The organism is Marinobacter sp. LA51, from assembly GCF_030297175.1.
GTDB lineage: Bacteria > Pseudomonadota > Gammaproteobacteria > Pseudomonadales > Oleiphilaceae > Marinobacter > Marinobacter apostichopi.
This window is the reverse complement of sequence record NZ_AP028070.1, coordinates 1,553,482-1,611,152: the sequence shown is the minus strand read 5'-3', so window position 1 is coordinate 1,611,152 and position 57,671 is coordinate 1,553,482. Positions and strand designations below refer to the sequence as shown.

The 57,671-nt window shown below is 57.3% G+C and carries 51 protein-coding genes and 2 tRNA genes (2 of these 53 only partly in view); 24 read left to right on the top strand and 29 right to left on the bottom strand.

What is annotated here, in order from left to right:
• The 5 genes from QUE89_RS07460 to QUE89_RS07440 all read left to right on the top strand — a co-directional run.
• Window positions 1–1,316, top strand: the 3' portion of a protein-coding gene (locus QUE89_RS07460) for an adenosylcobalamin-dependent ribonucleoside-diphosphate reductase (protein WP_286222569.1). 823 nt of this gene lie to the left of the window's left edge; the window shows 1,316 of its 2,139 coding nt (coding positions 824–2,139); its start codon lies off the left edge, out of view; its stop codon occupies window positions 1,314–1,316.
• Window positions 1,317–1,344: 28 nt separating this feature from the next.
• Entirely contained in the window at window positions 1,345–2,043 is a 699-nt protein-coding gene (locus QUE89_RS07455) for a TSCPD domain-containing protein (protein WP_286222567.1), read from the top strand.
• Window positions 2,044–2,144: 101 nt separating this feature from the next.
• Window positions 2,145–2,780, top strand: coding sequence for a glycine-rich domain-containing protein (locus QUE89_RS07450; protein ID WP_286222566.1), 636 nt, complete (start codon window positions 2,145–2,147; stop codon window positions 2,778–2,780).
• Window positions 2,781–2,807: 27 nt separating this feature from the next.
• Window positions 2,808–3,503, top strand: a complete 696-nt coding sequence (locus QUE89_RS07445; protein ID WP_286222565.1) for an aspartate/glutamate racemase family protein — start codon at window positions 2,808–2,810, stop codon at window positions 3,501–3,503.
• Window positions 3,504–3,653: 150 nt separating this feature from the next.
• Window positions 3,654–4,667 carry a class I fructose-bisphosphate aldolase gene (locus QUE89_RS07440; RefSeq protein ID WP_286222564.1) on the top strand — a complete coding sequence of 338 codons (1,014 nt, stop codon included), beginning with the start codon at window positions 3,654–3,656 and terminating at the stop codon, window positions 4,665–4,667.
• 2 nt (window positions 4,668–4,669) lie between these two features.
• Here QUE89_RS07440 and QUE89_RS07435 read toward each other — a convergent pair whose 3' ends face one another.
• The 7 genes from QUE89_RS07435 to QUE89_RS07405 all read right to left on the bottom strand — a co-directional run bounded on the left by QUE89_RS07435 (window position 4,670) and on the right by QUE89_RS07405 (window position 11,079).
• Window positions 4,670–5,584 carry an MBL fold metallo-hydrolase gene (locus QUE89_RS07435; protein ID WP_434784094.1) on the bottom strand — a complete coding sequence of 305 codons (915 nt, stop codon included), beginning with the start codon at window positions 5,582–5,584 and terminating at the stop codon, window positions 4,670–4,672.
• A 201-nt stretch (window positions 5,585–5,785) separates the two neighbouring features.
• Complete coding sequence (locus tag QUE89_RS07430) at window positions 5,786–6,772, bottom strand: tRNA dihydrouridine synthase (RefSeq protein ID WP_286222563.1); 987 nt, start codon at window positions 6,770–6,772, stop codon at window positions 5,786–5,788.
• A gap of 282 nt (window positions 6,773–7,054) precedes the next feature.
• Entirely contained in the window at window positions 7,055–7,273 is a 219-nt protein-coding gene (locus tag QUE89_RS07425; protein ID WP_203300983.1) for a DUF2835 domain-containing protein, read from the bottom strand.
• 5 nt (window positions 7,274–7,278) lie between these two features.
• On the bottom strand, window positions 7,279–9,171 hold the full coding sequence (htpG, locus tag QUE89_RS07420; RefSeq protein WP_286222562.1) for a molecular chaperone HtpG: 1,893 nt from the start codon (window positions 9,169–9,171) through the stop codon (window positions 7,279–7,281).
• Window positions 9,172–9,389: 218 nt separating this feature from the next.
• Window positions 9,390–9,824, bottom strand: coding sequence for a PaaI family thioesterase (locus QUE89_RS07415; protein WP_286222561.1), 435 nt, complete (start codon window positions 9,822–9,824; stop codon window positions 9,390–9,392).
• Entirely contained in the window at window positions 9,821–10,321 is a 501-nt protein-coding gene (locus QUE89_RS07410; RefSeq protein WP_286222560.1) for a PaaI family thioesterase, read from the bottom strand. The genes QUE89_RS07415 and QUE89_RS07410 overlap by 4 nt, the downstream gene beginning before the upstream one ends.
• A 26-nt stretch (window positions 10,322–10,347) precedes the next feature.
• On the bottom strand, window positions 10,348–11,079 hold the full coding sequence (locus QUE89_RS07405; RefSeq protein WP_286222559.1) for a DUF599 domain-containing protein: 732 nt from the start codon (window positions 11,077–11,079) through the stop codon (window positions 10,348–10,350).
• 203 nt (window positions 11,080–11,282) lie between these two features.
• Between QUE89_RS07405 and QUE89_RS07400 the strand changes: the two genes are divergently transcribed.
• From QUE89_RS07400 to QUE89_RS07385, 4 genes are all read left to right on the top strand, one after another.
• Window positions 11,283–12,560, top strand: a complete 1,278-nt coding sequence (locus QUE89_RS07400; protein ID WP_286222557.1) for a M48 family metalloprotease — start codon at window positions 11,283–11,285, stop codon at window positions 12,558–12,560.
• A gap of 169 nt (window positions 12,561–12,729) precedes the next feature.
• Entirely contained in the window at window positions 12,730–13,275 is a 546-nt protein-coding gene (locus QUE89_RS07395; protein ID WP_286222556.1) for a hypothetical protein, read from the top strand.
• A complete protein-coding gene (locus QUE89_RS07390) occupies window positions 13,275–14,462 on the top strand; it encodes an iron-containing alcohol dehydrogenase (RefSeq protein ID WP_286222555.1) in 1,188 nt (395 codons plus the stop codon). The genes QUE89_RS07395 and QUE89_RS07390 overlap by 1 nt, the downstream gene beginning before the upstream one ends.
• Window positions 14,463–14,591: 129 nt before the next feature.
• Window positions 14,592–15,368 (top strand): substrate-binding periplasmic protein, encoded by a 777-nt coding sequence (locus tag QUE89_RS07385; protein WP_286222554.1) that lies wholly within the window; start codon window positions 14,592–14,594, stop codon window positions 15,366–15,368.
• Between the two features lie 8 nt (window positions 15,369–15,376).
• Here the strand turns inward: QUE89_RS07385 and QUE89_RS07380 are convergent, their stop codons facing one another.
• On the bottom strand, window positions 15,377–17,863 hold the full coding sequence (locus tag QUE89_RS07380) for an ABC transporter permease (RefSeq protein WP_286222553.1): 2,487 nt from the start codon (window positions 17,861–17,863) through the stop codon (window positions 15,377–15,379).
• Window positions 17,863–18,582 carry an ABC transporter ATP-binding protein gene (locus tag QUE89_RS07375; protein ID WP_286222840.1) on the bottom strand — a complete coding sequence of 240 codons (720 nt, stop codon included), beginning with the start codon at window positions 18,580–18,582 and terminating at the stop codon, window positions 17,863–17,865. The genes QUE89_RS07380 and QUE89_RS07375 overlap by 1 nt, the downstream gene beginning before the upstream one ends.
• A gap of 63 nt (window positions 18,583–18,645) precedes the next feature.
• On the opposite strand from QUE89_RS07375, the gene QUE89_RS07370 reads away from it, so the two are divergent.
• Entirely contained in the window at window positions 18,646–19,278 is a 633-nt protein-coding gene (locus tag QUE89_RS07370; protein ID WP_286222552.1) for an arylesterase, read from the top strand.
• 15 nt (window positions 19,279–19,293) lie between these two features.
• Here QUE89_RS07370 and QUE89_RS07365 read toward each other — a convergent pair whose 3' ends face one another.
• Window positions 19,294–20,301: a YheT family hydrolase gene (locus tag QUE89_RS07365; RefSeq protein ID WP_286222551.1), complete on the bottom strand. Its 1,008-nt coding sequence runs from the start codon at window positions 20,299–20,301 to the stop codon at window positions 19,294–19,296.
• Window positions 20,302–20,424: 123 nt separating this feature from the next.
• Between QUE89_RS07365 and QUE89_RS07360 the strand changes: the two genes are divergently transcribed.
• Window positions 20,425–20,500, top strand: a tRNA-Asn gene (locus QUE89_RS07360).
• 55 nt (window positions 20,501–20,555) lie between these two features.
• Here QUE89_RS07360 and QUE89_RS07355 read toward each other — a convergent pair.
• The gene (locus QUE89_RS07355; RefSeq protein ID WP_286222550.1) at window positions 20,556–21,845 is read right to left on the bottom strand and encodes a M18 family aminopeptidase; all 1,290 of its coding nucleotides are present in this window, start codon (window positions 21,843–21,845) and stop codon (window positions 20,556–20,558) included.
• Between the two features lie 122 nt (window positions 21,846–21,967).
• Between QUE89_RS07355 and QUE89_RS07350 the strand changes: the two genes are divergently transcribed.
• On the top strand, window positions 21,968–22,453 hold the full coding sequence (locus tag QUE89_RS07350; protein WP_286222549.1) for a hypothetical protein: 486 nt from the start codon (window positions 21,968–21,970) through the stop codon (window positions 22,451–22,453).
• Window positions 22,454–22,560: 107 nt separating this feature from the next.
• Window positions 22,561–23,181, top strand: coding sequence for an outer membrane beta-barrel protein (locus QUE89_RS07345; RefSeq protein WP_286222548.1), 621 nt, complete (start codon window positions 22,561–22,563; stop codon window positions 23,179–23,181).
• Between the two features lie 3 nt (window positions 23,182–23,184).
• Here QUE89_RS07345 and rlmKL read toward each other — a convergent pair whose 3' ends face one another.
• On the bottom strand, window positions 23,185–25,359 hold the full coding sequence (gene rlmKL / locus QUE89_RS07340; protein ID WP_286222546.1) for a bifunctional 23S rRNA (guanine(2069)-N(7))-methyltransferase RlmK/23S rRNA (guanine(2445)-N(2))-methyltransferase RlmL: 2,175 nt from the start codon (window positions 25,357–25,359) through the stop codon (window positions 23,185–23,187).
• A 315-nt stretch (window positions 25,360–25,674) separates the two neighbouring features.
• Here rlmKL and rmf point away from each other — a divergent pair, with 315 nt between their 5' ends.
• Window positions 25,675–25,887, top strand: a complete 213-nt coding sequence (rmf, locus tag QUE89_RS07335) for a ribosome modulation factor (protein WP_094191138.1) — start codon at window positions 25,675–25,677, stop codon at window positions 25,885–25,887.
• Between the two features lie 180 nt (window positions 25,888–26,067).
• Here rmf and QUE89_RS07330 read toward each other — a convergent pair whose 3' ends face one another.
• The gene (locus tag QUE89_RS07330) at window positions 26,068–27,114 is read right to left on the bottom strand and encodes a quinone-dependent dihydroorotate dehydrogenase (RefSeq protein ID WP_286222545.1); all 1,047 of its coding nucleotides are present in this window, start codon (window positions 27,112–27,114) and stop codon (window positions 26,068–26,070) included.
• A 403-nt stretch (window positions 27,115–27,517) separates the two neighbouring features.
• On the opposite strand from QUE89_RS07330, the gene QUE89_RS07325 reads away from it, so the two are divergent.
• Window positions 27,518–28,678, top strand: a complete 1,161-nt coding sequence (locus QUE89_RS07325) for a cation diffusion facilitator family transporter (RefSeq protein ID WP_286222544.1) — start codon at window positions 27,518–27,520, stop codon at window positions 28,676–28,678.
• Window positions 28,679–28,687: 9 nt separating this feature from the next.
• On the opposite strand, the gene QUE89_RS07320 is transcribed toward QUE89_RS07325, so the two are convergent.
• A complete protein-coding gene (locus QUE89_RS07320; RefSeq protein ID WP_286222543.1) occupies window positions 28,688–30,187 on the bottom strand; it encodes a RimK family ATP-grasp domain-containing protein in 1,500 nt (499 codons plus the stop codon).
• A gap of 201 nt (window positions 30,188–30,388) precedes the next feature.
• On the opposite strand from QUE89_RS07320, the gene QUE89_RS07315 reads away from it, so the two are divergent.
• Window positions 30,389–31,507 (top strand): GNAT family N-acetyltransferase/peptidase C39 family protein, encoded by a 1,119-nt coding sequence (locus QUE89_RS07315; protein WP_286222839.1) that lies wholly within the window; start codon window positions 30,389–30,391, stop codon window positions 31,505–31,507.
• Here QUE89_RS07315 and uvrB read toward each other — a convergent pair whose 3' ends face one another.
• Window positions 31,508–33,565 (bottom strand): excinuclease ABC subunit UvrB, encoded by a 2,058-nt coding sequence (uvrB, locus tag QUE89_RS07310; protein WP_286222542.1) that lies wholly within the window; start codon window positions 33,563–33,565, stop codon window positions 31,508–31,510.
• Window positions 33,566–33,747: 182 nt separating this feature from the next.
• Here uvrB and QUE89_RS07305 point away from each other — a divergent pair, with 182 nt between their 5' ends.
• Entirely contained in the window at window positions 33,748–34,932 is a 1,185-nt protein-coding gene (locus QUE89_RS07305) for a pyridoxal phosphate-dependent aminotransferase (protein WP_286222541.1), read from the top strand.
• A gap of 94 nt (window positions 34,933–35,026) precedes the next feature.
• Window positions 35,027–35,102: transfer RNA gene (locus QUE89_RS07300), tRNA-Asn, on the top strand.
• A 504-nt stretch (window positions 35,103–35,606) separates the two neighbouring features.
• Here the strand turns inward: QUE89_RS07300 and pyrF are convergent.
• The 12 genes from pyrF to purU form a co-directional block, all read right to left on the bottom strand.
• Window positions 35,607–36,317: an orotidine-5'-phosphate decarboxylase gene (pyrF, locus tag QUE89_RS07295; protein WP_286222540.1), complete on the bottom strand. Its 711-nt coding sequence runs from the start codon at window positions 36,315–36,317 to the stop codon at window positions 35,607–35,609.
• 30 nt (window positions 36,318–36,347) lie between these two features.
• Window positions 36,348–37,517 (bottom strand): lipopolysaccharide assembly protein LapB, encoded by a 1,170-nt coding sequence (gene lapB / locus QUE89_RS07290; RefSeq protein WP_286222539.1) that lies wholly within the window; start codon window positions 37,515–37,517, stop codon window positions 36,348–36,350.
• Window positions 37,517–37,819, bottom strand: a complete 303-nt coding sequence (locus tag QUE89_RS07285; protein WP_286222538.1) for a LapA family protein — start codon at window positions 37,817–37,819, stop codon at window positions 37,517–37,519. Before QUE89_RS07285 ends, lapB begins: the two co-directional genes overlap by 1 nt.
• A 64-nt stretch (window positions 37,820–37,883) precedes the next feature.
• Entirely contained in the window at window positions 37,884–38,180 is a 297-nt protein-coding gene (locus QUE89_RS07280) for an integration host factor subunit beta (protein WP_041338916.1), read from the bottom strand.
• A gap of 134 nt (window positions 38,181–38,314) precedes the next feature.
• Window positions 38,315–40,006, bottom strand: a complete 1,692-nt coding sequence (gene rpsA / locus QUE89_RS07275) for a 30S ribosomal protein S1 (protein ID WP_041338919.1) — start codon at window positions 40,004–40,006, stop codon at window positions 38,315–38,317.
• A 130-nt stretch (window positions 40,007–40,136) separates the two neighbouring features.
• Window positions 40,137–40,817, bottom strand: a complete 681-nt coding sequence (gene cmk, locus QUE89_RS07270) for a (d)CMP kinase (protein WP_286222536.1) — start codon at window positions 40,815–40,817, stop codon at window positions 40,137–40,139.
• Window positions 40,817–43,045 (bottom strand): bifunctional prephenate dehydrogenase/3-phosphoshikimate 1-carboxyvinyltransferase, encoded by a 2,229-nt coding sequence (locus QUE89_RS07265; protein WP_286222535.1) that lies wholly within the window; start codon window positions 43,043–43,045, stop codon window positions 40,817–40,819. The genes cmk and QUE89_RS07265 overlap by 1 nt, the downstream gene beginning before the upstream one ends.
• 1 nt (window position 43,046) lies before the next feature.
• Entirely contained in the window at window positions 43,047–44,216 is a 1,170-nt protein-coding gene (gene hisC, locus QUE89_RS07260; protein ID WP_286222534.1) for a histidinol-phosphate transaminase, read from the bottom strand.
• 47 nt (window positions 44,217–44,263) lie between these two features.
• Window positions 44,264–45,361 (bottom strand): prephenate dehydratase, encoded by a 1,098-nt coding sequence (gene pheA, locus QUE89_RS07255; RefSeq protein ID WP_286222533.1) that lies wholly within the window; start codon window positions 45,359–45,361, stop codon window positions 44,264–44,266.
• A 2-nt stretch (window positions 45,362–45,363) separates the two neighbouring features.
• Window positions 45,364–46,446 (bottom strand): 3-phosphoserine/phosphohydroxythreonine transaminase, encoded by a 1,083-nt coding sequence (gene serC, locus QUE89_RS07250; protein ID WP_286222532.1) that lies wholly within the window; start codon window positions 46,444–46,446, stop codon window positions 45,364–45,366.
• Between the two features lie 50 nt (window positions 46,447–46,496).
• Window positions 46,497–49,163, bottom strand: a complete 2,667-nt coding sequence (gyrA, locus tag QUE89_RS07245) for a DNA gyrase subunit A (protein WP_286222531.1) — start codon at window positions 49,161–49,163, stop codon at window positions 46,497–46,499.
• A gap of 126 nt (window positions 49,164–49,289) precedes the next feature.
• Complete coding sequence (gene purU / locus QUE89_RS07240) at window positions 49,290–50,144, bottom strand: formyltetrahydrofolate deformylase (RefSeq protein ID WP_286222530.1); 855 nt, start codon at window positions 50,142–50,144, stop codon at window positions 49,290–49,292.
• A 144-nt stretch (window positions 50,145–50,288) separates the two neighbouring features.
• Between purU and ggt the strand changes: the two genes are divergently transcribed.
• From ggt to ftsH, 3 genes are read left to right on the top strand one after another with little or no spacing between them, the layout of a single operon-like run.
• Window positions 50,289–52,058, top strand: a complete 1,770-nt coding sequence (ggt, locus tag QUE89_RS07235) for a gamma-glutamyltransferase (protein WP_286222529.1) — start codon at window positions 50,289–50,291, stop codon at window positions 52,056–52,058.
• 41 nt (window positions 52,059–52,099) lie between these two features.
• Window positions 52,100–52,348, top strand: coding sequence for a YkoF family thiamine/hydroxymethylpyrimidine-binding protein (locus QUE89_RS07230; RefSeq protein ID WP_286222528.1), 249 nt, complete (start codon window positions 52,100–52,102; stop codon window positions 52,346–52,348).
• Entirely contained in the window at window positions 52,345–54,210 is a 1,866-nt protein-coding gene (ftsH, locus tag QUE89_RS07225; protein ID WP_286222527.1) for an ATP-dependent zinc metalloprotease FtsH, read from the top strand. The genes QUE89_RS07230 and ftsH overlap by 4 nt, the downstream gene beginning before the upstream one ends.
• A gap of 37 nt (window positions 54,211–54,247) precedes the next feature.
• Here the strand turns inward: ftsH and yghU are convergent, their stop codons facing one another.
• Window positions 54,248–55,129 carry a glutathione-dependent disulfide-bond oxidoreductase gene (gene yghU / locus QUE89_RS07220; RefSeq protein ID WP_286222526.1) on the bottom strand — a complete coding sequence of 294 codons (882 nt, stop codon included), beginning with the start codon at window positions 55,127–55,129 and terminating at the stop codon, window positions 54,248–54,250.
• A 346-nt stretch (window positions 55,130–55,475) separates the two neighbouring features.
• On the opposite strand from yghU, the gene QUE89_RS07215 reads away from it, so the two are divergent.
• Complete coding sequence (locus QUE89_RS07215) at window positions 55,476–55,808, top strand: DUF4398 domain-containing protein (RefSeq protein ID WP_286222525.1); 333 nt, start codon at window positions 55,476–55,478, stop codon at window positions 55,806–55,808.
• 20 nt (window positions 55,809–55,828) lie between these two features.
• Entirely contained in the window at window positions 55,829–56,617 is a 789-nt protein-coding gene (locus QUE89_RS07210) for an OmpA family protein (RefSeq protein ID WP_286222524.1), read from the top strand.
• A gap of 63 nt (window positions 56,618–56,680) precedes the next feature.
• On the opposite strand, the gene QUE89_RS07205 is transcribed toward QUE89_RS07210, so the two are convergent.
• Window positions 56,681–57,424 (bottom strand): hypothetical protein, encoded by a 744-nt coding sequence (locus tag QUE89_RS07205; RefSeq protein ID WP_286222522.1) that lies wholly within the window; start codon window positions 57,422–57,424, stop codon window positions 56,681–56,683.
• A gap of 157 nt (window positions 57,425–57,581) precedes the next feature.
• On the opposite strand from QUE89_RS07205, the gene QUE89_RS07200 reads away from it, so the two are divergent.
• Window positions 57,582–57,671, top strand: partial view of a GlxA family transcriptional regulator gene (locus QUE89_RS07200; RefSeq protein WP_286222521.1) — the 5' portion only. It continues 924 nt past the right edge of the window; only the first 90 of its 1,014 coding nucleotides appear in the window; it begins with the start codon at window positions 57,582–57,584; its stop codon lies beyond the right edge, outside the window.

Genomic DNA, 57,671 nt, shown 5'->3' with positions numbered 1-57,671 from the left:
TGAAAGCCCAGTTCATCTGGGACACCATCATGACCTCCACCTACGATTACGCTGAGCCTGGCTTCATCCTGATCGACAAGGTCAACCAGATGAACAACAACTGGTTCTGCGAGGACATTCGCGCTACCAACCCCTGTGGCGAGCAACCACTGCCTCCTTATGGCAGCTGCCTGCTGGGCTCGGTGAACCTGACGATGTTCGTGGACTACCCGTTCACTGACAAAGCCAGCTTCAACTACGAGAAGTACCGCAAGGTTGTCGGCATCTTCACCCGTATGCTGGATAACGTGGTTGAGATCAACGGCCTGCCGCTGGAAGAGCAGCGCCACGAAATCACCTACAAGCGCCGTCACGGCATGGGCATCCTGGGCCTGGGCTCCACACTGGCGATGCTGCGTATGCCTTACGGTTCTGAAGAATCCGTCCAGTTCACCGAGGAAGTGGTGCGCGAGATGGCCGTAGAGGGCTGGCGCCAGTCGCTGACCCTGGCCGAAGAAAAGGGTGTCGCTCCGATTATGAACGACGAATTCGAAATCACACCCAAGATGCTGAGCAAGTGCCCCCAGCTGTCTGAGGACGGCTACAAGCTGGGCGACAAACTCAAGGGCCGCGTCCTGCACGCCAAGTACAGCAAGTACATGCAGCAGATCGCCAGCGTTGAGCCGAAGCTGGTGGAAGAACTGGCCGAGAAAGGCGGTCGCTTCACCCACCACACCTCGATCGCGCCGACTGGCACCATCAGCCTGTCACTGGCCAACAACGCCAGTAACGGTATTGAGCCGAGCTTCTCGCACCATTATGCCCGGAACATCATCCGTGAAGGCCGAAAGACTAAAGAGAAAGTTGACGTATTCTCTTTCGAGCTGCTGGCGTACCGCCACATGGTCAATTCGGGGGCAATGCCGTTCTCTGACGACGAAGACAAGAAGCTGCCGAGCTACTTCACCACGTCTGACGATGTGACGCCGTCTCAACACGTAGATATCCAGTCTGCGGCCCAGAGATGGGTAGATTCCTCGATTTCCAAGACGGCCAATGTTCCGACAGACTTCGCCTATCAGGATTTCAAGGATATTTACCTGTACGCCTACGACATGGGCCTGAAAGGTTGCACCACTTTCCGATTCAATCCGGAAGCATTCCAGGGCGTATTGGTGAAAGAGAAAGATCTCGAAAACACCGAATACGAGTTCACTCTGGATGACGGCAGCAAGGTGACTCTGAAAGGCAACGAGCAGGTCGAGTACGACGGCGAGATCCACAATGCTGCCAACCTGTTTGACGCATTGAAAGAAGGCACTTACGGCAAGTACTGATCCGGGAACCCGACACAGGACAACGAACATGACAGTTAAAATCAGCAACAAAATCGTCGGCTACCGCGTTAAGAAAGCCGACACAGACAGCAACGCTGAAGCCAAGGCAGCAGCGAGCCAGGAAGCCAAGCCCGTTCAGATGAACGAACACATCGAACGGCCGGATTTCCTGCTGGGCACCACCTACAAGATCAAGCCGCCGATTGGCGAGCATGCGATGTACATCACCATCAATGACATCCTGCTCAACGAGGACACGGACCACGAAAGCCGTCAGCCCTACGAAGTGTTCATCAACTCCAAGTCGATGGAGCACTTCCAGTGGGTTATCGCCCTCACCCGCGTGATCTCCGCAGTATTCCGTAAAGGCGGCGACGTGACCTTCCTGGTGGAAGAGCTGCGCTCGGTGTATGACCCCAACGGTGGTTACTTCAAGAAAGGCGGTGTCTTCATGCCGTCGCTGGTTGCTGAAATCGGCGCCGTAATCGAGAAGCACCTGAAGGCCATCGGCCTGCTCGAAAGCGAAGAGATGAGCGAGACCACCAAGCGCATCCTCGCTGAAAAGCGTGCCGAGTTCGAAGCCAGCCACACCACGGCAACGAACGATGAGAAGGCCAGCGACTACCCGGCCAACGCCACCATGTGCGGCAAGTGCAGCACCAAGGCGGTGATCGTCATGGACGGTTGTGCTACCTGCCTGTCCTGCGGCGACAGCAAGTGCGGCTGAGGTCGGAACCGTAGTGACGAAGACGAAAGGCCCGGAAGCAAACGCTTTCGGGCCTTTTTTTTCATGTGCCGATTCGTGTGGTTCGTTGTAGTGTTGCCTCTATGGAAAACATTGTCCCCACCCTCGTATTGATTATCGTCCTGTTCGTGGCGCTCCACCTCTACAAGAAGTCGGTAGTCACCAAGCGGGCCAAACTTATTGACCGCTACCCGTTACCACCGTCGCTTCCGGCCAAGATCAGGGAGAAGTATCCCCATCTGAGTGACCAGGAGCTGGAACAGGTGATGACCGGGCTGCGGGAGTATTTCCATCTGTGCAACATCGCCGGCAAGCGGATGGTGTCCATGCCCTCCCAGTCCGTGGATGTCGCGTGGCACGAATTCATTCTTTTTACCCGAAAATACGAGCAATTCTGTATGCGGGCGCTGGGCCGCTTTCTGCATCACACACCGGCAGAAGCCATGGAGTCGCCCACTGCAGCCCAGGCAGGCATCAAGACGGCGTGGAAGATTTCCTGCTTTCGCGAGAAAATCCAACCGAAATCCGCCAGCAAGCTTCCGCTACTCTTCGCCATGGATGCCGCATTGAAGATACCTGACGGCTTCAAGTATTCACTGGACTGTTCGAAACCCGGCAGCCACGGTTACTGCGCCGGCCACATTGGTTGCGGCTCAGGCTGCGGCGGATGCTCGGGCGATTCCTCCGGCTGCAGTGGCGGTGGCTGCGGAGGTGACTGACACCGGTTCAACCAGGGAGACTCACAGATGAAAACCATTGGCCTGCTTGGCGGCATGAGCTGGGAGTCCACCCAGAGCTACTACCGCCTGATCAATGAAGGGGTAAAATCACAACTCGGCGGGCTTCATTCCGCCCGCCTGATTCTCTACAGCGTGGATTTCGCTGAAATCGAAGCCATGCAGCATCGCGGCGACTGGCAGGGAACGGCAAGGCTGCTGGTAGCGGCTGCCGCCTCGCTGCAAGCGGCCGGCGCGGACTTTCTGGTGATCGGCACCAACACCATGCATAAGGTTGCGCCTCAAATTGCGGAAGCCGTCGAGCTTCCGTTGTTGCACATCGCCGACGCAACCGCTGAGTCATTAAAGAAACATGGCATCGACAGCGTTGGCTTGCTTGGTACCCGCTTTACCATGGAGCAAACGTTTTATCGTGAACGCCTTGAAAAAGCCTGTATCCGTGTGTTGATCCCCGAGCCCGACGAACGCGACGAGATTCACCGGGTGATATACCAGGAACTGTGCCAGGGTGAAATTCGAGCAGACTCCCGCGCTGGCTATCTGGAGGTCGTCGACCGACTCGCTGATCGCGGTGCCCAGGCCGTGATTCTGGGCTGCACGGAAATCGGTCTTTTGCTGCAACAGACCGACACCAACGTGCCCCTGTTCGACACCACTGAAATACACGCTCATGCCGCCGTAACCCGGGCTCTAGCAGAGATTTAGCGTATTAGTCACTAGTTAAGACCCGTTCAGGTCGGGCTAGCGCTTTGTGCTTTAGCACAGATCAAATTTCAGTCATCCGCTAACCGTCTACACTAGTCAGGAGCACACGCGGAATCCTTCAGCCCTGAACCCGCTACGGAGGCATTACCCATGAGTATTCAGGATGAACTCTCAGCCACAACCCAAAAGCTTATTCAGCCCGGACAAGGAATTTTGGCCGCCGATGAAAGCCACCCAACCATTGCCAAACGGTTTGCATCAGTCGGCGTCGATTCCAACGAAGAAAAGCGCCGGGAATACCGCAGCCTGATCCTGTCTGCACCGGGCCTGGGTGAATTCATCAGTGGCGTAATCCTGTTCGAAGAGACGCTCAACCAGCAAAACCTGGACAACGTGCCAATCCCGAAAATGCTGGAAGCTCAGGGTATTGTCCCGGGGATCAAGGTCGACAAGGGCAAACAGCCGTTGATCAATGCGCCGGGTGATGAAATCACTGTGGGCCTGGATGGTCTGGAAGACCGGCTGGAGATCTATAAGAACGCCGGTGCCAGGTTTGCGAAATGGCGCAACGTGTTCCACATATCGGATACCCTGCCCTCCCGTCAGGCTGTAGAAGCCAACGCCGAGGTCCTGGCGCGCTACGCCGCGATCTGTCAGTCCATTGGCATCGTGCCGATTGTTGAGCCCGAAGTGCTGATCGATGGCGACCATAGTCTGGCGCGGTGCGCTGAGGTCAGTGAAATGGTTCTGCGGGAAGTGTTTAATGCGCTGGCCCGGCATCGGGTGCAGCTTGAACACATGATCCTGAAGCCAAGCATGGTCACACCCGGCAAAGACAGCCCAAAGGCCAGCCCGGAAGAAGTGGCGGAAGCATCGGTCTCAGTATTCCGACGGGTCGTACCCGCAGCGGTCCCCGGCATCAATTTTCTATCTGGCGGCCAAACACCCGAGGAAGCGACCCTGAACCTGAATGCCATCAACAGCCTGGGCACCCAGCCCTGGGCACTGAGCTTCTCTTACGGTCGAGCCCTGCAGGAACCGGCCCAGAAGGCCTGGGCTGGTGAGCTGGACAACGGCCCTGTAGCTCAGGAAGCTATCCTGAAGCGGGCACGGCTCAATGGAGCCGCGCGCTCAGGCACCTACAGCCCCGACATGGAACACTAAATTCAGTCGCAGCCCTGAGTGCAGCCTGCGTTCCCATTGAAAGCCATGGTGCGTCCACTCAGGGGGACATGCACCGGCACCTTCACCAGATCCCGGAACTGGGCGGTACGGGTGCCCTGTCTGAGCTTGCCACCGTCAGTGGCCGGTTCGTTGGCATGGGAGGCAATGACGGCCTTGGGCTCAATCAGCTCGTTGATGACATAGGCCGCTTCTTTCGGACCGGTGGTGTAGGTGTCGCCAATATTCATAACCACCAGTTCCGCACCGTAGTGACCTTTAACCACCAGCTCCTGCTCGGCAGTAATGCCAGTATCGCCGGAGAGATACACCACCAGCCCGTTGGAAAAGGTCAGGACATAGCCGGTGGGCGGCCCAACGCTCGCGCCAATACCCGCTGCCTTGAGGTATTCCGCCAGCGGTCCGGTCAGGAAACTCGGCGAGACCCCATTGCTGTGCACGGCCGGCACGGTGGTCATGGCCACACCACCCAACGTCTGCTCGGCGCCGAAGCGTACCAGCATGGAATTGCTGGCATCACCTCCCTCTGCGCTGAGTTTGGCTGCAAAAAATGCCGGCATTTCACTACCCGTTAAAATCTTGGCCTGCTTCTTTACCGCGATGTCTACGGTATTGGATTGTGGCAGGGTGGACACGGAAGTATCCGGAGCGGCACAGGTGCCTAAATTGGTCTTTGCGATACGGGCATCGCCAACGTGATCGCCATGCATGTGCGACACCAGAATCACATCAATATCCCCAAGCCGGGGATCATCTGGTCCGGCCACAGTGCGCCCGGCATCGTAAAGAATCCGGGTGCCGTTGGGATCCTCGAACACCAGGGCCCGGTCGCGACTGCAGAACTCGCCGTCGTGGCTGCCCAGCGGCGTAACCTTTACATCGCCCTCAGCCGCACTCACTCCGGCGACCAGCCCAATTGTAAGACACACGCAACCAGCCATTGTGGCGAGCGCACGCCGAGATAATCGATCAAACATGGTTCATTCCTCCCTGGTGGATTGTTCTTTTACAACCACAACAGTTACGAGCATCAGCCCGCTTCGTACCAGTGTAGTTGGCAACCAGGGAGGAAAAACGATTTGAGGAAGATTAAGCGGGAATCAGGCCGCCCGGATATCTGAGCTAATGGAGTTCCCTGAAACAGCGCCCTGCTCCAGGCACGCCATCATTGGAGCAACTTCCCGAATCTTTCTGGCCTGGGGCCAGATTGCCTCAGCTTCGGCGAAGCCCTGCCGGAGGAAGTTCATCCATTGTTTGATGCGCCCAGTCACGTAGCGGTCTTCCAGCCAACCTTGCAGCACTTCGGCGTATTCCCGAACCAGATCGACGGCTTCCGGCCAGGTCATGTCAGGAATCTGCTCACCAAGTTGGCTGGCTTTGATTTTACGGGCCAGATCAGGCCGGGCAATCAGTCCTCGGCCGATCATGACATCATCACAGCCAGATACCTCGCGGCAACGCCAGTAATCCTCGACAGTCCAGATTTCGCCGTTGGCAATCACCGGGGTTGCCACTGCATTACGCACTTTCGCAATCTCTTCCCAGTAAGCCGGCGGCTTGTAGCCATCAACCTTGCTCCGGGCGTGAATTACGATTTCGGCCGCCCCGGCTGCCTCCAAGGCCTGGCCACAGGCGACGCCCATGGAGCGGTCGTCGTAGCCGAGCCGCATCTTGGCAGTCACCGGAATAGCGTCTGGCACAGCGCGGCGCACGGCCGCGGCAATTTCGTGCATTAGCTCCGGTTCCCGCATCAGTACGCAGCCGCCCTTATGCTTGTTGACGGTTTTGGCGGGACAACCGAAGTTGATGTCGACTTGGGTTGCGCCCAATTCCACAGCCCGGGCGCCGTGCAATCCCATCTGCTCGGGGTCAGAACCCAGCAACTGCAACGCCACCGGTGTACCGACCCGGGTCAGTGACTGGTTGTACAGTTCGGGTGCGTACTTGTAGAAAACACGGGGGGGCAGCATGCCGTGGGTTACGCGAACAAATTCAGTAACGCACCGGTCTATGCCGCCAACTTTGGTCAGCGTTTCACGGATTGGTGCATCTACCAGCCCCTCCATAGGGGCGAGGATTACTCGCATGTCGGCTCCGGACGTGGTTAAAGATTGAGCGGGCCGGCATTGTAGTCAGTTTTGGGGGCAGAATGAAGCGTGGCAAACGAAGCTATAGGCCTTACTGGGACATCGCGTAATTGACGCAGTAATCCGCCAGCACCTTACTTTGTTGTTGCCATTGCTTGGACCAGGACGCCATCCAACGAACCATCACACAACTCCCTTTCCGGTGTGGATACCCGAAGAATAGTCAATGCTCAGCGACTGTGGGAAATAAAGGAAAGAAAAACTGACGGTAGGTATTAGCTATCAGAGCCGCTCGATGCCAGCAAACTTGCCCTGACCATCGAACAGGATACGGAAGGATCCACGCACACCATCGCGCAGATAAAAACGGGAGAGAATACGGGCCGGGAAACGGACAGAACGTCCGTCCCGGGCCGTGGTGTGAACGTCGGTGGCAACGCCCTGATAGAGCTTGATCCACTCGTCAGGGCTGATGCTGATGTCCACAATAATCTGCTGCATACGGCTTAGTTAGCCAGTTCCAGCAACAGACGGTTCAGGCGGGTGACATAAGCGCCCGGATCTTCCAGCTGCTCACCACTTGCCAGTGTCGCCTGGTCCAGCAGTACCGCAGACAGTTCGCCAAAGCGCTCCTCGCCCTTTTCATTTTCCAGGCGCTGAACCAGCGGGTGATCCACATTGATCTCGAAGATCGGCTTGCTGTCCGGCACTTTCTGGCCAGCCGCTTCCATGATCTTCTTCATCTGGGCACCCATGTCGAAGTCGCCCACGACCAGGCACGCCGGGGAGTCGGTCAGGCGGTTGGTCACGCGAACTTCCTGCACCCGGTCGCTCAGCGCGGTCTTGATGCGCTCAAGCAGATCCTTGTGCTCCTCGGCAGCCTCTTCCTTGTGCTTCTTGTCCTCTTCAGTCTCTACCTCGCCGAGGTCCAGATCGCCACGAGCGACGTCCTGGAACTGCTTACCGTCGTATTCGTTCAGGTAGCCCATCATCCACTCATCGATGCGGTCCGACAGAATCAGCACCTCGATGCCCTTCTTGCGGAAGACTTCCAGATGCGGGCTGCTCTTGGCGGCCATGAAGTTGTCGGCGGTGATGTAGTAGATCTTCTTCTGACCATCTTTCATCCGGCCGATGTAATCGTCCAGAGACACTGACTGGGCGCTTTCACCGGTATGGGTGGTGGCAAAGCGCAGCAGGCCGGCAATCTTTTCACGGTTGCTGAAGTCTTCAGCCGGGCCTTCTTTCAGCACGGTACCGAACTCACCCCAGAACTTCTGGTACTGCTCTGGGTCTTTCTTTGCCAACTTGGACAGCATGTCCAATACCCGCTTGGTGAGCGCGGTGCGGATGCTTTCCACGGTGCTGTCGTTCTGAAGAATCTCACGAGATACGTTCAACGACAGATCGTTGGAATCAACCACACCCTTGGCAAAGCGCAGGTACAGCGGCAGGAACTGCTCGGCGTCGTCCATGATGAACACGCGCTGAACGTAAAGTTTCAGGCCACGCGGCGCTTCGCGGTTGTACAGGTCAAACGGGGCACGAGCCGGGATGTACAGCAGGCTGGTGTAGTCCAACTTGCCTTCCACCTTGTTATGGGACCAGGTCAGCGGGTCCTCGAAATCGTGCGCGATGTGCTTGTAGAACTCTTTGTACTCTTCGTCTTTGATCTCAGTACGCGGCAGTGTCCACAGCGCAGTGGCATCGTTGACGGTTTCGTCCTTGCCCTTCTCTTCTTCGTCTTCCGACTCGGACTTCATGACGACCGGGAACGAGATGTGGTCAGAGTACTTCTTGACCAGGTTGCGCAGACGGAAGCCATCGGCAAATTCGCTGGCATCTTTCTTCAGGTGGATAACGATCTCGGTACCACGGTTCTCGCGGTTCACCTGCTCAATGGAGAACTCACCATCGCCCTGGGATTCCCAATGCACGCCCTCTTCGGCTGGCGCACCGGCACGGCGGGTAAAGACGTCTACCTTGTCGGCGACGATAAAGGCCGAGTAGAAACCAACACCAAACTGACCGATCAGCTTGCTGTCCTTTTTCTCATCACCGGACAACTGCTTCAGGAACTCTGCGGTGCCGGAACGGGCAATGGTACCCAGGTTCTCGATCACGTCGTCACGGCTCATGCCGATACCGTTATCGGCCAGCGTGATGGTGTTCGCCTCTTTGTCGTAGTCGAGACGGATCTTCAGTTCCGGATCGTTTTCGTACAGACCATCGTCTTTCAGTGCCGCGAAACGCAGTTTGTCTTCGGCGTCTGAAGCGTTTGAAATCAGCTCACGAAGGAAGATTTCCTTGTTGGAATAGAGGGAGTGGATCATCAGGTGAAGCAGCTGTTTCACTTCGGTCTGAAAACCCAGGGTCTCTTTTTGCGACTCAACCGTCATGGCGTCTATATCTCCTGAATTAACTCACAGTTCAAAGAAGCGGGTGCGGAGGTTTTGCCGAAACCGTGCGGAGCCATGGATGGCGGAGCCGAGCGTACATGGATGTATTCACAGCGTGTTTCGGCAAAGCCTCCGCGCCTGCGTCAGCTCGGATTCTTTGTCTTGCAGCAGAAATGGGGGCATGCCGGGGCATTTCAAGCCCCGGTTTTGGAGGGAAATCAGTCTTCGAGGAGAAAGTGCGCCCGTGCCGTGGCGATGGGCTGGGCCCTGGATTTCTGCCAGGCCGTGACCATCACATTGGCAACCCGGTTACCCTGCCGGGTGAGCCGGCATTCGGCGTAAGTTTCGCGGTCAAGGCCTGCCCGCAGGTAATCCAAAGAGAAGTCGACGATGCGCGGCATCCGCATGCTGTCCTGGGACATCATCAGGTAGATCGCAGCGGAGAGCTCCATGAAGCCACCAATGACACCGCCGTGAATGGCGGGCAGGATGGGGTTGCCCAAATTTTCCTCTTTCTTGGGCAGGCGGAAAATCAGGTCGTCACCAAACTGATCGCACTCCAGGCCGATAAAAGTGGCGTAAGGAATACTCTCCAATAAACGGGTGAAGTCCCCGGTTTCCCGGGTGTGGCGATAGATCTCCGGATCCGTCATTGGACACCTCCGGTAATCAGGTCACGGTAATGCTTCGGCGTCGCTTCCTGGCCAATACGCATGAAGGTGCCCACGCAGTTGGCGATGGTTTCAATACCGTCCAGCTCAACACCTTCCTGCTCGTCACACTTCTGGTAGGCCTCACACCGGGTAAAGATGATGTTGCGGGTAACCTTGTAGGTTTCGGCACGGGCGTAGACTGGCTTGTGGGGTGCCGCCGGACGCATGTAATCGACCCGCAAATCCAGTGTTGGGCACAGTTCAAACTCGTCCAGTGCACACAGAATCACCGAGCCGGAAGTTGTGTCCATCAGGGTAGTAATGGCACCGCCGTGGATAACGCCGGTATCCGGGTTACCGATAATACGATCGCTGTACGGCAGGCACAGCGTCAGGCTGCCTTCCTTGGCCTCAATCACCGACAGGCCAAGTTCCTTGGCCTGTTTGAGGGTGTCGATAAACCGGGTGACCCGGTCTAGTCGGATGTTGTCATTCATTCAAAGAAAACCTGTGGATCGAGAATTTAATTGGGTGTTTTCTCGGCTTTGGCTGGCACTTCCTCTTCAAACACCTTCCCCGAGCGCAAGGCGCCCAAAGCGTTCGAGCAGAACTCCCGACGATATAGAACCACCACCACGAGTGTGGACCCGGCAATAAAAACCAACGGGTGAATAAACCATCCGACCACCGCCATAGCGTAATAGTACGACCTCAAGCCCAGGTTAAAGGCGTCACCCGCCAGGTTGCAGACTTTGCCTGCACTGCGGGCGAAGGCCTCGCGCGCGGCGGGGCTGGTCTTGGTATCGTCCGGTGGCGGCGCACTGCCCACCATGACCGACACGAAGTTATACATCCGCATGGACCAGGTGAACTTGAAGAATGCGTAGATAAACACCACCAGCAACAGCACCATCCGCAGCTCCCAGATTTCACGGCTGGGCAAGGTGCCAAACGGCAGGGTGCTGAATACCTCCATCACTTCCTGGGTGTAACCGAGCGCGGTAATGATACCGGCCAGGATCAGGAGGCAACTGGATGCAAAAAAAGCCCCATTGCGTTCCAGGTTGCCAACCACCGAGGCGTCGGCAATGCGGTTTTCGCGCCTGAGCATGACTCGCATCCAGTCTTCCCGGTACATGTCCAGCGTATTGGACAAACAAGGTCTGTCCCCTGCCCGTCGACGCGAGTACACGGTATAGCCGAGCCAACAGGTCAGAAACCAGAGCAAAGCTATTACTTCCAGAATATTACTCATCGGCGGCCTTTGGTGATGAATACGGAATCAAATGTCGCTGGAACAGGCACTTATAATACGCTAAGGCCATCTGGGTCACCACAACGATGGGGGATTTTCAGGCGGCCGAAGCCGTGTAATCATGTAAGCAGAAGTGTAGGACAGAATGGCCGCCAAATACCGCGGTCTGTTCGCCTGAGAGCCATTTAAAAAGGGAGTTTCGTGTGAATCAGTACCTCTTGCAACGCTGCATCGCCCCGGTGGTCGTGGCTCTAACGCTGGCCGGCTGCTCGGTCAATCCAGTTACTGGTGAAAGTCAGTTGTCGCTGATTCCGGAAAACCAGGAACTGTCTATGGGCGCGGAGCAGTATACCCCCACGCAGCAGACCCAGGGTGGCCAGTTCTACATGGATCCGGAGCTCACGCTTTATGTTCGCGAGGTTGGCCAGAAGCTGGCCGAGGTCAGCGACCGCCCGGATTTGCCTTACGAGTTCGTGGTGCTTAACAGCAGCACACCCAATGCCTGGGCGCTGCCCGGTGGCAAGATCGCCATCAACCGTGGCCTACTCACCAAGTTTGACGACGAAGCACAGCTGGCCTCTGTGCTCGGTCATGAAATTGTCCATGCAGCCGCCCGCCACAGCGTTCAGCGCATGCAGCAAGGCATGTTGATCAGCGCCGGTGTTGCCGGCTTGGGCTTTGCCCTGTCGGACAATGAGTGGGCGGGTGTGCTCATGGGCGGTGCTGCAATAGGCGCCCAACTTGCACTGGCGCAGTACAGCCAGTCGGATGAGCTTGAGTCCGACTACTACGGCATCCTGTACATGAAAAAAGCGGGCTACGACCCGACCGCAGCGGTTGAACTTCAGCAGCTGTTCCTGGAGCTGTCAGAAGGCCGTGACAGCGGCTTTATTCAGGGAATGTTTGCCACTCACCCACCGTCAGCTAAGCGGGTGCAGCGAAATCGAGAGCTGGTCGACGAGATTGGAGCTGGCGGCTATCGGGGCGAGGATGTCTACGAGCGCAAGCTGGCAACCCTCCGCAAGCTCCAGCCTGCCTATGACGCCCACGACGAGGCCCGAAAGTTGGCCTCAGAAGACAACTTGGACGCCGCCCTGAAGAAGATTAACGAGGCCATTCGCCTGGCCCCGGACGAGGCCATGTTCTATACCCTGCGTGGCCGCATATACAAGGAGCAGGAGAAGCTGCAACAAGCCTCAGACGATTTTGACAAGGCTGTGTCGCTGTACCCGGAAATGTTCGTGTACAGGATTTATAACGGTCTGAATGCGTTGGAACTGAACAACCTTGATAAGGCCCGCACTAACCTTGAGCGCGCCAACCAGGTGGTGCCCACCTCCATTGCCTACTTGCGTCTGGGTGATATCGCCGCACAGCAGAACCGGCGGGACGACGCCATTGCCTACTACACCAAGGCAGCCGAGGCAGGCGGTAACGTCGCCAAGGAAGCCCAGCAAAAACTGGAGGCACTCAGAAACTGAGTGCCTCAGTGGATCGAAAAAGAGCCGACGGAGCGCCCTCCGTCGGCTCTTTTTTATGGCTTCGACGCGCGTTGGCCGCGCTGACGAGTAATACCCGTCATCCTTACATTGACTTTTAGAGCAATAACTCTAAAAATCAGATATCACAAACAACAAGTGGATGGCAGCAATGCTGGCGAAACGTATCCAACCCATGGTATCCCAGGCTCGGCGCCTGTATGTGGATTTGATGTTCCAGGTGATGGGACGGGCCCTACAGGCCGTTAGTGAAGTTGATGACGCGGTCAAAAAAGAGACCCAGGCCCTGCCGGCCGGTTTTCTTTTCGAAATGATGGTAATGCCGGACGGACCACGTCTGATCGTTGAGCATACCGGTCTTGGGCGCTTGCATTACCACGGCGACTCCGCGCCCCGCCCGGTCGATCTGTCGATCCGATTCAAGCACGTCGCGCACGCCTTCCTGGTTCTGTCGTTTCAGGAAAAAACCGCGGTGGCCTTTGCCAATGATCGCATGCTGGTAGATGGCGACATCAGTTACGCCGTGCGCATGACCCGGGTCCTGAACCGGCTGGAATCATTCATTCTGCCCAAGCTGATTGCCGAGCGCGCGGTCAAGGAATACCCCAGTAATCTGCACCTGCCGCAAAAGCTCATCAGTGCAGTGCGGATCTACCTGAAAGTTGCCACTAATTTTGTTCAGACGGTGAGAGCGTAATGACCCAAAAATATTATGAGTTCTTTTGCCCGGTCAAAGTCATTGCCGGCAAATCGGCCCTTGAGCACATCCCCTACGAGCTCACGGGTCTGGCCGCAAAGCGACCAATGATCGTGACCGACAAGGGCGTTCGGGCAGCGGGCCTGCTGGATCCGGTCATCGCAGCTTGCGAAGAGAGCGGTCTGGAAATCGTTACCATTTACGACGACGTTCCGCCGGATTCCTCTACAACCGTCGTTCGGGACATCGCGGGTATCTATCGTCGGGAAAAATGCGACTCCATCATTGCCGTTGGCGGTGGCTCCGCCATCGATACCGGCAAGGCCGTAAACATCCTGGTATCTGAGGGTGGCGATGACATCGCCAAGTACAGCGGTGCCGGTGTTATCAAACACCCGCTGAAGCCTTTCTTTGTGGTGCCGACCACTGCGGGCACGGGGTCTGAGGTGACTTCCGTTGCCGTTATCACCGACGAAGCCAAGGGCGTGAAACTGCCGTTTACTTCGTCGTTCCTGCTGCCCAATGCGGCGATCATTGATCCGCGCATGACGCTGACGTTGCCACCGCACATCACCGCCGCAACCGCCATGGACGCCATGACCCACTCGGTTGAGGCGTTTACCTGCATGGCCAAGAACCCGCTCAGCGATGCCTATGCCACCGCAGCGGTGAAGAAAGTCAGTCAGTCGTTGCTGACCGTTATGGACAACCCGAAAGACGTGGATGGCCGACTCGAACTGGCCCAGGCGTCCACCATGGCAGGTATTGCCTTCTCTAACTCCATGGTTGGTCTGGTGCACGCCTTGGGCCACGCGACCGGCGCTATCTGCCACCTGCCCCACGGCCTGTGCATGAGTCTTTACCTGCCGTACGTGCTTGAGTACAACCTCGAGACCATCCGGGCACCGCTGGGCGAGCTACTGTTGCCGCTTGAAGGCCCAGAAGTGTTCTCGGCAACGCCAGCAGCCCGCCGGGCCGAGGCGAGCATCTCGGCATTGCGCAAGCTGCGCGACCAACTGCACAAACGCTGCCAGTTGCCCCGCACCCTTAAGGAAACCGGCAAGGTGACCGAAGACCAGCTTGACCAGATTGCCGAGATGGCCCTGGACGACGGTGCCATCATGTTCAATCCAAAAGAAGTTTCCCTTGAGGACGCCCGAGCGGTATTGCAACGGGCCTGGGCCTAATCACCTTCCACCGGGGGTCATTTGTGGCCCCCTGATTCCCTATCATTGAAGTTTCCAAGCAAAAACGTGACACTGATTCCTACACTGGCAGGACGGCCGGACACTTTTCACCAACAAGGGTCCAGCATCATGATGAGAAATCGGTCTAACCGACTGACCCATTTCCCACAACTGATTATTACCTTTGTGTGGACCTTGGCCCTCAGCTTTAACACCGGCGCGGCCTCACACCAGAAAACCTTCCGCTTCAACGTTTCTCCTAACGGCTATCCACCCTACCTGATTGTTGAGCAAGAACAGCCTTCCGGAATTATTTGGGATGTCGTCTCACTGATTGGTCAGCGACTGGACTATAACGTCGTGCCCAAAAAAGTTCCCAGAAAGCGCGTCGACGAGATGTTGCTGGACGGGGTGATAGACGGAACTTCAAGAGCCCGTGAGTGGACCGAAAACCCCAACCTTTTCCTGTTCACCGATTCGGTGGTGCCCATTGAAGAGGTATTCTTCGTGCCCAAGGCATCGAAGCTGGAATACCGATCCCCGCAAGATCTTTACTCGAAAACCGTGGTGACCCACCTGGGCTATCACTACCCGGAGCTTCAGGTTCATTTTGATACCGGAAAGATCCAGCGTTTCGATGTTTCCAGGGATCAAGACATGTTTACTTTTGTCCTCCATGGAGACCGGTTTGACGCGGCTGTTGCCGACCGGCTAGTCGGCCAGTGGATACTTAAAAAACAAGGTCTTCAAGACCATTTCCGGAGCACTGGCCTGGGTATCAACCAGGTCGATTTCCGGATCATGCTGCGGAAAGACTCGAAAGAGTTTGTTGATGCCTTCAATGCAGAGTTAAAGACCATTCGCGAGAATGGCGAACTGGAAGCCATTCTCGCGAAATATCGCTAGCCTGCCCATTACTCCAGCCGTCGGAGCAACAACATTGGCGACACATTCAGCACCGGACGCAATTGCCAACGGCCAAAGAACGCCAGCACCAGGGCACTGATCAGCGGCACCGGCAAGACCACCTGCCAGTGCCAGCTGAATGAGCCCTCAAACATCCGGAACTGCAATGCCCAGACCGCAACTTCCGCTGCAGCGACACCCAACACCCCGGCGAAGCCACCCAGCAGGGCAAATTCCAGCATAGTGCTGCGCACCAGCAACGATTGCCGACCACCCAGGGTCCGGAGCAAGGCCCCCTCTCTCTGGCGATCATGCAGGGTGGCACTCACCACTGCCGCCATCACCACCAGTGCCGCAGCCAGAATCAGGGCCAGTATGGCTTCAATGGCCTGGGTGACCTGGCGGACGATCTGCTGAATGCGATCAATGATGTGATCAATTTCCAACACCGAGATGGTCGGGAAGTTTCGAGAAAACGCGTTCAACGCCGTTTTCTCATCCGACGGCAGATAAAAGCTGGTGATCCAGGTGGCCGGCATATCGGTCAGGCCACCATCGGGAGGAAACGCCATGTAGAAATTGGGTTTCATGCTGTCCCACTGCACCGTGCGGATGCTGGTAACCGCTTCCGTCACCTTTTCAGAGCCGATGGTGAAGGTTAGCCGATCGCCCAACGCCAGACCCAAACGCTCCGCCAACTCAGCTTCAACGGATACGCCCTCGACGGCATCCTGGCCGAACCACTGGCCCTGCACGATCTCATTATCCTCGGGCAACTGTGCCATCCAGGTCAGATTCAGTTCTCGGTTCAGGGCACCAACACGCTCATCCTTACTGACCGCCTCCTTAACCGGCTCGCCATTCAGCTCGGTCAATCGCCCCCTAACCATGGGGTATAACTGATTCAGCGGTTGTCCACGCTCCTGCCAGAATTCACCAACCTCTTCAACGGCATCCGGAGCGATATTGATCAGGAAATGGTTGGGGGCGTTTTCCGGCAGTTGCGCCTGCCAGTCATTCAGTAAGGATGTGCGCACCAACACCAGGGTTGCCGCTAACATCAGCGTCATGGCAAAAACGGCCATCTGCGACAGGCTGGCTCGTCGGTGACGGTACAAACCGACAAGGGCGAGGCGCCAGGCGTTGCCGCCGCCACGCACTTTGCGCAACAGGGCGACCAACAACCAACCCAGCAGTCCGAGCGCGCCCAGCAGCAATGCGAGCCCGGCCAACAGCGACACCACCAGACTGATCTCGCCCGCATAGACCCAAACCAGCCCAAAGACCGCAAGAATTGCAATGGCCGCATCTGCCAAGGCACCCCGCCCCGCTTCGCCGGGCTGGCTTCGAAGCACCCGCATGGCCGGCACATCCCGCAGCCTGCGAATGGGCGGATAGGCAAATGCAAACAGGGACACCAGTGCAGTCAACAACGCCGGGATCAGAGCCTGCGGTGCCAGGTGAAATTCAACCGGTCGCTCCAACACTTCACTCAGCAAGCGGGTGAGTAGCCAGAACAATGGCAGGGCCACCAGCAAGCCCCCCACCACGCCGGTTGCCCCCCACAGCACCAACCGGCGCAGGTAGAGTCGGCCAATGCCGCGGCTGCGCACACCCAGGGTTTTCAATAGCGCCACAGTGTCCCGCTGCGCCAGCGCGTATTGTCGGCTCGCCACGGCCACAGCCACGGCAGCCAGCAACACCGCCAGACTGCCGCCCAGTAACAGGAAGCGCTCAGCGCGCTCCAAGGAACGTGAGAAGGTCTCGCCATCGCGTACACCTTCCCACTCGTGGCTTGGCTCCAGACGCGGCTCCAGCCATTGGTAATAGTCCTCAATGACCGTGTCTTCACCGGCAAACAGATACACATACTCAACCCGGCTGCCTTCCTGAATCACACCGGTTGAAGTCACGTCGTCGACGTGCATCATTACCCTTGGAGCCAACGCCGACAGCCGAAACCCGCCATCAGGCTCCCGCACCAGCAATGACGATACCTTGAGATTCCGGTTGCCCACTTCCAGCGAATCGCCGATTTCCAGCTCCAGCAGGCGCAGCAGTCTGGGATTGATCCACACCTCGCCCGGTGGGGGGCCCGAACGCACCAGATCTCTTGGCTGGTCCGGCGCACCCTGTGTCTCGATCTGGCCTCGCAGGGGGTATTCATCGCTGACGGCTTTTACCGAAACCAGCTGGAATCCCCCGGTGCCAAAGACCATGGTGGAGAACTCCACCATGCGACCGGTCTCAAGCCCGCGAGACTGCGCCTCGGTGAGCCAGTCAGGCGGTATTTCCCGGCCGTTTTCCGCCTCCAGCTGACGGTCTGCCGCCAGAAACGAACTCGCCGACGACACCAGAGTGCGCTGCAACTGCGCCGCGAATAGCGCGATGGTGGCGACCGTGGCCACGGCAATGATGAGTGCTACCAGTACAACCCGTACGTCGCGTTCGCGCCAATCACGGCGCACCGACATCAATTTGCGTGCAGCGGCCATCAGTAGGTCAACTCCTCGGCCGCTGCCGGCTCGGTCAACACGCCGGCTTCAATATGGAACTGGCGACCACAGCGCGCCGCCAGATGCTCGTCGTGAGTGACCATAACCAGCGTGGTGCCCTGCTCCCGATTCAGCTCCATCAGCAGATCCGACACCGATTGGCCGGTGCGGTTGTCGAGATTACCGGTGGGCTCATCCGCAAACAGGATGGCGGGATCTGAGGCAAACGCCCTTGCGATTGCAACCCGTTGTTGCTCGCCACCGGACAGTTGCCGCGGGCTGTGATTGAGCCGTTCGCCCAGCCCTACTCGCTCCAGCAGCTCCCGCGCCCGGTCTTCGGCCGCTTCGGACCCGGCCAACTCCAGCGGTAGCATGACGTTTTCCAACGCAGACAGCGCCGGAAGCAGCTGGAACGATTGGAAGACAAAACCGACCCGATGGGCCCGAAGTTTGGCGCGCTCGTCTTCCGACAGCTGGCTGATCATGGCACCATCCAGCTCAACAGTGCCATCGCTGGGCGTATCCAGCCCCGCCAGCAATCCCAGCAAGGTGGTTTTCCCGGAGCCGGAGCGCCCAACGATCGCCACCGATTCGCCGCGATTGATTTCCAGACTGACCCCCTGCAAGATCGTTAACGTATCGGTTTCCAGGCGAACCCGGTGCGTCAGGTTGTCGACCCGCAACATCGGCGGTAGACGGTCTGCTTTAACATTGGTCATCTGGTTCACGGACACTCCCGATTCTGGGTTCAAGTCAACGGATTTAGGGTACTCGATTTGTTTATGCATACGGCACGGCTGTGGGTCAGATCAATCCTTTTCATTGCACTGGCCTGGTTGATGGCGCCAGTGGCACTGGCCAATCAAAACACACTTCTGATCGTTGGCGACAGCCTTAGTGCGGCTTACGGTGTTCCCTCGGACCGAGCCTGGGTTCAGCTGCTGCAGGAGCGCCTGAACAACAATGGCCTGAGCCAGTGGAACGTCGTCAATGCCAGCATCAGTGGTGAAACCACCGGCGGTGGCGCGCGGCGCCTACCCGGCCTGCTGGCCGATAATAGCCCGGATGTTGTGGTTATTGAACTTGGCGGCAACGACGGCCTGCGCGGGTTTCCGCCGAACGTCATTGAGTCCAACCTGGCACAGATGATCACCCAAGTGCAGGATGCAGGTGCCCTGGCAATCCTCGTCGGTATGCAGATCCCGCCGAACTACGGCCAACGCTACACCCAGATGTTCGCTGAGATCTTCCCGAAACTGTCGGACCGCTACAACACCGCGCTGGTTCCCTTCTTTTTGCAGGGCGTGTACGACCAGGAGGGCATGATGCAGGACGATGGCATTCACCCAAGTGTCGAGGCGCAGCCAAAACTGCTGGAGAACGTGTGGCCGGTGCTCAAACCAGCCCTGAACTGAACCTCCCCTGATCGGCTAAGAACAGATATTGCGGAGGAACGCGATGGCGCGGCGTTCCGACCAGTAATAGCCGTCGCGGGCGTGCTCAACAAAGCCGACATGCCCACCCCAGCGTGGCGCCTCGACGCGCACGTGGGCTCCTAGAAGATTTCGTGATTCCGGAAAGCAGCTGCGAGACAGGAACGGGTCGTCAGCGGCATTGACCATCAACGCCGGCACCCGAATGTCCCGGAGCCGCCCAAGCGCGGACGCCTGCGCCCAATAGTCCACCGCACTGCGGAAGCCATGCAGGGGCGCGGTGTAGCGATCGTCAAACTGATGAAAATTGCGAATGGACTCGAAGCCGGACACATCGATCAAATCCGGGAATTTTTGCGCTTTTTCGCGCATCTTCCAATGAAGATCCTTCAAGAAACGCTGCATGTAGATGCGCCGCGTTGGCCGGGAAAGCACCTCGGCGCTGCCAGCCAGATCGCACGGCACCGAATAGGTAACAGCACCGCAGATCCGGCTGTCGATCCGCTCTCCCTGCTCGCCCAGATAAAGCAAGGTCAGGTTGCCACCCATACTGAAGCCGGACAGAAATAGTGTGTCATAGGCCTTGCTCAAGCCATGGTGAATAACACGCTCGAGATCAGACGTTGCCCCACTGTGGTAAAACCGGGGCTGCCGGTTCATTACACCGCCGCACGATCGATAATTCCAGGCCAGCACATCCCAGCCCGCACTCAACAGGGCTCGGGTAATGCCCAGCACGTAAGGCCGCCGGCTATGCCCTTCCAAGCCATGGGAAACAATGGCAAGGCGATCACTGCCCTGGCGATACCAGTCGAGATGAAGTTCATCGTCATCGTCAGTAGGCAGAACCTCGGCCTGGGGCGAGATCATGTCGACCTTGCGAAACAGCGTCGGCCAGACCGACTGAATGTGGCCGTTACGTAACCAGGGGGGTGGGTGATACTGCAGGCGGTCCGGCTTTACATTCGCGGGCAAAGGTTGAGGAGCAGATTCGAAAGCAGTCATAACGACACCTCCCTGTCACTACGTACTACTGAACACTGGCTTTCGTACAATTTTTAACCTTTTAATTCAGGGGGTTGACCCGGCCCACCAAAGCACTTAATATGCGCGCCACTCTGATGCTGTTCCCCGATAGCTCAGTTGGTAGAGCAACGGACTGTTAATCCGTTTGTCGCTGGTTCGAGCCCAGCTCGGGGAGCCACTTTTCCGGAATGCCGCTACTTCATACGAAGCAGCGGCATTTTTCGTTTCAGGTCTCACAAAACCTGTTCGCGCTGCATGAATTCGGTCAACACCCTAAATAGAGTATAGCCATCCTCAGTGCCGATGAGCTCCCGAATCGAATGCATACCGAATTGCGGCACGCCAATATCCAGCGTGGTGACACCCAGATTACCAGCCGTAATTGGCCCAATCGTGCTGCCACACCCCATATCACTGCGCACCACAAACGACTGATGTGGCAAGCCCAGTTCATCGCTGATGTGACGATAAACAGCGGCTGACCGGCTGTTGGTCGCATAACGCTGGTTGTGATTGATCTTGATCACCGGCCCCTGATTCAGCAGCGGACCATGGTTTTCATCGTGTCGGTCCATGTAGTTGGGGTGAATACCGTGGGCATTATCCGCGGAAATCATCATGGAGCGGGCAATAGCGCGGGCCCTGCCGGCACCGCACCAGCGATCCAGAACCGATGACAGGAACGGCCCCTGGGCACCCTCAGCGGACATGCTGCCGACTTCCTCATGGTCATTGCAGACCAGCAGCGCGGCTTCGTCTCCAGAGGCAGTCAGCAAGGACTGCAGGCCGATGTAGCAACTGAGCAGGTTATCGAGCCGGGCGGAGGCGATGAATTCATCACGCAGGCCGACAAACGAGGCTTCGCGGGCGTCGTAAAAGCTCAGCTCGTAACCAAGCACCTTGCGCACCTTCAATCCAGATTCAGTCGCAATCTGCTGGCGCAGCAAGTCGGCAAAGCTGGTGGTGTCGCTTTCTGGCACCTGCATCAGCACTGGCGGCAGATCAGTCTGTGGGTTTACGGTGCGGTTGCTGTTAGCTTCCCGATCGAGGTGGATTGCCAGACTGGGAATGAACGCCACCGGCTTGCGGAAATTGATCAGACTGTCCCGAACCTCGCCCGCCTCATCAAGAACGGTAACTCGTCCGGCCAGGGACAAATCGCGGTCGAACCAGGGGTTTAGTAGCACACCGCCGTATACTTCGACACCCAGCTGAAAGAAACCTTTGCGGCGAACTTCCGGATTCGGCTTCACCTTCAGACAGGGACTGTCGGTGTGCGCGCCCACCATGCGAATCCCGGAGGCGGTTACATCCCGCTGACCAGCTCGAAAGGCGACAATGGAAGAGCCATTTCGGATGACGTAGTAGCCCTGCCCCGAGGCAAGCGACCAATCGTCTTTTTCGTCGAGCTCGACAAAGCCGGCGGCGTCCAGTCGATCTTTCATCGTCGACACGGCATGCCATGGTGTTGGCGATGAATCCAGAAACTTCAGCAAATCTTTGTTAAATTCAGCGTGTTCCATGATGTCCCTGATTGAATGATAATTGCCACAACAGTATGGCATGAAGCCTTGATGGCTCATACTGGCTGCACGGACATTCCTTATGCCCTAATCACACTCACCCGTCGCAAGCGGAGCTCAGCGTGCAAGCACCCAGATTTCTTGATATTGAATATTGCCAGACCGACGATGTCCTGTTTCCCGTTGCCATGGCCTGGTCCCTGGCCGACGGCCGCATGAAAACCGTGGTCATCAGCCCCGAGGACGCATGGCTGCCAGACGATGGTGACTTGGGTGACTTCGACCTTCGCTATCTGGAAGAACAGGGCGTACCGCCGCTGGAGATAGCACGCGAACTGCACGAAGACCTGCCGGACCAGACTGTCTACGTGGACGGCCTGGACCCGGATGAGATCCTGATCGACAAGCTGTTCAGCGCCATCGGGCAAGACGCCCCGTTCGAAATTGCTCCCATCACCGAGCTGATCACCAGCCTGGATAGCGACACCCTCGAGGACCGCCGCCGGCAGTTAATGATCGATGAGGGCCTGGAGCCACAGCTTCCGGAAAACGGTGTGTACGCCCTGCTTCTGTTGGCCCGCGAAGAAGGCCTGTTTGACGCAGACTAGTGCTGACCAGGAATCGACACAGGGAAGTGTGACACGGGTCGACGTAACAAACGGTTACACAGGGCAAGATCAGGCCCGTACCGTTGACGTCAGGAAGCCCGATAATAATGAACAAGGTTGTGCGAACATCCCTGCTTGCCGCGCTGATTCCAGCTACACTGATGACCGCTTCGTCTGTTTTCGCCCAGGAAATGGCCTCTGACAAGGCCCGGGAAGACATGCACTACGTGGGATTACTGGCCACTGCCTTTAATCATCGCTCTGTCGGAACCGTCACCAACGAGGCAGCCTGGGGCAATGGCGCCACACTGGTAGTTGGCGGCCATATCACCGATCTGTTCCACGCCGAAGTCCGCGCCGGTGGTGGCATCACCGATGCCGACGTACCCAACAGCAACCTGACCCTGGCCATCGACTATTTCGCCAGCTGGTACATCGGCATGCATCACCCGATCACCGACTACGCCAACGTCTACGGCCAATTCGGTTTTTCTCACATCAGCGGCAAATCCGAATTGAAGCGGCCCGAGGCCGCCCAGAACCGCCAGTTTCAACTCTTCGAGGAAGACTTTCCTGGCAGCAGCTTCAGTGTCAGCTGGCTGGTTGGCCTCGACATCGAACTGCTCGACAACACCTACCTGGCCTTCGAAGGCGGTCGACTGTTCGAAGATACTGAAACGAACGTAAATACGTTCCAGTTCTCCGGCGGGTTACGGTACGAGTTCTAAGGCTCAGCTTTGATGGCGGATATGCCAGCACCGGTGAATCCGGGCGTTGCGCTGGAAGTCCTTGTCCAGCGTGCTGGCGCTGACTTCTTCGATATCAAATTCCGCGGCCAGATCGTCATCCAGCTTGAAGCGACGGAAATTGTTGGAAAAAATCAGCAAGCCTTCGGAGTTCAGGCGAGCCATGGCCTGGCGCACCAACCGGCCATGATCTTTCTGGATATCCAGCACCCCGGCCATTCTCGCTGAGTTGGAAAAGGTCGGTGGGTCCATGAAAATCAGATCGTATCGCTGATCCGCTGTCGGCTTCGAGGCCAGCCAGGCCAGGCAATCAGCCTGCTCCACGATATGCTTCCTGGGATCGGCCCCATTCAGGGCCAGATTATCCTGGGCCCAGTTGACATAGGTTTTCGACATATCAAGGCTCAGCGAGCGACTGGCGCCACCGGCCACAGCGTGCACAGTAGCCGCTCCGGTGTAACAGAACAGGTTCAGGAAGCGCTGACCCTTGGAGTGCTGCTGAATCCAGTGCCGAACCGGTCGATGATCCAGAAACAGGCCGGTGTCCAGATAATCCTTCAGGTTCACCTTCAGCGCACAGCCGTGCTCGTGCACCCGGAAGAACTCACCACTGGCCGCCTGCTTTTCGTATTGGCTGGTGCCGGACTGGCGCTGGCGTTGTTTGCACACCATATCCTCGCGCTCGATACCCAGAGCCTCGGGTATAACCGCCAGCGCCTCTGCCAGGCGCTCCCGGGCTGAACGCTCGTCAACGGTCTTCGGAGCAGCGTATTCCTGAACGTGCACCTTGCCCTCGTAAACGTCAATGGCCAGAGCAAACTCGGGCATGTCGGCATCGTAGAGGCGATAGCAGCCGATGCCCTGCTTGCGTGCCCATTGACCAATACTCTTGCGGTTTTTCTTCAGACGGTTGCCAAGCATCGCCGCCCGTTCCTCATTGGCGATCTTGGGCGTGATCTCGCCTGGTATGTCCGGCTCATGGGGCGTCATCGCGCTGACTTCGTCTACGGTGAATAACAGCAGCTGAGCCGGCAGCTTGCCATTGAACAACCGGTACTGCTTGTAGCTCCGCAGACCAATGGACTTGCCGTATTCCGGTGCACCGGTAAACACACCCAGACGCCAACCCGGCAGCAGGCGCTTGACGGTATCGCCCAACGCCCGATACAGGGTACCCAGTTCACGTCGCTCGCTCAGCCGTTCGCCGTACGGCGGGTTGACCAGCACCAAGCCCGAGGATGCCCAGTCACCTTCTAGGGCCAGATCGGCAATCGCGCTACTTTCCACCTGCACCAGGCCCTGCAGTCCAGCCCGTTCGATGTTGTTCCGGGCGGTCGAAAGCACCCGACTGTCCTGATCAAAACCCGCCATTCTCGGCAGTTTTCGCTGCTTGCCTTCATGGGCCCTGCGCTCAGTTTCCTGTCGCAACTCCAGCCACAGGTCGGGTTGGTGCCCAAGCCACTTCTCAAACCCGAAGTGTTCCTGCTTGCGTCCCGGCGCCAGATCCAGCGCCATCATGGCCGCTTCGATAACCAAGGTGCCGGAACCACACATGGGATCGACAAAATCGCCGCCGTTCTGAGCCAACTCAGGCCATCCGGCACGCATCAACAAGGCCGCAGCCAGGTTTTCCTTCAGAGGAGCCGCGCCTTTTTCGGTGCGGTAGCCGCGCATGTGCAGGCTGTGACCACTCAGGTCGATGCCCAACGACAACCGCCCCCGATTCAAACGAGCCGACACCGTGACATCAGGCATCTTGGCCGCCACAGAGGGGCGCTGACCACCACTGGCGCGGAACCGGTCGACGATACCGTCTTTGACGCGCTGGGCCCCGTACTGAGTGTTGCGGATAGCGTCGTTCTGCCCAAGAAAGGTCACCCGGAAACTGCCGTTAACAGGAATGTGCTGCTGCCAGTCCATGTGCACCACGCCGTCATACAGCAGGTCACCGCTGGTGGCGTCAACCTCGTCCAGATGAAGAATGACTCGGTTAGCGAGGCGAGACCATAAACAGGCTCGGTAACCGCCTTCCAGACTACCCTCCGCCCAGACACCGGCCGGTGCATTACGCACAGGTTCCAGGCCGAAAGTACTGAGTTCGTCTGCCAAAAGGTATTCAACCCCTTTTGGGCAGCTTACGAAAAAGACGGATTTGGACAAGTTCAACTCCTGGTTCACTTGAGTTCGGGTAAGTTTCCGGAATAGCAGACTTTAAGCCGCCAGCCATTCTTCGTTATTTCATACAACTATAAAAAAAGCGTCATATAGATGAAATTATTAGTGTACATCCGCTCGACGTTCGAACTACCTTGTAGGTGACGCGTCGTTCCGGAGGCAAATATAAGTCTCCGTTAACAGGATCCTGACTGCTCTGGCTTGAGCTGACAATAGTGGGTTATCCCGGAATGGGCCCTCTGTCCTCGCCACTGCAGATGTGTACACGCTTGTTCTGTTAATCCATCAGTGAGGAACGGCATGAAAAGACAGAAGAGAGACGTTTTCGCTCGTGCATTCAAACGGGGTTATCTAGCCGGCGTATCAGGTAAACCTAAAGACAGTTGCCCCTCAGAACAAATGGAAGTTCGCCAGGAATGGCTAAACGGGTGGCGTGAAGGCCGCACCGATAACTGGGAGGGCATGACCGGAGTTTCCGGCATCCACAAACTTTCAAATGTCACGTCGGCGTGACAATTCATTACAACCCCGGATCTTGATCTGGTCTTTTGTACACAATTTGAAGCAGTAGCTTAAAAACCAAAGAGTAACCCAAACGGGGCCTCCCGCCCCGTACCATGCGAAGAAGCGCCACGGGGTTCATTCCCCGCACGGGCCCGCTAAGCGGGCCCATTTTTTTTGCCTGCTGAAAGCTCAGGGCGCTGTCGCTAGCTCTCCACCCTGCTCCAGATGACGAATGGCTTCCACCGCCTCCCGAATCAGCTCGGGGCCACGGTAGATGAACCCGGTATAGATCTGCACCAGCTTGGCACCGGCGCGAATCTTTTCTGCCGCACTCTCGCCATTGGTAATGCCGCCTACCCCTATGATCGGCAGTGACTCACCCAATTCAGCGTAGAGACCCTCAATCACTCTCAGAGACGCCTCCCGAACAGGTGCACCGCTAAGCCCGCCCGCCTCACCCGCGTACGCGTGACCGGCAACAGCGTCACGACTGATCGTGGTGTTGGTGGCAATCACCCCATCCAGGCCAGTCTCTTTCATGGCGGAGGCCATAAAGCGAATTCCGTTGTCATCCATATCCGGAGCAATCTTTACCGCAATGGGAACGTAGCGGCCCAGCTGGCTCTGACATTGAAGCTGCTCGTCTTTAATCGACGCCAGCAACTGTTTCAGCGAATCACCAAACTGAAGGTCCCGCAGGCCTGGCGTGTTGGGCGATGAAACGTTGACGGTAATGTAGTCCGCGCGCGTGTAGACCGCACGGATGCCTTTGCGGTAGTCGGATTCCGATTCTTCGTTCGGCGTGTCCTTGTTCTTACCCACATTGATACCGAGAACGCCCTGGTAGCGCCGCTTATCCACCCGATCCAACAGGTGCTCAAGCCCCTCGTTATTGAAGCCCATGCGATTAATGATCGCCTGGTGCTCCGGCAATCTGAACATTCGCGGCTTGGGGTTGCCCGGCTGTGCCAGCGGGGTAACGGTACCGACTTCAATAAAACCGAAGCCCAAGGCACCCAGGGCATCCAGATGATCGGCGTTCTTATCCAGACCGGCGGCCAGTCCCACGGGGTTGGGAAAATCCAGCCCCATAACATTCACTGGAAATGAATCTATTTTCGGTGAGAATTTACTCAGCAAGCCAATCCGATTGATCGCATCGAGGCCATTCAGTGCCAGGTTGTGAGCCTGCTCGGGCGGCAGCCGGAAAAGCAGGTTACGAATTAAGCCGTACATCTGAAAACTCCTTGCATTTCGGTGAGCGGAGTATACCGGAAGTTGTCCACAGCATCGCCGCACGTGAAAAAAATGAGGTAAATAGCGGCCGGGAGCCACTCTTGAAATCTTTTCCACGGAATCTGTGGATAAACCTGTTGAAAATCCCGGGGCAACGGGTGCCATCCCTTGATAACTGCGCCCGCCTACAGATTGATCATTTTTTAACCAGTTAAATTTATCTTTAATTTCAGTTACTTATAAATATTTTGATAAGGTGTTGAGTAAACATGGACAAAATGTTAGCTGGTCACAGTTTCGCAACACTGTGCATAAAAAAGTCAAAATGGGCCTGAAAAAGCGATTCAGCCCTTGACGGGGAATAACGTTATAATTAAGCACCCCCCCGATTCCGGAGTCCTTCATGAACGAGCCGGCCTCACCCGCTCAACAACACCGCCAAAACCTGGCCGGTGAAAAAAAGGCGGCATCCCGGGTCACCATCATCGGCATGATTCTGGATGTGGTACTCGGTCTCATTAAAGTCATCGCAGGCACTCTTTTTCATTCCCAAGCCCTGCTAGTTGACGGCATTCACTCATTTACTGATGTTGCCTCCGATCTGGTGGTGCTCGGAGTGATGCGGGTATCCCGAAAAGAGCCCGATCAGGATCATCCCTACGGTCATCAACGGATCGAAACCTTCGGCACCCTGGTTTTGGGCAGCATCTTAATTGCAGTGGGTGCAGCGCTGGCGTGGGAAAATACCTTACGGTTGATCGAGGGTAAAGCCGACATCGTTCCCGGATGGCCGGTTCTGTTGGCAGCGGCTATATCGGTCGCCAGCAAGGAGTGGATCTACCACTACACCCGCCGCGTTGGTCTGGCCATTCGCTCCGACCTTATCCTCGCCAACGCCTGGCATAGTCGATCGGATGCTCTTTCGTCTGTTGTCGTGGTGCTTTCAACTATTGGGGCGATGGCAGGCTTTCTCTGGTTGGACGTGCTGGCAGCGGTCGTCATTGCCGGCATCATCATCCACATTGGCTGGAAATTTTCCTGGGACAGCGTGAAAGAGCTGGTCGATACCGGCCTGTCTCCCGCCGATACCGAAATGCTCAAGGACATTGCCCGTCAGACCGATGGCGTGCGCAACGTACACGAGCTGCGAAGCCGGCGTATGGGCCACGACATTTTACTCGACATCCACCTACTGGTCCGGCCCGACATCAGTGTTTCCGAGGGACATCAGATCGGCATGCAGGTGGTCAGCGGCATGCGGCACGCGCTCGACAACATTCGTGACATCAACTTTCATATTGATGCCGAGAACGATGAAGACCACCTACCCACTTCAGAGCGTTTGCCCCACCGGGATGAAATCCGCAGTGTACTGGTCGACCACGTTGGGGAATTGCCGTCAAACACCCGGCTCCGACTGCACTACCTGAAAAACAAGGTGCACCTGGAACTGTTCTTTGACACCTCGGCAGGCAGCGACATACTCACCGCCGAACGAATTCGGGGTGAGTTGGCGGGCTACAGTTGGCTTGGCAGTGTGCGGGTGTGGGTCAGTGGCCCCTGACACCCGGCATTACCGGCGTCGGTTGGCCTCCATCCGGGACAGGAACTCCTGCATGATCAGGGTGTAGAGTTCGCCCCCCAGGAACCGATCCTCTACCCCGGCATCGATACTGGGGTTATCGTTAACTTCGATGACCGCCACGCGATTGCCCGACTGTTTGATATCGACACCATAGAGCCCATTGCCAATCAGCTTGGTGGCGCTCAGGGCTGCCTGGATCACATTGCGCGGGACCTCATAGGTGGGCATGGTCTCGAAGTCACCACTTTCGCTAGTCGATTCGCCATGCTGATAAATCTGCCAATGGCCTTTTACCATCATGTATTTGCACGCATAGATGGCACGGCCACCGAGCACTCCGATACGCCAATCGTAATCGGTGTACAGGTATTCCTGGGCCAGCACCAGAGCCGACTGCTTGAACAGCTCCTTCAGGCCCGCACGCAGTGATTCCTCATCTTCCGCCTTGGTCACACCCCGGGAAAAGGCACCGTCCGGTATCTTGATAACCACCGGGAAGCCCAGCTCATCCATCACCTGCTCCACGGCCTGCTTCTGGTCTTTCGACAGAATCAGGGTCTTGGGCGTAGGCACCTTGTTGTTCTTCAACAGGTCAGCCAAAAAAACCTTGTTGGTGCAGCGAAGGATGGACACCGGATCATCAATCACCACCATCCCCTCGGCTTCGGCCTTACGGGCAAAACGGTAGGTATGATGGTCAATGGCGGTGGTTTCCCGAATAAACAGACCGTCGTATTCCGGCAGGCGCATGTAATCGCGCCGGGTTATCTGCTCAACGTTGATACCCAGCTTGCGGCCGGCTTTCTCGAATCGTGTAAGAGCCACCTTGTCACTGGGCGGCATTTCCTCGTCCGGATTCACCAGCACCGCCAGATCAAAGCGGTAACGGCGACGAGCCCGAGGCTTGCGCCAAACCATGCTGCTGAAACGGTCCAGGGCGGCGGCAAACACATCCTGCTCGCGTTCTTCCAGATCAGCCGGAGCTGCCGGCTTCATGGATTCAATCTGCCAGCCTTTGCGACGCTTGAACACCACCTCGAGAATCGGACAGGGGAAACGCTCAAACAGCGCCCGGGCCACCGGCTTCAATTCCGGATGCTCGACCTGACCAAAATAGGTCCGAATACGCACCTCGTGGGTAGCATGGCGTTCATCCTTGGACGGATCAATGGCCGAGCCCGAGGCTTCCAGCCATTCCAGGACGCTACTATCCAGCTCTTCCAGCTCAAGTGAGAACAGGCCCTTTCGGCTCAGGTCGTTCAGCGTCATCACCGAAGGCACCACATGGTGACCACGGGCTTCCGCCAACAGGGAGCAATAATAGCCACGACTGAGGTACTTGGCGCTTTGGCAAAGGTTGATCACCCGCACCCGGCTGTTGGCCGGTGTCGTAAACTGCAGGTACTGATCAAACGTCAGTACGTCTTCACTGGGGTAATACGGAGACCAGTCTTTCGCGCGGTCCACCACAATCAACAATCGAGACATCGGGGGCAATCCTCCCTGAAGGTTGAGCCCTGATCAATTTTCGCAACAATACGCCTGGACGGGTACCCGCACAATCTTCGAATAATGCGTGCTTTTACGCATACTTGAGCTATGTTCCAGTAGCCCACTTCCTCTCATAATACCCACGTAAGGGAAGCGTTCTGCATGCCCCGACCCGTTACTCGCCTAGGCTCCATCACCATGACCGACCTCCTGCTCCGACAGGCCACGACTGCCGACCTGGATGCGCTTGTCCGTCTCGAGAACCTGAGCTTCGATGAAGACAGGATTTCCCGTCGCAGTTTTCGCCGTTTTCTCGAGGTGCCCAGAGACCGACTAATCGTCGCGACTCTGGCCGGCGAACTCGTGGGCTATGCCCTGGTGCTGATGAATGCAGCCACCCGGTTGGCCCGCATCTATTCCATTGCTGTTGCCCCTTCAGCCCGGGGCCGCGGTGCCGGAGAAAAACTGATTCGGGCGGCGGAACAGGAAGCGGTCGAAGCCGGCCGTATTGTGATGCGCCTGGAAGTTCGTGAGGACAACCAGTCTGCCATCGGTCTCTACGAGCGCCTGGGCTATCGCCAGTTTGGCACATACCGTGACTATTACGAGGATCACGGTAACGCGCTGCGCTTTGAACGACGCATTCTGTTTTACGAACCCTCCGGGAATTTCCCGGAAGTACCCTACTACCCTCAAACCACAGATTTTTCCTGTGGTCCGGCAGCCCTGATCATGGCCATGGCTGCGCTGGACGAAGGCCAGTCCCTCAGCACCCTTGAGGAATTAAAGCTCTGGCGCGAGGCCACCACCATCTTCATGCTCGCGGGCCACGGCGGCTGTGGCCCCCATGGTCTGGCGCTGTCTGCCTGGAACCGTGGCTTTCATGCCAGCGCGTGGATCAGTAAAGAAGGCGCCCTGTTCAAGGACACGGTGCGGAACGAGGACAAGAAACGAGTACTGGAGTTGGTGCACGAGGGTTTTCTGCACGACATCGGCCAGACCGAGATAGAACTGCGTCATGACCCGCTAACACTTGATGGAATGGAGCGGGCACTTCACCAGGGTCGCATCCCGGTTATTCTGATCAGCACCTGGCAATTGAACCGCAGCCGGGTGCCACATTGGGTAACCGTGTGTGCCATCGACGATCAGTTCGTCTACCTGCACGATCCGGAAATTGACGTCGAGGCAGGGGAAACCGTGGCCGACAAGCAATACCTGCCCATCGACCGCCGAATATTCGACAAGATGTCTCGCTACGGCAGCCTGCAGCCGCTTCAAGCCGCAGTCATTGTCGGCCCGAAACGAGAGCCCTGATCAGCCGGTCCGCAGGGCAGCCTCCTTGAGCTCCGAGATCTCATCACGGAGCCGCGCTGCAGTCTCGAAATCCAGATTCGAGGCCGCTTTGTACATGTCATCCTCAAGGCGAGACACTTCTTTAAGCACCTCTTCAGGGGACTTGTTGCCGGTCTTGGCCCGGTACTTCTCGGCTTCTTCCGCCGCCTTTTGGCCCGGACGTTCGGCCTTACGACGACCACGACCGCCACCACCGGCTCCCTCCATGATATCGGCAATCTTCTTGTTCAGACCCTGCGGCGTAATACCGTGCTCTTCATTGTGCTCGGCCTGCTTGGCCCGCCGGCGAGCCGTCTCATCAATCGCTTTCTGCATCGAGCCGGTAATCCGGTCGCCATAAAGGATCGCCCTGCCGTTCACATTCCGCGCGGCCCGGCCGATGGTCTGAATCAGCGAACGCTCGGAGCGCAGGAAGCCTTCCTTATCAGCATCCAGTATGGCGACCAGCGACACCTCGGGCATGTCCAGGCCTTCCCGCAGCAGGTTGATCCCGACCAGCACGTCGAACTCACCCCGGCGTAGATCGCGGATAATCTCGACGCGCTCCACGGTATCGATGTCGGAATGGAGATAACGCACTTTGATGTCGTGCTCCATCAAGAAGTCCGTGAGGTCTTCGGCCATGCGCTTGGTCAGCGTGGTGACCAGGACCCGCTCCTTGATCGCCACCCGGGCGTGGATCTCGGACAGCAGATCGTCCACCTGGGTGGACGCCGGCCGGACTTCGATTTCCGGATCCAATAAGCCAGTCGGCCGGACCACCTGCTCGACCACCTGACCAGCGTGCTCGGCTTCGTAGGTGGACGGCGTTGCCGACACGAAGATCATCTGGGGTGCTATGCGCTCCCATTCGTCAAATTTCATGGGCCGGTTATCCAGTGCCGATGGCAACCGGAAACCGTATTCCACCAGGGTTTCCTTGCGGGACCGGTCGCCTTTGTACATGGCGCCAATCTGGGGAACGGTCACGTGGGACTCGTCCACCACCAGCAGGGCATTGGCCGGGATATAGTCGAACAAGGTCGGGGGCGCCTCGCCGGGGCGACGGCCTGATAGGTAACGGGAGTAGTTCTCGATGCCATTGCAGTACCCCAGCTCCATCATCATTTCGATGTCGTAGCGGGTGCGCTCCTCCAAGCGCTGGGCTTCCACCAGCCGGTTGTTGTCGCGCAACTGCTGCAGACGTTCATCAAGCTCAACACGAATATTTTCCACCGCATCCAGCACCTTCTGGCGCGGGGTGACGTAATGGGACTTCGGGTAAATCGTCACTCGAGGCACTCGGCGCAGCACCTCACCGGTGAGCGGATCGAAATAGCTGAGGTTTTCCACCTCGTCATCGAACAGCTCAATACGGATGGCTTCCTTCTCGGATTCAGCCGGAAACACATCGATGACGTCACCGCGAACCCGATAATTGGCGCGATGGAATTCGATGTCATTCCGGGTGTACTGCAGCTCCGCCAGACGGCGCAGGATGAAGCGCTGGTCGATCTCATCGCCCCGATCAAGGTGCAACATCATTTTCAGGTAGGACTGCGGATCACCCAGACCGTAGATCGACGATACCGTGGCCACGATGATTGCGTCGGGCCGCTCCAACAATGCTTTGGTTGCCGACAGCCGCATCTGCTCGATGTGCTCGTTGATCGACGCGTCCTTTTCGATGAACGTATCGGACGACGGCACATAGGCTTCGGGCTGGTAGTAGTCGTAGTAAGAAACAAAGTACTCCACCGAGTTGTCCGGGAAGAACTCGCGGAATTCCCCGTACAACTGCGCGGCCAGCGTCTTGTTGTGGGCCATGATGATGGTGGGCCGCTGGATCTCCTCGATCACCTTGGCAACGGTGAAGGTTTTGCCGGAGCCCGTGACACCCAACAGAGTCTGGTGAGCCAGGCCGGATTCAATGCCATCCACCAAGCCCTCGATAGCCTTCGGCTGGTCACCAGCGGGCTCGAAGGGTGAATCGACCCTGAACTTCCCTTCGTTTACGGTACTCGGCTCGTTCTTGGCCATAATAGGCAGACAACCTCCGGTTTTGACGGACATGGCCAGGAAAAGGCCCCACAGTCCAGAAATTTAGCGTTATGCCGGCTTCATGATACCATCGGAGTAATCGACGGTCGGGAGAAAATAAGTCATTGTGCCTATTTCCGCCCGTCGCAGCCCTATCAGACGCAGCTTTAAGGAGCGCAAGTTTGGATCTTCAACTTTCCAGCCGAGTACAGGCTATCAAGCCCTCTCCCACCCTCGCAGTCACCAACAAAGCAGCGGAACTCCGCGCAGCCGGCCAGGACATCATTGGCCTGGGAGCTGGCGAGCCTGACTTCGATACCCCAGATCACATCAAACAGGCAGCCATCGAAGCCATCAACAACGGCCAGACCAAGTATACGGCTGTGGATGGTACGCCGGCCCTGAAGAAAGCGATTATTGCGAAGTACAAGCGGGACAACGGCCTGGATTACGAAGCCAATCAGATCTTGGTAAGCAGTGGTGGCAAACAGAGCTTTTTCAACCTCGCACTTGCCACGCTGAACCCCGGTGATGAAGCCATTATTCCGGCGCCCTACTGGGTGTCCTACCCGGACATGGTTCTGGTTGCCGAAGGTAAACCAGTTATTCTCGAAACGGGTGCCGACACTCGCTTCAAGATCACGCCGGAACAGCTGGAAAACGCCATTACCGAACGGACTCGTCTGTTCGTAATCAACAGCCCGTCCAACCCAAGCGGTATGGCTTATACCCTGGAAGAGTTGCAGGCGATTGGCGAAGTGCTGAAGAAGCACCCGAACATCATGATTGCCACCGACGACATGTACGAGCCCATTCTCTGGACCGGCAAGCCGTTCTGCAACATCCTTAACGCGACGCCGGAGCTGTACGATCGCACCTTCGTTCTCAACGGTGTTTCCAAGGCCTATTCCATGACTGGCTGGCGCATCGGTTACGCCGCCGGCCCCGCCAAGATCATTGGCGCCATGAAGAAGATCCAGTCCCAGAGCACGTCCAACCCGTCGTCGGTGTCACAGGCGGCTGCCCAGGCGGCTCTTGATGGCTCACAGGACTGTGTTGGCGAGATGGTCAGCGCGTTCAAGGAACGCCACGACTGGCTCGTAGAGGCGCTGAATGGGCTGCCCGGTGTGGATTGCTTGCATGGTGACGGCACCTTCTACGTATTCCCGAGCTTTCACGCCGCAATCGAAGCCGACAAGGACGCCAGCACAGACGTCGAGTTCGCCGAGAAACTGCTGACTGAAGCCGGTGTCGCCCTGGTTCCGGGTTCCGCCTTTGGTGTTCCAGGCCACATGCGACTGAGCTTTGCCACCAGCATGGACAACCTCAAGCAGGCCATTGAACGCCTGCAAAAGGCCCTTGGTTAAGACTCGGGAAACGCCCTCGGTCAAAAAGTTTGAGCGAGGGGTTGACGAGGCGGTATAGCCAACTTAATATACGCGCCTCGTCACACGACGACGTTCCCCGATAGCTCAGTTGGTAGAGCAACGGACTGTTAATCCGTTTGTCGCTGGTTCGAGCCCAGCTCGGGGAGCCACTATTCTAAAAACCCGCTAATTCTCTGAGTTAGCGGGTTTTTTATTGCCCTCTACTTTGGTTTTTTGGCACTCCTAGCCTGCGAATATAGGTGTTAGGGAGCGGCCGTGCCTACTTGTCAAAAACCGCTACAAGCACATCCGTGTGCGCTTGTTTCCGGCCATCCATGGCCTCCTACATTTTTGACAAGTAGGCACAACCACCCCCTCCCCGACTCCTCCGATATCTTGAGCTTTCAATGTCCTTAAGAAGCCAACTCCAAGCCCCTTTCCCTTTCATACTCAGTAGTTGCTGTTCCAAGGAAAAACCAGAGGAGAGAAAGACTATTTCTCCGAAGAACGAATCGGTGGTGTGGGGCTACCCTCCCAAAAATGTGGGAGGCCATGGATGGCCGGACACAAGCGCACATGGACGTGCTCGAAGCGGTTTTTGGGAGGGTAGCCCCACACCGCCAGCCCGACAAAACGGAAGGCTGGCGCAGGAGCTACGAAACGAGACGGAGAAGTTAGAGGCCGACCACCTCAGCGTGAATCGCCTCCAGCGCCGCCAGAGGGTCAGCCGCCTGAGTAATCGGGCGACCGATCACGAGGTAGTCGGAACCAGCTTTGAGGGCGTCACTGGGTGTCATAATGCGTTGCTGGTCGCCCTTGTCGGCGTTCAGTGGGCGGATTCCGGGGGTGATCAGCTGGAAGTCTGCGCCCTGCTCGGCTTTGAGTTTGGGAGCCTCCTGGGCCGAGCAGACGACGCCGTCGAGGCCGCAGTTTTTGGTGAGGGTCGCCAGGCGTGAAACCTGGGCTTCAGGCGAGTCAGTGATACCAATGCCGGCCAGATCGTCCCCAGACATGCTGGTGAGTACGGTGACTGCGATCAGCAACGGACGTTCGGCGCCATAGGATTCCAGCCGCTCCCGGCAGGCGGTCATCATCTTCTCACCACCCGAGGCGTGAACGTTGACCATCCACACACCGAGATCTGCCGCCGCTGCCACGGCGGCCGAGGTTGTGTTCGGGATATCGTGAAACTTCAGGTCCAGGAACACATCGAAACCGCGCTTCTGCAGGCGATCTACCAGCTGCGGGCCACTGCGGGTGAACAATTCCTTGCCTACCTTGAGCCGACACTTGGTCGAGTCCAATTGCTCTACCAACTCTACAGCCGGTTTCTCCGATGGAAAATCCAGGGCGACAATGATCTTCGGATCGTTTTGGTTTTGCACGTTATAAACCCTACAGAATGCTTTAAAGAATTATTCGGCCTCTACACCCTGAATCGGGCGAATGGTCTCCCACTGCTTGCAGCTGGGACAAAGCCAATGCAATTGCTGGCCGGAGAAGCCGCAGTTGGCACAGCGGTAGATCGGCCGATTCACGAGAATCAGGTGGCCGATGCGACTTACCAATCGGCCCTCATCGGTGGTCATACCCTTCTCATAACCGGCCATCTCAACCAGCCGCAACAGACCCCGGACACTCGGGCGCACCTCAAGCTCCTGACGAAGCAGCTCAATGGCAGCATGGCGCCCGGACGATCGCTCAACGGACTCCACCAGCGCCAACAAGAGACTGGTACTGGGGTAGCTCTCGTAAAGCTTCCGCAGCTTTTTGCCGAGCCGTCCAACATCGCCGTGCTCCTGCTCCAGCTTCATCAACCGATCCACAGCCTCGGGACCAAATTCTGGATTCTGATCGAACACCTTCAAACTCTGATTCGCGGCTTCCCGGAAGCTACCCTGGCGGATCTGTAACTTCATCAGAATCAGCGTGGCACGAACGCAGGACTGATCATAATCCAACGCCTGTTTGCAGAGCTTTTGGGCGCCCCACCGGTCATCTTCACGCAGCGCATGCTCGGCCCGCTCACAGGTGAGGTAAGCCAGCACCTTGAACATGGCTGGATCGGCATCACCTTTAGTCAGCGCCCGCGCCACGTCGGCCGCCTTGCCCCACTCTTTTTCCTGTTGATACAGCTCGATGAGTTGCTGCGACGATCCACGACCATAATCGCGATCGCCCATCAGCTCCTGGAGCAGCGCCTCGGCCCTGTCCAGCAGGCCCGCCTTGAGGTAGTCCTTGGCAAGCTCGAGGGTAACCTGGGGAGAAAAGCGGGTAGGTAACTCAGGGCGCGCCAGCAGATTCTGATGAATAAGAATAGCGCGATCGGTCTCGCCCTTTAGGCGGAAATGGCTGCCAATCGACAAATGCAGGCTGACCGTTTCTTTGTTCACAGCCAGGGACTGCACAAAGTTCTCGACGGCTTGATCGGAGTAATTGGTAAAGAGGAACTGGAGGCGGTCGCGCACCGACTCTTCATCAGCGATCGGGGTGCTGGACCTGCGACGGCTTTTGCCAAGCCGGCCTGCAAACCAGCCGGCAGCAACCGCTATCGTCAGCAGCAGCCACTGAAGCACTATATCCATTAAAGAGTCCGGTCGGTCTGGGCCCTGGATTTCTCCAATGCCTGCTCGGCACGATTAAGTCGTTTCTCGAGGGTTCGCCGGGACACCGAATTTCGAACGGTGGCCAGCACGGTCATCAACACGCCCACGAGCGCACCAATGATGAAAGCCATAATGATCCAGACGGCGACGCCGTGAGGCTGGGTTTCAAACAACAGGAAGTTGAGCGATACCGCCATCTGATTGTTAAGAGAGAACACAAGTGCCAGCAGGACAAGGACCAGTACTAACAGAATAATGAAGATTTTCTGCAATCCTGCCATAGCAATAACGCTCCCAAAACGGACTAAAAAGAAGCCCGGATTATACAAGTTCCCTGATGCTGCGTCAGAAGCCTTTTTTCAGGCTGTCATTGACCTGTTCCCGCAACTCTTTGCCAGGTTTGAAATGCGGCACGAATTTAGCGGGCAGTTGCACGGCTTCGCCAGTCTTCGGATTGCGACCAGTTCGTGCAGCCCTGTGATGCAGCGAAAAACTGCCAAACCCACGAATTTCAATTCTCTGGCCATCGGCGAGCGACTGAGACATGTGTTCAATAATAGTTTTTACAGCCAACTCGACGTCTTTAACGGAAAGCTGACTTTGCTTGGACGCAATCAGCTCGACCAGTTCGGACTTCGTCATGAGGCGCTTCCCTCTTTCTTTATTATGTGTCCGCCGGATACCGGACTCTCATGACTCCTAGTTTAGCCAAACCAAAAAAAAACACAAAAAAAACGGGCTCTTAGAGCCCGTTTTTTTCTTACCAACCGAGATTATCAGTCTTTGTTGGCGTTTTGCTGCTGCATCTGCTCCTTGATGAGATCACCGATGGTGGTCGCACCAGAAGTTTCAGCTGTCTTGGCACGCATGCCTTCGACCGCTTGCTTGTCATCTTCAACGTCTTTGGACTTCACAGACAGGTTGATGATGCGGTTCTTGCGATCGATGCTGATGATCTTCGCTTCAACTTCCTCGCCTTCCTTCAGCGCGTTGCGTGCATCTTCAACACGATCACGGCTGATTTCAGAGGCCTTCAGGACAGCTTCCACTTCGTCATTCAGAGCGATGGTCGCGGCCTTCGCGTCTACAGCAGAGACGGTACCCTTAACGATAGAGCCCTTGTCGTTCAGCTGTACAAACTCGGCGAACGGATCGCTTTCAAGCTGCTTGATGCCGAGGGAGATACGCTCACGCTCAGGATCAACAGACAGGATAACGGTTTCAACTTCGTCACCCTTCTTGTATTCACGAACTGCTTCTTCGCCAGTCTCGTTCCAGCTGATGTCAGACAGGTGAACCAGACCATCGATGCCGCCGTCCAGACCGATGAAGATACCGAAGTCAGTAATAGACTTGATCTTACCGGAGATGCGGTCGCCCTTGTTGAAGTTGCTGGAGAAATCTTCCCACGGGTTGGATACGCACTGCTTGATACCCAGGGAGATACGACGACGCTCTTCGTCGATGTCCAGAATCATTACTTCCACTTCGTCGCCAACTTGAACGACTTTGGACGGATGGATGTTCTTGTTGGTCCAATCCATTTCGGATACGTGAACCAGACCTTCAACACCTTCTTCCAGCTCAGCAAAGCAGCCGTAGTCGGTCAGGTTGGTAACACGTGCCTTGACCCGGCTGTTCTCCGGGTAACGGCCCTTGATATCGACCCAGGGATCTTCACCCAGCTGCTTCAGGCCGAGGGATACACGGTTACGCTCACGGTCGAACTTCAGAACCTTAACGCTGATCTCATCGCCCACATTCACGATTTCGCTCGGATGCTTGATACGCTTCCAGGCCATATCGGTGATGTGCAGCAGGCCGTCAACACCGCCCAGATCTACGAACGCGCCGTAGTCGGTCAGGTTCTTGACGATACCTTTAATTTCCATACCCTCGGTCAGGGTTTCCAGCAGAGCTTCACGCTCAGCGCTGTTTTCAGCTTCCAGAACCGCGCGGCGGGAAACAACCACGTTGTTACGCTTCTGGTCCAGCTTGATAACCTTGAACTCGAGCTCTTTGTTCTCCAGGTGCGCGGTGTCGCGAACCGGACGAACATCTACCAGAGAGCCAGGCAGGAAGGCGCGGATACCGGCCAGATCGACGGTGAAACCACCCTTGACCTTACCGTTGATAATACCCTTAACAACCTCTTCCGCTTCGAAGGACTTCTCAAGTACCTTCCAGGCTTCTGCACGCTTGGCTTTCTCGCGAGACAGACGGGTTTCCCCGAAACCATCTTCGACAGCATCGAGAGCGACATCTACAACGTCGCCAATCGCAACTTCCAACTCGCCTTTTTCGTTAAGAAACTGGGAGGCGGGGATAACGCCTTCGGACTTCAGTCCGGCGTTAACGGTGACCCAGTCGCTGTCGACGTCAACTACGGTTCCCTGGACGATGGAACCCGGTTGCATGTCAATTTCTTTTAGGCTTTCTTCAAAAAGATCCGCAAAGCTCTCGCTCATTATGTGTCCTATGTGATCAACGCAAGTTTACTCCGTGCTACCAGCAACACGGTCTGTTAGTCATGTCCGGATGAAGCCAGTGGCTGGCCGATAACGCCACATCCGGCATTTCAACGACGAAAAGGTGCAGTCAGGCCTGGCCTGCAGCGGCCATACACCTGCCTAACACCTCTTCAATACTCAACCCTGTAGAATCAATGACTTGCGCATCATCCGCAGGCTTGAGAGGGGCTGCTGAACGGTTCATATCCCGCTCATCGCGAACCCGTATCTCTTCTAAAAGGGCATCAATGTTAACATCGACGCCTGCGTCCTTCAACTGGCTAAATCGTCTGCGGGCCCGCTCCTCGGCACTGGCGGTCAGGAAAATCTTGACCGGAGCATCGGGGAATACCACGGTGCCCATATCACGACCGTCGGCGACCAGACCCGGTGCCTTTCGGAAATCCCGCTGACGCTGCAACAGTGCATCCCGAACCGGCTGCATGACAGCAACCCGCGACGCGTTATCGCCGCAGGTCTCGGTGCGAATCTCAGAAGTGACATCCTCTCCGGCCAGAATGACCTTCGCCGGCTCACCCGGGGGCGTCGGCTCAAATGCCACATCCAAAGACGCCGCAACACCAACCAGCGTTGCCTCATCTTCTAAGGACACACCCTGACGCACAGCCGCCAGTGCGGTCAAGCGATAGAGTGCGCCACTGTCGAGCAGATGAAAGCCCAGTTTCTTGGCCAGCATCTGGGTGACCGTGCCCTTGCCCGATCCACCGGGGCCGTCGACCGTGATTACCGTCGGCAGGTTGTCCGTCATTACTCAGCTCCCTCCGCGGCAATGCGGATTCCGGTGCTCTGGGCCAACTCGACGAAACCGGGGAACGATGTTGCCACATTGGCACAATCAGTCACTTCAATGTCACCTGTTGCCCGCAAGGAGGCGACGGCAAACGCCATGGCAATGCGGTGATCGCCTTCGCTGTCGACCTGACCACCGGAAATGGTTTGTCCGCCATCAATGATAATGCCGTCCGGTGTTACCGTGGTCTCGACACCCAGAGTCGCCAGTCCATCGGCCATTACCTGAATCCGGTCACTCTCCTTCACGCGCAGCTCTTCGGCACCACGCAGCACGGTTCGTCCCTTGGCACAGGTGGCAGCAATAAAAAGCACCGGGAATTCATCGATAGCCAGAGGCACCTGGTCTTCTGGAATGTCGATACCGTTAAGCTCCGCAGAACGAACCCGAAGGTCGGCCACCGGCTCGCCGCCAATCTCACGCTCATCGAGCACTTCGATATTCGCACCCATCTGGCGCAGGATATTGATAACACCAACACGGGTCGGGTTCATGCCGACGTGGCGAAGCACCAGATCTGACTCCGGGGCAATGCTGGCAGCCACCAGGAAAAACGCAGCGGAAGAAATATCTGCAGGCACATCAATATCGTTGGCAACGAGTTCCCCGCCGCCGCTGACGCTGGCTGTGGCACCATCGCGATGCACGTGATAGCCGAATCCGGCCAGCATGCGCTCAGTGTGGTCCCGGGTTGGCGCAGGCTCTGTTACCGAGGTGCTGCCCTCAGCGTAGAGACCGGCCAGCAACAGGCAGGATTTAACCTGAGCACTGGCCACGGGCATTTCGTAATGGATGCCGGTCAGGTGCTGACCGCCGCGGATTTTCATCGGCGGACGCCCACCCTCGGCGGTATCAATCACTGCACCCATGGCCCGCAGCGGATCGGCTACCCGACCCATGGGGCGCTTGGTCAGGCTAGCATCGCCCGTCAACTCGGAATCAAATGGCTGCGCCGCCAGCAAACCGGCGAACAGACGCATGGCAGTGCCGGAGTTGCCCAGGTACAACGGGCCCCGCGGTGCCTGCAAACCGTTGACGCCGACGCCGTGAATACGGACAAACCCGTCATCCGGCCCCTCAATGGTGACGCCCATATCCCGGAATGCCTGAAGCGTAGCCAGGCTATCCTCGCCTTCCAGAAAGCCCTTTACCTCGGTGATGCCGTTAGCCAGCGCACCCAGCATGATCGACCGGTGGGACATGGATTTATCACCCGGCACCCGGATATCACCGGCGATCGCGCCGCCGGGCTGAAGACGAAACGTTACCTGATTCTCACTGTTTTTTGTCACGTAAGCCTGCCCTGAAAGCATTTTTGAAAAGTGTTCCCGCGCCGCCTTGGCTCGACTGAAAACCCGGAGCAGCATGGCGCTGTCCTGATTGGCAATCGCATCGCGCAACTGATCCAGATCATGGGTGAAATGGTCAATCACACGCAGCACCGCGTCACGGTTGGAAAGAAAAATGTCGTGCCACATCACCGGATCGCTGGCTGCAATTCGGGTGAAGTCGCGAAACCCGCCCGCGGCGTACCGGAAGATGTCCATATTCTCGTCTTCGCCAGCCAGGGTATCCACTAGCGAAAAGGCGATCAGGTGCGGGAGATGACTGGTGGCCGCAAGCACCTCATCGTGATATGCCACCGACATCGTCAATACAGTGGCGTCGCAGCCTTCCCAGAGCCGCTTCAGGTTCGCCAGCGCCTCGGGATTGGCGTCGTCGGCCGGCGTCAGAATAACTTTGTGGCGAGCAAACAGATCGGGATTGGCTGCCCGAATACCGCTCTTCTCAGAGCCCGCAATCGGATGACCGGGGATTACCTGCGGGGACAAGTTGCCGAACACCGCTTCAACATCAGCCACAAAGCTGGATTTGGTGCTACCGACATCAGTCAGTACTGCCGACTCACCCAGCCAGGGTTTGATTTCTGCCAGCACCGCCCGGGTAGCCCGCACCGGAACAGCCAGAACCACCAGATCACTGCCGGTGACGGCCTCTTCAATAGACTTGGCTGCCTGGTCAATAACACCCAGCTCAACGCCCAGTGCCAGCTCTTCGACACGTTTGTCCGCTCCGACCACCACTTCGGCCAGACCATTACGTCTGAGAGCGCAGGCCAGCGAGCCGCCAATCAGGCCCAAGCCGATGACCGCAACACGCTTGAACAGAGCTTGCTGATCCGGCACCTCAGGCTTCCCTCTCAGACAGCGACTTTGATGACAACTCAGATGACAACCCAGACGACAACCCAGATGCCAAAGACTGTTCGAGCGCCTCGATGAATTGCTGATTTTCTTCCGTCAGACCAACGGACACCCGCAGGTGGCGAGGCATGCCGTAACCGCCTACCGGCCGCACAATAACGCCCTTGGCGAGCAAGGCCTGATAGATGTCCTGCGCTCTATCACCGACATCAACCGCAATGAAGTTGGCGGCAGAGGGTATGTACTCAAGCCCGAGACGATCGAAGGCCTGCTCCAGCTGGCGCAGCCCGGCACTATTCACCTCACGGGAACGTTCCAGATAGCTTTCATCGGCCAGCACGGCAGTTGCCGCCGCCAGTGCCACGGTATCGACGTTAAAGGGCTGCCGGACACGGTTGAGAATATCGGCAATGGCTGCTGAGCTGATGCTGTAGCCTACCCTGAGCGCTGCAAGGCCCCAGGCTTTGGAAAAGGTTCTGCAGACAATCAGGTTCGGGAACTGTGCCAGCAGCTTCACCCCATCCGGGTACTCGTCACCCTGCAAATATTCGCAGTAGGCTTCGTCCAGCACCACCAGCACATTGGCGGGAATTTTTTCCAGAAAGGCTTCTATCGCCGCAGCGCCGTGTACGGTGCCGGTCGGATTATTCGGGTTAGCGACGAAGATCAAGCGGGTACGGTCGGTAACGGCCGCCGCCATGGCGTCGAGATCATGCCCCCAGTCTCGGGCAGGTACCGAGACCCCTTTGGCGCCAATGGCCTGGGTAACCAGCGGGTAAACCGCAAACGCGTACTGGGAAAAAATGACTTCGGCATCTCGATCGGCGAAGCAGCGGGCAATCACTTCCAACACATCGTTGGAGCCATTTCCCAGGGTGATCTGGTCCATATTGACGCCGAAACGATTCGCCAAGGCCTGCTTCAGATCGAACCCGTTGCCATCCGGATACAGACTCAGCTCTGACAGCGCCTTCTGGGCCGCCTTCAGGGCGACGTCGCTGGGACCCAGCGGATTTTCATTGCTGGCCAGCTTCACAATATCGGCCGGATTCAGGCCCAACTCTCGGGCCAGCTCGTCAATTGGCTTGCCCGGCTGATAGGGAGACAGCGCCTGAACCCCGGTTACTGCCAGACTCTGGTAATCAACTGCCATCGCTATCACTCACTCCGTAACTTGTTCCTGCCCTTAACATCGCAATGCTAGAGAACACCAATCGGATAGGAACCCAGACGCTTCAGCTCAACGGCTTCCTCGTCTACCTGGGCCAGCAGCTTGCTCACCTGGTCGTCTTCCATATGGCCTTCGAAATCGATATAGAACACATAGGCCCAGGTACCGCTGGGCGACGGCCGCGTCTCTATGCGAGTCAGGCTGATACCGTGCTGATGGAAGGGTTCCAGCAGCTGATACAGCGCGCCTGGCTTGTTGCGCATAGACACGAGGATGGAAGACTTGTCGTGACCACTGGCCGGCACTTCTTCCCGACCAATAATCAGGAACCGGGTGGTGTTGTCCGGACGGTCCTCAATGCTGCTCGCCAGCTTCTTCAAGCCGTAAAGCTCGGCGGCCATGTCGCCGGCAATAGCCGCGGCGCCTGGCTCTTCCGCTGCCCGGCGCGCCGCTTCGGCGTTGCTGGACACAGTGATGCGCTCAATACCGTAGCGATGGGTATCCAGCCACTGGCGGCACTGGGCAAAAGATTGTTGATGCGAGTAGATGCGGGTGATGTCCTGATCTTCGTGCTTGGGCGACACCAGCAAATGGTGGTGAATTCGAAGCTGGACTTCGCCGCAAATCTTCAACGGCGACGACATAAACATATCCAGCGTGTGGTTGATCATGCCTTCGGTGGAGTTTTCCACCGGCACCACGCCGTAATGAGCCGCACCCGACTCCACTTCCCGGAACACTGCGTCAATGGCCGGCAGCGGTACACTGACCACTGAATGTCCGAAGTGCTTCAAAGCAGCTGCCTGGGTGAAGGTTCCCACCGGCCCCAGGAAGGCAATGTGCATCGGTTTTTCCAATGCCAGACAGGCAGACATGACTTCGCGGAACAGTCGTGCCATTTCCTCGCCGGACAAAGGCCCCGGGTTCTGCTCTTTGATACGGCGTAGCACCTGGGCTTCCCGCTCCGGACGGTAGAAAAACACGTCCTGGTCCGGGTTCGAATCCATCTTTACGTGTGCCACTTCCTGGGCACAGCGAGCGCGGGCACTGATCAGATCCATGATCTGCTGATCAAGGCTATCAATCTCGTCCCGGAGTTCGGCCAGACGAATCTGCTCGTCACTCATGATTAACCACGCTCCTTCGCGAACTCAGCCATATACTGCACCAACGCATCGACACCGGCCTCCGGCATAGCGTTGTAGATGCTGGCACGCATGCCACCCACGGAGCGGTGCCCCTTGAGGTTAAGCAAGCCACGGGCATCAGCGCCCCTAAGGAAGTCCGCATTGAGAGCGTCGTCCGCCAGGGTGAACGGCACGTTCATCCAAGACCTGAAACGCGGATCGATCGGATTGGCGTAAAAATCGTTGGTGTCGATGAAACCGTAGAGTTTTTTGGCTTTGCGAGCATTGATCGCCCCCATGGCCTCTACCCCACCCTGAGCTTTCATCCACTGAAACACCAACCCTGCCAGATACCAGGAATAGGTAGCCGGCGTGTTGTACATGGAATCGTTATCGGCAATGACCTGGTAGTTCATCATCGTCGGCGTTTCCCTACGGGCTTTACCCAGAAGGTCTTTCCGAATGATCACAACCACCAGACCAGACGGCCCGATGTTTTTCTGGGCGCCGGCGTAAATCAGCCCAAACTTGGAGAAATCCATTGGCCGGGACAGCATGGTTGAGGACATGTCCGCTACCAGCGGCACAGAACCGCTGTCGGGAATGGAGTCGAATTCCAGGCCGCCAATGGTTTCATTCGGGGTGTAGTGCAGATACGAAGCATCAGCGCTGGTCTGCCAAGCTGAAACATCCGGAATCGAGCTGAACCCGGAATCCTCAGCACTGGCCACCACATTGATGTTGCCGTACCGCTTGGCCTCGGCGATCGCCTTTTTCGACCAGATTCCGGTGTTCACGTAATCCGCAGACCCACCCTCTCCGAGGAGGTTGAGGGGGATGGTTGCGAACTGACTGGATGCTCCACCCTGCATGAAGAGTACGGCGTAATCATCTGATATACCGGCTAATTCACGAAGATCTCGCTCGGCAGTTTCAGCAATCTGCACAAACTCGTCGCTGCGATGGCTCATCTCCATCACGGACATACCAGTACCGCGCCAGTCCAGCATTTCCTCGCGCGCCTGCTGCAGCACCGCTTCCGGCAAGGTTGCCGGGCCTGCACAAAAGTTATACGCCCTACTCATGTTCCGTGATCTCTCAAGTCATACTGATTCGGTCTGTTGGCAGTGCCGGCTTAGTCTTCGCCGGCACCTTCCTCGGAGCTGCTTTCACCCGCTGCATCACCGGCGTCACCATTGGACTCTGTACCTTCAAGCGCTTCGCCTTCAGGTGCCTCACCGTCAAGCTCTTCACCATCAAGGCCAGCATCATCGGCTTCGGCAATCCGCTCCACGCCTACCAGGCGCTCGTCTTCCTGACTCAGCTTGATCAGACGCACACCCTGGGTGTTCCGGCTCAGCACAGAAACTTCATCCGTGCGGGTCCGCACCAGCGTGCCCTTGTCGGAGATCAGCATCATCTCATCGCCGTCGAACAGCTGCAGGGCTGTTACCAGATTACCGTTACGCTCGGAGCACTGCATGGCGATAACGCCCTGGCTGCCTCGGCCGTAAGTCGGGAATTCATCAATGGCTGTGCGCTTGCCGTAGCCGTTTTCACTGGCGGTGAGGATCACGCCATCTTCCTGAGGAATGATCAGGGAGACTACATGGTGCCCTTGCGGCATCTTGATGCCGCGCACACCACGGGCAGTCCGGCTCATCGGGCGAACAGCTTCTTCGTTGAAGCGCACCGCTTTACCGGCGGTGGAGAACAACATCACTTCAGCGTCGCCCTTGGTGATGGCTGCGCCAATCAGGGTATCGCCTTCGTCCAGCGACAGCGCAATCAGGCCGCTGCTGCGCGGACGGGAGAAGTTCGGCAGCGGGGTCTTCTTGACCACACCGGCATAGGTCGCCATCAGCACAAACTGGTCTTCCGGATAATCCCGTACCGGCAGGAAGGTGGTAATACGCTCACCTTCATCCAGAGGCAGGATATTCACCATCGGACGACCACGGTGAGCACGACTGGCGCGCGGAATCTCAAATACCCGCAACCAGTAAACCTTGCCCCGGTTGGAGAAGCACAGAATGGTGTCGTGGGAGTTGGCGACCAGCAGCTTCTCGACAAAGTCCTCGTCCTTCATGGACGTTGCCGCCTTGCCTCGACCACCGCGACGCTGGGCCTGGTAGTCTTCAACTGCCTGGGTCTTGGCATAACCGCTGTGGGAGATGGTTACCACCAGGTCTTCTTCGTCGATCAGATCGGCAATGGTCAGGTCACGACGGGAGCTGGTGATCTCAGTCAGGCGCTCATCGCCGTAGTCGTTAACGATTTCCTGCAACTCATCACGGATCACCTGCATCAGACGCTCCGGATCGCCCAGAATGTCGAGCAGATCGGCAATCTTCTCCAGGATTTCCTTGTACTCATTCTGCAGCTTCTCGGTCTCAAGACCGGTCAGGCGGTGCAGACGCAGGTCCAGGATCGCCTGGGCCTGTTCCGGAGACAGGTGATACAAGCCTTCGCGGAGGCCAAAGATTTCCGGCAAATCGTCGGGGCGACAGGCGTCTTCACCCGCGCGTTCCAGCATGGCCAGAACATCGCCGGGCGACCAGCCCTTGCCCATCAGCTTTTCCTTGGCTTCAGCCGCGGACGGCGAGGCCTTGATCAGCTCGATGATTTCGTCGATATTGGCCAGCGCAACAGTCAGACCCTCAAGGATATGACCACGCTCACGGGCCTTACGCAGTTCGAAGATGGTCCGGCGCGTAACTACTTCCCGGCGATGACGGATGAACGCATCCAGCATCTGCTTCAGATTCAGGGTCTTGGGCTCGCCGTTAATCAGGGCAACCATGTTGATGCCGAAGACCGTTTCCAGCTGGGTCTGGGAAAACAGGTTGTTGATGATCACGTCCGGGTTTTCACCCCGGCGCAGCTCGATCACAACCCGGATACCTTCCTTGTTGGACTCGTCCCGCAGCTCGGAAATACCTTCCAGGCGCTTCTCTTTTACCAGCTCCGCAATCTTCTCGATCAGCCGGGCCTTGTTCAACTGGTACGGCAGCTCGGTAATGATGATGGCGTCGCGGTTGGTTTTCTTGTCGTGCTCGATTTCGTGACGGGCACGAATGTAGATCCGGCCACGGCCTGTACGATAAGCCTCAACGATACCCGCCCGACCATTAATGATGCCCTGAGTCGGGAAATCCGGTCCGGGGATAAACTCCATCAACTCATCAATGGTGAGGTCCGGATTGTTGATCAGTTCCAGACACCCATTCACCACTTCCGTCAGGTTGTGGGGCGGGATATTGGTGGCCATACCAACGGCGATACCTGAGGAGCCGTTGACCAGCAGGTTCGGGACGCGGGTGGGCAGGACGTCAGGAATCCGCTCGGTGCCGTCATAGTTGTCGACGAAATCGACGGTTTCCTTGTCCAAATCCGCCAGCAGGGAATGGGCGATCTTTTCCATACGGATTTCGGTGTAACGCATCGCAGCCGCGTTATCGCCATCGATCGAACCGAAGTTACCCTGGCCATCAACCAGCGGGTAACGTAGGGAGAACGGCTGTGCCATACGAACGATGGTGTCGTAGACCGCGGAGTCACCGTGCGGGTGGTATTTACCGATAACGTCACCGACCACACGGGCCGACTTCTTATAAGCCTTGTTCCAGTCATTGTTCAGTTCGGACATGGCGAACAGAACGCGGCGATGCACCGGCTTGAGGCCGTCCCGCACATCCGGCAGCGCACGGCCGACGATGACGCTCATGGCGTAATCAAGGTAGGACTGTTTTAACTCGTCTTCTATATTTACCGGCAGGATCTCTTTGGCTAACTCACCCATCGAGAAAGGTTCCTTTGCGTTATCTGGAAGTCGTGTCGGAGCCGTTATACGGCCCCCTAGTTATTCTGTAATAAGCCGCCGAGTCTACCACAATCACACCGTTACCGGGGCAACTGTGAGACAGGCTTAATCAAACACCACCGTCTTGTTTTCATAGGTAATCACCTGGTCTTCGATGTGGGAGCGAAGACCTCGGGCCAACACGTTCTTTTCCACATCCTTACCCAGGCGCACCATGTCGTCGATGGAGTCGCGGTGTGTTATGCGAATAACGTCCTGTTCGATGATCGGACCTTCGTCCAGATCCTCGGTGACGTAATGGCACGTCGCACCAATCAGCTTCACACCCCGGCTGTAGGCCTGGTGGTAAGGACGCGCACCGGCAAACGACGGCAGGAAGCTGTGGTGGATATTGATCACCTTGCCTGAGTACTTGCGGCACAACTCGGCAGGCAAAATCTGCATGTAGCGGGCCAGCACAACCACATCAACATCGTACTGCTGGAACAACTCTTCGATGTGGGCGAAGGCCTCGACCTTGTTGTCCTTGCTCACCGGGACATGGTGATAGGGAATCTCGTGCCACTCCACCATGCGGCGAAGGTCGTCGTGGTTGGAAATCACCGCGGCGATCTCGGCGTTCAGTTCCTTGCTGTGCCAGCGGTGCAGCAGGTCCGCCACGCAGTGTGACTCCTTGCTGCACATCAGAATGACCTTCTTGGGCTGGGCCGAATCGGCAATATGCCAATCCATATCGAACTCTCGGGCAATCGGCTCAAACGCCGCCCGGAACTGGTCAAGACCAAAGGGGATCGAGCTGGCCTTGATTTCATGCCGCATGAAGAACCGGCCGCTTTGAGTGTCCGAGTGATGGCTCGCCTCGGTAATCCAGCCGTTGTACGTTGACAGAAAATTACTCACCTTGGCGACAATTCCGACCCGATCCGGGCAGGAAATCACAAGACGATAGGTATGCTCCATGGAAAGCCTTTCCTTAACTGAAATCCGGGAAAGCAGATGCGCCGGGGAACCACTGGCGGAACGATCGACAGATTGACGTTACGCACCGATGAAAATGACCGGCTATCATAGCCTATCTGAACGCCAGAAACGAGGAACAGAATCATGGACAAGGCCCCACAGCGGCAAATCAAAGGAACCCGCCTCAAGAGGCGGTCAGAGAGTCTCAGCGCCATTACCCTGACCCTGACCTTGACAGCAATCACCGCAGGCCCGGCCTCCGGACAGGCAATTCTGGAAGGCGAACGCTTCCACCCCGCAGTTGCCACCCAGGGAATGGTCGCTACCAGCCACACCCTCGCAACGGACGTCGCCCTGCAGGTCTTAAAAGACGGCGGCAATGCCATCGATGCCGCAGTTACAGCCGGTTTTGCCCTGGCCGTAACCCAGCCACGGTCCGGCAACATTGGCGGCGGCGGTTTCATGCTCATTGCCAAAGGCGATAACAGCGCGCCGGAAGCCATCGATTACCGGGAGAAGGCCCCGGCAGCAGCCTCGGAAACCATGTTCCAGGATGAAAACGGCGAAGTGGTCAAGAACCGGAGCCGGTTTACCCACCTCGCAGCGGGTGTCCCGGGCACTGTTGCCGGGTTGGCCATGGCCCTGGAGCGCCACGGCACTCTATCCCTGAAACAGGCCCTGGCACCGGCCATCAAACTGGCCCGGGACGGATTCACCGTACCGCAGCGCTTCACCGATGGCCTGGAACAGGCCCGCCCCCGCCTCGAACGCTGGCCGGCGACACTATCGACCTTCTATAAAGCCGATGGCAGCGCCTACCAACCCGGCGACACCTTCCGGCAACCGGCCCTGGCAGACACGCTTCAGCGCATTGCGGACCAGGGTGTAGACGGTTTTTACGAGGGCGAAACCGCTGAACTGATCGTTGCCGAAATGGAGCGCCATGGTGGCCTGATTACCGAGTCGGATCTGAGCACATACGAGCCGGTGGTTCGCACGCCTGTACACGGCACCTATCACGGCTACGATGTTTACTCCATGTCACCGCCCTCCTCCGGCGGCACCCACATCGTGCAGATACTGAACATCCTCGAGGGCTATCCGCTCCGGGATTCTGGCCACAACACCGCCGATACCATTCACTGGATGGCCGAGGCCATGAAACTGGCGTACGCCGACCGCTCCCAGTACCTGGGCGATACTGATTACGTGGATGTGCCGCTGGCCGGCCTGACGAGCAAATCCTACGCTGAGGCGCTCAGAGAAGACATCACTCCTGAGCGGGCGCGACCAGCGAGCGAGATCGGACCGGGCGAGCCCGCCGCCTATGAAAGCCCGGAAACCACCCACTTCTCGGTGGTCGACAAATGGGGCAATGCCGTCTCCAACACCTACACCATCAATTTCAGTTACGGCTCTGGCATCACCGTGGAAGGTGCCGGCTTCCTGCTTAACAATGAAATGGACGATTTCAGTGCCAAGCCCGGTGTACCCAACGCCTACGGCCTGATTGGCGGCGAGGCAAACAAAGTGGAGCCCGGCAAGCGCATGCTCAGCTCCATGTCGCCCACCATTGTGAAAAAACAGGGCAAGAATTTCCTGGTCACCGGCAGCCCGGGTGGTTCCCGCATTATCACCACCACCCTGCAGGTGATCCTCAATGTGATCGACCACGACATGAACATCCAGACCGCCGTCAGCGCGCCCCGGGTCCATCATCAGTGGTTGCCGGATGAGCTGCGTATTGAGCAGGGCATCAGCGGCGACACCGTTAAATTGCTGGAAAGTCGTGGCCATACCGTGGTTACCAATTCGGCGATGGGCGCCATTCAGAGTATTATGGTGGGAGAGGACGAAACACTTTACGGGGGTGCTGATCCGCGGCGGAGTACGTCCTCGGCTCAGGGTTACTGATACCGCCGCCGCACCCGATTCATCAAAACCAGGAGGCGATAATGTATCTGTCTGTGCAATTGAGCTGCTACCCGCTCAAGGAAGACTACAAACAACCGATCCGGGACCTGATTGCCCGCCTGGAACAAACCGGGCTGGAGGTCTACCCGGGCCGCATGAGCACGGAGATCTTCGGAGAGTACGACGAAGTCATGAAGGTGCTCTCGGACACCATGAAGTGGTCATTCGAAACCTACGGCAAATCCGTGTTCGTGGCCAAGATCATGGAGGGTGACCGGAGACCGAGATGACCGCTCCCAATGAACCGGGCGATCGGAAACCGTCGGATTCACCACAGCCGGCGATTCCGAACCAGTATTCCTTCCTGTGGCTCAGTGCCGCCATCTTCCTGATGGTGCTCTGGCTCCAGGACAGCGGGCAGCCAAAGCTGCAGGTACTGGCTTACTCCGAGTTCAAGACTGCGGTTATCAATGGCCAGGTGGCCGCCGTTACCCTTAAAGACGAGCGTATCACCGGCCAGTTCTCCGACGCCGATGCCGGATTCCAGACCATTCGCCCACCGATGGAGGACCCGGCATTACTCAACTTACTTGAAGAATCCGACGTCACCATCTCGGCAGCCCCCTCCGGGCTGCCCTGGTGGCAGGAATTAATTCGCGGTTTCCTGCCCTGGATCCTTCTGCTGGCTCTAATGTTCTGGTTCTGGGGCGTGGCCCAGAAACGAATCACCCAGGGCGGCGGCCCGTTCGACTACGGTAAGTCGAAAGCCCGCCTGGCCCGGCGGGAAACCTCCACAACCACGCTGGATGATGTCGCCGGAATCGAATCGGCGAAACGCGAGATCGCGGAGATCATCGATTTCCTCAAGTCCCCCGAAAAATACCAGGCCCTGGGTGCCGATATGCCCAAGGGTGTGCTTTTGGTGGGGCCACCGGGCACCGGCAAAACGCTTTTGGCGCGCGCCATTGCCGGCGAGGCAGAGGTGCCCTTCTTCAGCATCAGTGCCTCGGAATTCATCGAAATGTTTGTGGGTGTTGGCGCCGCCCGGGTAAGAGACATGTTCCTGAACGCCCGCAAGGCCGCGCCGGCGCTGATTTTCATTGACGAACTGGATGCCATTGGCCGGTCCCGGGGCACCGGACTGGGCGGCGGCCACGACGAACGAGAACAGACGCTAAACCAGATCCTCACGGAGATGGACGGCTTCGAACCCCACGAGAACATCCTTGTTTTGGCCGCCACCAACCGGCCCGATGTACTGGATAGCGCCCTGCTCCGCCCCGGGCGATTCGACCGCAAGATCACCCTGGACCGTCCCCACAAGGAAGCCCGTGCCGCCATTCTGAAAGTACACGTACGCAAGGTGCCCCTGGCCGAGGATGTTGACCTGGAGCAGGTAGCGGCGCGCACCATTGGATTCTCCGGCGCAGACCTGAAAAACCTGGTCAACGAGGCCGCCCTGACCGCAGCCCGGGAAAATCTGCACGAAGTCACCGCCCACTGCTTTGAGCTGGCCCGAGACCGGATCATCCTCGGTGAAGAACGCGACGCCCACCTCTCGCCTGAAGAACGTGAGGCTGTGGCCTACCACGAGTGTGGCCACGCCATCATGGCCTACTACCTACCCAAGGCTGACCCGCTCACCAGACTCACCATCATCCCCCACGGCATGGCCATGGGTGTCACCGAGCAAACCCCGCGGGACGATCAGTACAGTTACACCGAGAGCTACCTGAAGGATCGGATCAAAGTGATGCTGGGTGGCCGCTCCGCCGAAAAACTGATTTATGGCGAGGTAAGCACCGGCGCCCAGAACGACCTGAAAGAAGCCACCACGCTGATCCGAAAAATGATCGGTCAGTGGGGTATGAGTGAAAAAATAGGGCCGCTTGGCCTGAGCATTGGCGAAGAGCACGTATTTCTCGGCCGCGAGATGGGCCTGCCACGGGAATTCAGCGAGAAAACCGCCGAGCTGATTGATGCGGAAATTCAGGCTCAGCTGATGGCGTTAGAAAAGGCCACGCTCGATTTCCTGACCGAGCACCGGGCGCAGCTTGAAGCCTTGGCCAAAGCCGTGCTGAAACAGGAGACCCTGTCAGCGGAAGAGATCGATGAAATTCTTAAACGGGAAGACGATCGAAAAATCGCCTGAGCAACCAGTCGGCCGCCCAGGGTCATGGCTATCCTGATCAGGAATGGCCCAGAATGGCCGCCAGCTTATCCTGCGTTTTCTCTTCGAAATCACTGGCATCGTGCCGTTCGTGCAGCTGCTCTTCCGGCTCACCCCACGTGCGGTTAACCATCCGCCCACGCCGTACCGCCGGACGATGGGCAATCTCCTCCATCCAGCGCACCACGTTGGTGTAGGTGTGAGCCTCAAGGAACTCGGCCGCGTCATAAACCTTGTTGGCCACCAGGGCGCCGTACCAGGGCCAGATCGCCATATCAGCGATGGTGTACTCGTCGCCCGCAATGTAACGGTTATTCGCCAACTGACGATCCAGCACATCCAACTGGCGCTTCACCTCCATGGTGTAGCGGTTAATCGGGTACTCGTATTTTTCCGGCGCGTAGGCGTAGAAGTGGCCAAAGCCGCCACCCAGCATGGGCGCGCTGCCCATTTGCCAGAACAGCCAATTCAGGGTTTCCGTGCGCTTGGCGATATCCTTGGGCAGGAAGGCACCAAACTTCTCTGCCAAGTACAGCAGGATGTTGCCGGATTCAAACACGCGAATGGCCGGATCGGCACTGCGATCCACCAGCGCTGGAATCTTGGAGTTCGGATTCACCTCAACAAAGCCGCTGCCAAACTGGTCGCCGTCGCCAATTTTAATCGGATAAGCGTCGTATTCCGCGCCCTTTATGCCCTGCTCCAGCAGTTCTTCGAGCATGACGGTGACTTTGACTCCGTTTGGCGTTGCCAGTGAATACAGCTGTAACGGATGCTCGCCTACGGGCAGCTCCTGGTCATGGGTGGGCCCGGCAATCGGCCGATTGATTTTGGCAAAGGTGCCGCCACTCTCGGACTCCCATTTCCAGACCTTGGGAGGGGTGTAGGTCGGGTCACTCATAGTGAAATGCTCTCCTAACGGGCACATGGACAACGTTAAATGGTCGCCCTTTGGATTTCCTGTAAGTGATACGCCGCTTAAGGCGAACAGGACCAATCGATCAAAACACACCGATGATCTACAAGTATTGGGCCGGAAACAGATGATTCAAGCAGGGCCCATTCACGTGAATCACGCAGTGGAGCTACCAAAGCAAGTTTCGGATTCGCTGCTATAGTTTCAGAGGCGTAATTCACATTTTTTGACAATCTAGTTCACACCGTCCTTCGACGGATACCGCTGTCAACAGGGGAGCGCACCCATGAAACCAATAAATCATTTAGCACGGCCCTGGATGCTCGTGACGATGTCCACTTTTTTGGTTGCCTGTGCTGGCCCAGGACCAAAACCGGACAGCGAGTTACAGGCTGCCGAGTCATCGGTCCGGCAGGCGGAGTCGGCGGATGCACGTAAGTTCGAGCCGGTTATGCTGAACCAGGCCCAGAATAAAGTAGCGGACGCCCGTGAATTAATGGATCGGGAGGAATACCGGAAAGCAGAACGAATGTTGGAGCAAGCAGCTGTAGACGCCCAACTGGCCGCCGCTCGTTCAGAAACCGAGAAAGCCCGGCGCGCTGTCGCAGAGATCAACCGCTCTATCGATGAGTTGCAGGATCAACTCAACACCAACGAATCGTAGGCCCGGACCAGGAGATTGAGATGATGACTCGCACTTTTGCCACCTGCATTGCTGTCGGGCTGCTGACTCTGATCACCGGCTGTGCCAGTGCCCCACCCTACAATGCCAAGGTCGACCAGGCTCGCACCCTGTACCTGAACATTGAACAGGACCCGGATGTTGCCCGCAGTGGCGCCAGTCAACTGCGCGCCGCCAAACGCGAGCTTGACCGGGCAGAATCGCTGCTGGAAGAAGACGCCGACCTCACTGCCGTTGAGCACGCCGCCTACCTTGCCGGTCGACACGCCGAAATTGCTCAGCAACAGGGACTCCGCGCCTCACTGGAAGACGAGATTAGCTCCGCCGAAGAGCGGCGCCAGAAAATCATGTTGCAGATGAAGACCAACGAAGCTGAGGCCCTCCGTGCACAGATGGCAGCGCTTCAAGCGGAAAAGACCGAGCGCGGCATGGTGCTGACACTGGGTGATGTGCTGTTTGACCTTAACAAAGCCGACCTGAAGGCCTCCGGACAGCGAACCGTAGCCCGACTGGCAGAATTCATGTTGGAGTACGACGACCGACGTGTTCGGATTGAAGGTTACACCGACAGCACCGGCGAGGAATCCTACAACCGGCGATTGTCTGAGCGCCGCGCCATGGCAGTCTACGACGAACTACTTAGCCACGGCGTCTCCAGCAGCCGTGTCGAGTTCGAAGGCTATGGCGAGGCCTATCCGGTGGCCAGTAACGACACCAGCGCCGGGCGACAGCAAAACCGCCGTGTCGAAATCGTGATCTCGGACGAAACCGGCCAGATTGAACGCCGCTGACACCTCGCGGGTCCGGCAGCGCGCTTTGCTGACCGGGCCCAACGTGAGCGAGTCTTTTAACGTCTAACGGAACAGACGCCGGACATTGGTTTTTATGGTGCTCCACACCGTGGGCGCATCCAGCTTCATCATGATCGGTAGCGATACCCCTTCCTTCCAATCCGGATTAAAGCCTTCATAGCGCGCTTGCAACTGCCGAATGCCATCAGTCACCGGGCGCCCTTCGCCCTGCGGAATACTCTGGTGACGAATAACGGCAGCCTCGGCGTCCCAGTCCTGCCCGGCCTGCTGACTGGCAAAGGTTGCTAGCGCCTCTCGCTCCCATTCTGGCGTAACCGGGTCCTGAATGGTCATCGCCCCGCCAAAGGTCCGGCTCAGGGAAACAAAGCTGGTCGGAAAGGCAAACGCGACCAGGTAAATTCGCCGAAGCCCATAACGCCGAATCAGCCCCGGCAACAACCGCCAAGCCGACGAAGTGATTTTGGGATGTCCGCGCGCCGCCGTGCGGACATAATAATATTTCGAATGGATTAACAGGGCCTTGCGACCGGATTGATCGATGGGCTCGAAGGTGAATGTGAAATAGCCCTGCAAGGTGCCCGCCTCGTCCTCAAACAGCGCCAGTACCGTACGGTCTTTCTGGCAGTAATAGCAGAACCGCTCCCAGTCGGCCTGCTCTGACAAGCGCAGGTCCAGGTACTCAAGGCGAAGCCCCCACATGGCTTCCAGCTCGGAGTGCGAAGCATTGAGGCCCGGTACAATACGGGCATCGAGTTTCAGGCGTGGGCGCCGATTCTTCTGCGTCATGGATTTCAGCTCTCGTGGGTCTCTGTGGCCGAACGCGTTGTCATGGAACAGACAGCGTGTTGTTACGTGGTGATCCAGAGTATGGCTTGACGGCGCCTGAACCAACGGGCATATATGACATTATTCAAGCCATACATGCCACATTGAGAGCTCACCCATGGCCAACGCTAAACCCGAGCAACCGACCATCGGTGTCATTGTCCTGCTCGCCGAGGGTTGCTCATCGACCAGTGTTACCGCCACGCTG

What these genes read in the sequence shown, in the direction of transcription:
- QUE89_RS07440 (WP_286222564.1), top strand. Translation starts at nt 3,654, where the DNA reads ATGAGTATTCAGGATGAACTCTCAGCCACAACCCAAAAGCTTATTCAG.
- QUE89_RS07390 (WP_286222555.1), top strand. Translation starts at nt 13,275, where the DNA reads ATGACCCAAAAATATTATGAGTTCTTTTGCCCGGTCAAAGTCATTGCC.
- QUE89_RS07450 (WP_286222566.1), top strand. Translation starts at nt 2,145, where the DNA reads ATGGAAAACATTGTCCCCACCCTCGTATTGATTATCGTCCTGTTCGTG.
- lapB (WP_286222539.1), bottom strand. Translation starts at nt 37,517, where the DNA reads ATGGATATAGTGCTTCAGTGGCTGCTGCTGACGATAGCGGTTGCTGCC.
- QUE89_RS07210 (WP_286222524.1), top strand. Translation starts at nt 55,829, where the DNA reads ATGATGACTCGCACTTTTGCCACCTGCATTGCTGTCGGGCTGCTGACT.
- yghU (WP_286222526.1), bottom strand. Translation starts at nt 55,129, where the DNA reads ATGAGTGACCCGACCTACACCCCTCCCAAGGTCTGGAAATGGGAGTCC.
- QUE89_RS07280 (WP_041338916.1), bottom strand. Translation starts at nt 38,180, where the DNA reads ATGACGAAGTCCGAACTGGTCGAGCTGATTGCGTCCAAGCAAAGTCAG.
- cmk (WP_286222536.1), bottom strand. Translation starts at nt 40,817, where the DNA reads ATGACGGACAACCTGCCGACGGTAATCACGGTCGACGGCCCCGGTGGA.
- QUE89_RS07365 (WP_286222551.1), bottom strand. Translation starts at nt 20,301, where the DNA reads ATGACTGCTTTCGAATCTGCTCCTCAACCTTTGCCCGCGAATGTAAAG.
- QUE89_RS07345 (WP_286222548.1), top strand. Translation starts at nt 22,561, where the DNA reads ATGAACAAGGTTGTGCGAACATCCCTGCTTGCCGCGCTGATTCCAGCT.
- QUE89_RS07215 (WP_286222525.1), top strand. Translation starts at nt 55,476, where the DNA reads ATGTCCACTTTTTTGGTTGCCTGTGCTGGCCCAGGACCAAAACCGGAC.
- uvrB (WP_286222542.1), bottom strand. Translation starts at nt 33,565, where the DNA reads ATGGCCAAGAACGAGCCGAGTACCGTAAACGAAGGGAAGTTCAGGGTC.
- ftsH (WP_286222527.1), top strand. Translation starts at nt 52,345, where the DNA reads ATGACCGCTCCCAATGAACCGGGCGATCGGAAACCGTCGGATTCACCA.
- gyrA (WP_286222531.1), bottom strand. Translation starts at nt 49,163, where the DNA reads ATGGGTGAGTTAGCCAAAGAGATCCTGCCGGTAAATATAGAAGACGAG.
- QUE89_RS07320 (WP_286222543.1), bottom strand. Translation starts at nt 30,187, where the DNA reads ATGTCTCGATTGTTGATTGTGGTGGACCGCGCGAAAGACTGGTCTCCG.
- QUE89_RS07415 (WP_286222561.1), bottom strand. Translation starts at nt 9,824, where the DNA reads ATGACGGATCCGGAGATCTATCGCCACACCCGGGAAACCGGGGACTTC.
- ggt (WP_286222529.1), top strand. Translation starts at nt 50,289, where the DNA reads ATGGACAAGGCCCCACAGCGGCAAATCAAAGGAACCCGCCTCAAGAGG.
- QUE89_RS07430 (WP_286222563.1), bottom strand. Translation starts at nt 6,772, where the DNA reads ATGCGAGTAATCCTCGCCCCTATGGAGGGGCTGGTAGATGCACCAATC.
- QUE89_RS07395 (WP_286222556.1), top strand. Translation starts at nt 12,730, where the DNA reads ATGCTGGCGAAACGTATCCAACCCATGGTATCCCAGGCTCGGCGCCTG.
- QUE89_RS07205 (WP_286222522.1), bottom strand. Translation starts at nt 57,424, where the DNA reads ATGACGCAGAAGAATCGGCGCCCACGCCTGAAACTCGATGCCCGTATT.
- QUE89_RS07230 (WP_286222528.1), top strand. Translation starts at nt 52,100, where the DNA reads ATGTATCTGTCTGTGCAATTGAGCTGCTACCCGCTCAAGGAAGACTAC.
- serC (WP_286222532.1), bottom strand. Translation starts at nt 46,446, where the DNA reads ATGAGTAGGGCGTATAACTTTTGTGCAGGCCCGGCAACCTTGCCGGAA.
- purU (WP_286222530.1), bottom strand. Translation starts at nt 50,144, where the DNA reads ATGGAGCATACCTATCGTCTTGTGATTTCCTGCCCGGATCGGGTCGGA.
- rpsA (WP_041338919.1), bottom strand. Translation starts at nt 40,006, where the DNA reads ATGAGCGAGAGCTTTGCGGATCTTTTTGAAGAAAGCCTAAAAGAAATT.
- QUE89_RS07425 (WP_203300983.1), bottom strand. Translation starts at nt 7,273, where the DNA reads ATGCAGCAGATTATTGTGGACATCAGCATCAGCCCTGACGAGTGGATC.
- QUE89_RS07375 (WP_286222840.1), bottom strand. Translation starts at nt 18,582, where the DNA reads ATGACCAATGTTAAAGCAGACCGTCTACCGCCGATGTTGCGGGTCGAC.
- hisC (WP_286222534.1), bottom strand. Translation starts at nt 44,216, where the DNA reads ATGGCAGTTGATTACCAGAGTCTGGCAGTAACCGGGGTTCAGGCGCTG.
- QUE89_RS07445 (WP_286222565.1), top strand. Translation starts at nt 2,808, where the DNA reads ATGAAAACCATTGGCCTGCTTGGCGGCATGAGCTGGGAGTCCACCCAG.
- rmf (WP_094191138.1), top strand. Translation starts at nt 25,675, where the DNA reads ATGAAAAGACAGAAGAGAGACGTTTTCGCTCGTGCATTCAAACGGGGT.
- QUE89_RS07380 (WP_286222553.1), bottom strand. Translation starts at nt 17,863, where the DNA reads ATGGCCGCTGCACGCAAATTGATGTCGGTGCGCCGTGATTGGCGCGAA.
- QUE89_RS07370 (WP_286222552.1), top strand. Translation starts at nt 18,646, where the DNA reads ATGCATACGGCACGGCTGTGGGTCAGATCAATCCTTTTCATTGCACTG.
- QUE89_RS07385 (WP_286222554.1), top strand. Translation starts at nt 14,592, where the DNA reads ATGATGAGAAATCGGTCTAACCGACTGACCCATTTCCCACAACTGATT.
- QUE89_RS07410 (WP_286222560.1), bottom strand. Translation starts at nt 10,321, where the DNA reads ATGAATGACAACATCCGACTAGACCGGGTCACCCGGTTTATCGACACC.
- pheA (WP_286222533.1), bottom strand. Translation starts at nt 45,361, where the DNA reads ATGAGTGACGAGCAGATTCGTCTGGCCGAACTCCGGGACGAGATTGAT.
- QUE89_RS07455 (WP_286222567.1), top strand. Translation starts at nt 1,345, where the DNA reads ATGACAGTTAAAATCAGCAACAAAATCGTCGGCTACCGCGTTAAGAAA.
- QUE89_RS07285 (WP_286222538.1), bottom strand. Translation starts at nt 37,819, where the DNA reads ATGGCAGGATTGCAGAAAATCTTCATTATTCTGTTAGTACTGGTCCTT.
- QUE89_RS07325 (WP_286222544.1), top strand. Translation starts at nt 27,518, where the DNA reads ATGAACGAGCCGGCCTCACCCGCTCAACAACACCGCCAAAACCTGGCC.
- QUE89_RS07330 (WP_286222545.1), bottom strand. Translation starts at nt 27,114, where the DNA reads ATGTACGGCTTAATTCGTAACCTGCTTTTCCGGCTGCCGCCCGAGCAG.
- htpG (WP_286222562.1), bottom strand. Translation starts at nt 9,171, where the DNA reads ATGACGGTTGAGTCGCAAAAAGAGACCCTGGGTTTTCAGACCGAAGTG.
- QUE89_RS07315 (WP_286222839.1), top strand. Translation starts at nt 30,389, where the DNA reads ATGACCGACCTCCTGCTCCGACAGGCCACGACTGCCGACCTGGATGCG.
- QUE89_RS07405 (WP_286222559.1), bottom strand. Translation starts at nt 11,079, where the DNA reads ATGAGTAATATTCTGGAAGTAATAGCTTTGCTCTGGTTTCTGACCTGT.
- QUE89_RS07355 (WP_286222550.1), bottom strand. Translation starts at nt 21,845, where the DNA reads ATGGAACACGCTGAATTTAACAAAGATTTGCTGAAGTTTCTGGATTCA.